The sequence below is a fragment of the Paraburkholderia phenazinium genome, from assembly GCF_900142845.1.
GTDB classification, from domain to species: Bacteria; Pseudomonadota; Gammaproteobacteria; order Burkholderiales; family Burkholderiaceae; genus Paraburkholderia; species Paraburkholderia phenazinium_A.
Window position 1 is genome coordinate 800,935 of record NZ_FSRU01000001.1, and the last position, 57,671, is coordinate 858,605.

46 protein-coding genes, 2 tRNA genes, 3 rRNA genes and 1 riboswitch (1 of these 52 running past the window's edge) are annotated in these 57,671 nt (G+C 61.5%); of the genes, 35 read left to right on the forward strand and 16 right to left on the reverse strand.

Annotation, left to right across the window (positions count from 1 at the left end; translation table 11 throughout):
* Positions 1-1,225 carry the 5' portion of a class I adenylate-forming enzyme family protein gene (locus tag BUS12_RS03470; RefSeq protein WP_074297041.1) on the reverse strand. Its footprint begins 353 nt before the window's first position, so the window shows 1,225 of its 1,578 coding nt (coding positions 1-1,225); it begins with the start codon at positions 1,223-1,225; its stop codon lies beyond the left edge, outside the window.
* A 322-nt stretch (positions 1,226-1,547) separates the two neighbouring features.
* On the opposite strand from BUS12_RS03470, the gene BUS12_RS03475 reads away from it, so the two are divergent.
* The 7 genes from BUS12_RS03475 (at position 1,548) to BUS12_RS03505 (ending at position 10,003) form a co-directional block, all read left to right on the forward strand.
* Positions 1,548-2,792 carry a branched-chain amino acid ABC transporter substrate-binding protein gene (locus tag BUS12_RS03475; RefSeq protein ID WP_074294257.1) on the forward strand — a complete coding sequence of 415 codons (1,245 nt, stop codon included), beginning with the start codon at positions 1,548-1,550 and terminating at the stop codon, positions 2,790-2,792.
* Positions 2,793-2,907: 115 nt separating this feature from the next.
* Positions 2,908-3,855: a branched-chain amino acid ABC transporter permease gene (locus BUS12_RS03480; protein WP_074294258.1), complete on the forward strand. Its 948-nt coding sequence runs from the start codon at positions 2,908-2,910 to the stop codon at positions 3,853-3,855.
* 15 nt (positions 3,856-3,870) lie between these two features.
* Complete coding sequence (locus BUS12_RS03485; protein ID WP_253190110.1) at positions 3,871-5,172, forward strand: branched-chain amino acid ABC transporter permease; 1,302 nt, start codon at positions 3,871-3,873, stop codon at positions 5,170-5,172.
* Positions 5,169-5,942: an ABC transporter ATP-binding protein gene (locus BUS12_RS03490; protein ID WP_074294260.1), complete on the forward strand. Its 774-nt coding sequence runs from the start codon at positions 5,169-5,171 to the stop codon at positions 5,940-5,942. The genes BUS12_RS03485 and BUS12_RS03490 overlap by 4 nt, the downstream gene beginning before the upstream one ends.
* A complete protein-coding gene (locus BUS12_RS03495; RefSeq protein WP_074294261.1) occupies positions 5,942-6,655 on the forward strand; it encodes an ABC transporter ATP-binding protein in 714 nt (237 codons plus the stop codon). Before BUS12_RS03490 ends, BUS12_RS03495 begins: the two co-directional genes overlap by 1 nt.
* A 25-nt stretch (positions 6,656-6,680) precedes the next feature.
* Positions 6,681-8,720 (forward strand): acetoacetate--CoA ligase, encoded by a 2,040-nt coding sequence (locus tag BUS12_RS03500; RefSeq protein ID WP_074294262.1) that lies wholly within the window; start codon positions 6,681-6,683, stop codon positions 8,718-8,720.
* Between the two features lie 113 nt (positions 8,721-8,833).
* Positions 8,834-10,003, forward strand: a complete 1,170-nt coding sequence (locus BUS12_RS03505) for a fumarylacetoacetate hydrolase family protein (RefSeq protein ID WP_074294263.1) — start codon at positions 8,834-8,836, stop codon at positions 10,001-10,003.
* A gap of 46 nt (positions 10,004-10,049) precedes the next feature.
* Here BUS12_RS03505 and BUS12_RS03510 read toward each other — a convergent pair whose 3' ends face one another.
* Both BUS12_RS03510 and BUS12_RS03515 read right to left on the reverse strand, forming a co-directional pair.
* A complete protein-coding gene (locus BUS12_RS03510; protein WP_074294264.1) occupies positions 10,050-11,726 on the reverse strand; it encodes a glycoside hydrolase family 13 protein in 1,677 nt (558 codons plus the stop codon).
* A gap of 285 nt (positions 11,727-12,011) precedes the next feature.
* A complete protein-coding gene (locus tag BUS12_RS03515) occupies positions 12,012-12,278 on the reverse strand; it encodes a DUF4148 domain-containing protein (RefSeq protein ID WP_074294265.1) in 267 nt (88 codons plus the stop codon).
* A 274-nt stretch (positions 12,279-12,552) separates the two neighbouring features.
* Between BUS12_RS03515 and BUS12_RS03520 the strand changes: the two genes are divergently transcribed.
* From BUS12_RS03520 to BUS12_RS03530, 3 genes are read left to right on the forward strand one after another with little or no spacing between them, the layout of a single operon-like run.
* Positions 12,553-13,230, forward strand: coding sequence for a response regulator transcription factor (locus tag BUS12_RS03520; protein WP_074297043.1), 678 nt, complete (start codon positions 12,553-12,555; stop codon positions 13,228-13,230).
* Positions 13,231-13,232: 2 nt separating this feature from the next.
* A complete protein-coding gene (locus tag BUS12_RS03525) occupies positions 13,233-14,600 on the forward strand; it encodes a sensor histidine kinase (RefSeq protein ID WP_083640227.1) in 1,368 nt (455 codons plus the stop codon).
* Positions 14,601-14,612: 12 nt separating this feature from the next.
* Positions 14,613-15,323, forward strand: coding sequence for a response regulator transcription factor (locus BUS12_RS03530; protein WP_074294266.1), 711 nt, complete (start codon positions 14,613-14,615; stop codon positions 15,321-15,323).
* Here BUS12_RS03530 and BUS12_RS03535 read toward each other — a convergent pair.
* The 4 genes from BUS12_RS03535 to rpoD all read right to left on the reverse strand — a co-directional run bounded on the left by BUS12_RS03535 (position 15,320) and on the right by rpoD (position 20,209).
* Positions 15,320-16,129, reverse strand: a complete 810-nt coding sequence (locus BUS12_RS03535) for a topoisomerase IV (protein ID WP_143788246.1) — start codon at positions 16,127-16,129, stop codon at positions 15,320-15,322. The two genes, BUS12_RS03530 and BUS12_RS03535, sit on opposite strands and share 4 nt — an antisense overlap.
* 34 nt (positions 16,130-16,163) lie before the next feature.
* Positions 16,164-17,147, reverse strand: coding sequence for an XAC2610-related protein (locus BUS12_RS03540; protein WP_143788247.1), 984 nt, complete (start codon positions 17,145-17,147; stop codon positions 16,164-16,166).
* The gene (locus BUS12_RS03545; RefSeq protein WP_143788248.1) at positions 17,137-17,817 is read right to left on the reverse strand and encodes a hypothetical protein; all 681 of its coding nucleotides are present in this window, start codon (positions 17,815-17,817) and stop codon (positions 17,137-17,139) included. Before BUS12_RS03545 ends, BUS12_RS03540 begins: the two co-directional genes overlap by 11 nt.
* 403 nt (positions 17,818-18,220) lie before the next feature.
* A complete protein-coding gene (gene rpoD / locus BUS12_RS03550) occupies positions 18,221-20,209 on the reverse strand; it encodes an RNA polymerase sigma factor RpoD (RefSeq protein ID WP_074294269.1) in 1,989 nt (662 codons plus the stop codon).
* Positions 20,210-20,965: 756 nt separating this feature from the next.
* Here rpoD and BUS12_RS03555 point away from each other — a divergent pair.
* The 10 genes from BUS12_RS03555 to cyoD all read left to right on the forward strand — a co-directional run bounded on the left by BUS12_RS03555 (position 20,966) and on the right by cyoD (position 32,674).
* Positions 20,966-22,496 (forward strand): 16S ribosomal RNA (locus tag BUS12_RS03555).
* 62 nt (positions 22,497-22,558) lie between these two features.
* Positions 22,559-22,635: transfer RNA gene (locus tag BUS12_RS03560), tRNA-Ile, on the forward strand.
* A gap of 72 nt (positions 22,636-22,707) precedes the next feature.
* Positions 22,708-22,783, forward strand: a tRNA-Ala gene (locus BUS12_RS03565).
* A gap of 318 nt (positions 22,784-23,101) precedes the next feature.
* A 23S ribosomal RNA gene (locus BUS12_RS03570) occupies positions 23,102-26,082 on the forward strand.
* Positions 26,083-26,251: 169 nt separating this feature from the next.
* A 5S ribosomal RNA gene (rrf, locus tag BUS12_RS03575) occupies positions 26,252-26,365 on the forward strand.
* Together the 16S, 23S and 5S rRNA genes with 2 tRNA genes alongside form the textbook arrangement of a ribosomal RNA operon.
* Before the next feature lie 595 nt (positions 26,366-26,960).
* On the forward strand, positions 26,961-28,508 hold the full coding sequence (locus tag BUS12_RS03580; RefSeq protein ID WP_074294270.1) for a complex I subunit 4 family protein: 1,548 nt from the start codon (positions 26,961-26,963) through the stop codon (positions 28,506-28,508).
* 330 nt (positions 28,509-28,838) lie between these two features.
* Positions 28,839-29,732, forward strand: coding sequence for a ubiquinol oxidase subunit II (cyoA, locus tag BUS12_RS03585; protein WP_074294271.1), 894 nt, complete (start codon positions 28,839-28,841; stop codon positions 29,730-29,732).
* A gap of 3 nt (positions 29,733-29,735) precedes the next feature.
* A complete protein-coding gene (gene cyoB, locus BUS12_RS03590) occupies positions 29,736-31,727 on the forward strand; it encodes a cytochrome o ubiquinol oxidase subunit I (RefSeq protein ID WP_074294272.1) in 1,992 nt (663 codons plus the stop codon).
* Complete coding sequence (gene cyoC / locus BUS12_RS03595) at positions 31,727-32,341, forward strand: cytochrome o ubiquinol oxidase subunit III (protein ID WP_074294273.1); 615 nt, start codon at positions 31,727-31,729, stop codon at positions 32,339-32,341. The genes cyoB and cyoC overlap by 1 nt, the downstream gene beginning before the upstream one ends.
* Complete coding sequence (cyoD, locus tag BUS12_RS03600; RefSeq protein WP_074294274.1) at positions 32,342-32,674, forward strand: cytochrome o ubiquinol oxidase subunit IV; 333 nt, start codon at positions 32,342-32,344, stop codon at positions 32,672-32,674.
* Positions 32,675-32,754: 80 nt separating this feature from the next.
* Here the strand turns inward: cyoD and BUS12_RS03605 are convergent, their stop codons facing one another.
* The gene (locus BUS12_RS03605) at positions 32,755-33,783 is read right to left on the reverse strand and encodes a LacI family DNA-binding transcriptional regulator (protein ID WP_074294275.1); all 1,029 of its coding nucleotides are present in this window, start codon (positions 33,781-33,783) and stop codon (positions 32,755-32,757) included.
* Positions 33,784-34,037: 254 nt separating this feature from the next.
* Here BUS12_RS03605 and BUS12_RS03610 point away from each other — a divergent pair, with 254 nt between their 5' ends.
* The 7 genes from BUS12_RS03610 (at position 34,038) to BUS12_RS03640 (ending at position 41,971) form a co-directional block, all read left to right on the forward strand.
* Positions 34,038-35,279 carry an ABC transporter substrate-binding protein gene (locus BUS12_RS03610; RefSeq protein WP_074294276.1) on the forward strand — a complete coding sequence of 414 codons (1,242 nt, stop codon included), beginning with the start codon at positions 34,038-34,040 and terminating at the stop codon, positions 35,277-35,279.
* 6 nt (positions 35,280-35,285) lie between these two features.
* Positions 35,286-36,200, forward strand: a complete 915-nt coding sequence (locus BUS12_RS03615) for a carbohydrate ABC transporter permease (protein WP_074294277.1) — start codon at positions 35,286-35,288, stop codon at positions 36,198-36,200.
* A 9-nt stretch (positions 36,201-36,209) separates the two neighbouring features.
* Positions 36,210-37,061 (forward strand): carbohydrate ABC transporter permease, encoded by an 852-nt coding sequence (locus BUS12_RS03620; protein ID WP_074294278.1) that lies wholly within the window; start codon positions 36,210-36,212, stop codon positions 37,059-37,061.
* Between the two features lie 65 nt (positions 37,062-37,126).
* Entirely contained in the window at positions 37,127-39,100 is a 1,974-nt protein-coding gene (locus BUS12_RS03625; protein WP_074294279.1) for a beta-galactosidase, read from the forward strand.
* 179 nt (positions 39,101-39,279) lie between these two features.
* On the forward strand, positions 39,280-40,572 hold the full coding sequence (locus BUS12_RS03630) for a sugar efflux transporter (RefSeq protein WP_074294280.1): 1,293 nt from the start codon (positions 39,280-39,282) through the stop codon (positions 40,570-40,572).
* Positions 40,573-40,578: 6 nt separating this feature from the next.
* Positions 40,579-41,433 carry an AraC family transcriptional regulator gene (locus tag BUS12_RS03635; RefSeq protein ID WP_074294281.1) on the forward strand — a complete coding sequence of 285 codons (855 nt, stop codon included), beginning with the start codon at positions 40,579-40,581 and terminating at the stop codon, positions 41,431-41,433.
* 127 nt (positions 41,434-41,560) lie between these two features.
* Positions 41,561-41,971 (forward strand): DUF2000 domain-containing protein, encoded by a 411-nt coding sequence (locus tag BUS12_RS03640; protein ID WP_074294282.1) that lies wholly within the window; start codon positions 41,561-41,563, stop codon positions 41,969-41,971.
* 64 nt (positions 41,972-42,035) lie between these two features.
* Here the strand turns inward: BUS12_RS03640 and BUS12_RS03645 are convergent, their stop codons facing one another.
* Positions 42,036-42,659, reverse strand: coding sequence for an ABC transporter ATP-binding protein (locus tag BUS12_RS03645; protein ID WP_074294283.1), 624 nt, complete (start codon positions 42,657-42,659; stop codon positions 42,036-42,038).
* A 170-nt stretch (positions 42,660-42,829) separates the two neighbouring features.
* Positions 42,830-42,978: riboswitch (adenosylcobalamin (AdoCbl) riboswitch) on the forward strand.
* Positions 42,979-42,981: 3 nt separating this feature from the next.
* Here BUS12_RS03645 and BUS12_RS38675 point away from each other — a divergent pair.
* The 5 genes from BUS12_RS38675 to BUS12_RS03665 all read left to right on the forward strand — a co-directional run bounded on the left by BUS12_RS38675 (position 42,982) and on the right by BUS12_RS03665 (position 48,148).
* The gene (locus BUS12_RS38675; protein WP_171991589.1) at positions 42,982-43,119 is read left to right on the forward strand and encodes a hypothetical protein; all 138 of its coding nucleotides are present in this window, start codon (positions 42,982-42,984) and stop codon (positions 43,117-43,119) included.
* A gap of 161 nt (positions 43,120-43,280) precedes the next feature.
* Positions 43,281-45,215 carry a TonB-dependent receptor domain-containing protein gene (locus tag BUS12_RS03650; RefSeq protein WP_074294284.1) on the forward strand — a complete coding sequence of 645 codons (1,935 nt, stop codon included), beginning with the start codon at positions 43,281-43,283 and terminating at the stop codon, positions 45,213-45,215.
* Positions 45,216-45,246: 31 nt separating this feature from the next.
* On the forward strand, positions 45,247-46,047 hold the full coding sequence (locus tag BUS12_RS03655) for an ABC transporter ATP-binding protein (protein ID WP_074294285.1): 801 nt from the start codon (positions 45,247-45,249) through the stop codon (positions 46,045-46,047).
* Entirely contained in the window at positions 46,025-47,023 is a 999-nt protein-coding gene (locus BUS12_RS03660; RefSeq protein ID WP_083640229.1) for an ABC transporter substrate-binding protein, read from the forward strand. The genes BUS12_RS03655 and BUS12_RS03660 overlap by 23 nt, the downstream gene beginning before the upstream one ends.
* An 18-nt stretch (positions 47,024-47,041) precedes the next feature.
* Positions 47,042-48,148, forward strand: coding sequence for a FecCD family ABC transporter permease (locus BUS12_RS03665; RefSeq protein WP_083640230.1), 1,107 nt, complete (start codon positions 47,042-47,044; stop codon positions 48,146-48,148).
* A gap of 85 nt (positions 48,149-48,233) precedes the next feature.
* On the opposite strand, the gene BUS12_RS03670 is transcribed toward BUS12_RS03665, so the two are convergent.
* Entirely contained in the window at positions 48,234-49,010 is a 777-nt protein-coding gene (locus BUS12_RS03670) for an SDR family NAD(P)-dependent oxidoreductase (RefSeq protein WP_074294287.1), read from the reverse strand.
* Complete coding sequence (locus BUS12_RS38680) at positions 48,980-49,159, reverse strand: hypothetical protein (RefSeq protein ID WP_171991590.1); 180 nt, start codon at positions 49,157-49,159, stop codon at positions 48,980-48,982. Before BUS12_RS38680 ends, BUS12_RS03670 begins: the two co-directional genes overlap by 31 nt.
* 56 nt (positions 49,160-49,215) lie before the next feature.
* Between BUS12_RS38680 and BUS12_RS03675 the strand changes: the two genes are divergently transcribed.
* Complete coding sequence (locus tag BUS12_RS03675) at positions 49,216-49,827, forward strand: TetR/AcrR family transcriptional regulator (RefSeq protein WP_074294288.1); 612 nt, start codon at positions 49,216-49,218, stop codon at positions 49,825-49,827.
* A gap of 113 nt (positions 49,828-49,940) precedes the next feature.
* Positions 49,941-50,339, forward strand: coding sequence for a PaaI family thioesterase (locus tag BUS12_RS03680; protein ID WP_074294289.1), 399 nt, complete (start codon positions 49,941-49,943; stop codon positions 50,337-50,339).
* A 14-nt stretch (positions 50,340-50,353) separates the two neighbouring features.
* Here BUS12_RS03680 and BUS12_RS03685 read toward each other — a convergent pair whose 3' ends face one another.
* The 3 genes from BUS12_RS03685 to BUS12_RS03695 form a co-directional block, all read right to left on the reverse strand.
* Positions 50,354-51,529, reverse strand: a complete 1,176-nt coding sequence (locus BUS12_RS03685) for a porin (protein ID WP_074294290.1) — start codon at positions 51,527-51,529, stop codon at positions 50,354-50,356.
* Positions 51,530-51,799: 270 nt separating this feature from the next.
* Positions 51,800-53,296, reverse strand: coding sequence for a M81 family metallopeptidase (locus tag BUS12_RS03690; RefSeq protein ID WP_074294291.1), 1,497 nt, complete (start codon positions 53,294-53,296; stop codon positions 51,800-51,802).
* 85 nt (positions 53,297-53,381) lie between these two features.
* Entirely contained in the window at positions 53,382-54,707 is a 1,326-nt protein-coding gene (locus BUS12_RS03695) for an MFS transporter (protein WP_074294292.1), read from the reverse strand.
* Between the two features lie 148 nt (positions 54,708-54,855).
* Between BUS12_RS03695 and BUS12_RS03700 the strand changes: the two genes are divergently transcribed.
* Entirely contained in the window at positions 54,856-55,782 is a 927-nt protein-coding gene (locus tag BUS12_RS03700; protein WP_074294293.1) for a LysR family transcriptional regulator, read from the forward strand.
* A gap of 60 nt (positions 55,783-55,842) precedes the next feature.
* Here the strand turns inward: BUS12_RS03700 and BUS12_RS03705 are convergent, their stop codons facing one another.
* Together BUS12_RS03705 and BUS12_RS03710 are read right to left on the reverse strand one after the other, a co-directional pair.
* Positions 55,843-57,300: an alkaline phosphatase family protein gene (locus BUS12_RS03705; RefSeq protein ID WP_074294294.1), complete on the reverse strand. Its 1,458-nt coding sequence runs from the start codon at positions 57,298-57,300 to the stop codon at positions 55,843-55,845.
* An 85-nt stretch (positions 57,301-57,385) separates the two neighbouring features.
* Positions 57,386-57,658 carry a hypothetical protein gene (locus BUS12_RS03710; RefSeq protein ID WP_074294295.1) on the reverse strand — a complete coding sequence of 91 codons (273 nt, stop codon included), beginning with the start codon at positions 57,656-57,658 and terminating at the stop codon, positions 57,386-57,388.
* Between the last annotated feature and the right edge of the window lie 13 nt (positions 57,659-57,671).

Sequence of the window (57,671 nt, forward strand, 5' to 3'; positions counted from 1 at the left end):
AGCCGTCTTCATCGAAACGTCCCATATCGCCGGTGCGGATAAAGCGCTTGCCGCCCGGGTCGTACCATTCCGCCTCGGCGGTCTTTTCCGGTTGCCGGTAGTAACCGGTCATCATGGCCGGCGAATGGCCGACGATTTCGCCGACTTCGCCTTGCATCACCTCGTTGCCTTGCTCGTCGATCAGGCGGATGTCGTGACCTTCCACGGGCTTGCCGACCGTATGCAGTTTGTGAGGGAACGCGTGCGCCTCCAGTTGGCATGATCCGCCGCCCTCCGTCATGCCGTAGTACTCGGTGAGTTTGCCGGGCCAGCGCCGGACCACGTCCGCCTTCACGCTGGCTGCAAACGGCGCGCTGGTACAGAACTTCGCTTCGAAGCTGGACAGGTCGAAGCGGTCGAAGTCGGGATGGGCCATCAGCCGCTGATACTGGACCGGCACGAGCATCGTGTGCGTCACACGATGTTGCTGCGCGAGCGTCAGGTACTGCGTCGCGTCGAACTTCGGCATCAGCACGACGGTGCCGCCGAACGTGAGCGTCGGCATGAAGCTCACGAGAGTGGTGTTCGAGTACAGCGGTGTCGAGATCAGCGTGGTGGCATGCGGCCCGTAGCCGCGCTCGATGCTACGCCGCGCATAGGCCCAGCGCATGCCGTGCGACTGCACGATGCCTTTCGGCGTGCCGGTCGTGCCGGACGAGTAGATGATGTTGAATGGCCACGCCGGGTTGATCGCCAGCGGCACGGGCTCGGCGCCTTCTGGCGCGAGCCAGGTCCGAAGCGCGCTGGTGCCAGAACTGCCCGAATGCCCATCCAGTGCAATCGCCGTCGTGCCGATCTCGCCGGCGACCGGTTCAAGCAGGCGCGTGACCTCGGCGTCCAGAAAGAGCAGGCGCGCGCCCGAATTGCCGATCATGCTGACGAGGCTCGCCGCGCTCGAAGAAGGCGCGAGCGGCGCTACTGCCGCGCCCGCCCGCAGGCCACCGAGAAAGGCCACGACGTATTCGACCGATGCCGCAGCACACAGCGCAATCGCGTCGCAAGGCTTGAGCCCGTCACGCTGTAATGCGGCCGCAAAGCGATCGACTTGCGCGTCCAGTTCAGCGTACGTCACGACTTTGCCGTCGCAGATCAAGGCAGCATGGTCGCCGCGCTCGGTTGCGAAGCGGCGGATCATATCCGTAATGCAGACGAAGGGTTCGTTCAGCAATGCGTCAAGCCATGTCATGTGCATTCGTCTCCGCGGGTTCCGTTGTGCCGGACGTCCTGATTGTCCAGCGATCATACGTGCGAGCCTTCGCCATGTAAATAAAAGCACGTCCATTCGCTTTCTGATGCGTAGCACCATGCGCTAGGTGTTTTCCCGGCTAAGCCCAGCGAGGGACATCATTTGCGCGGTTTGCCCGTTGACACGCTCCGAACGGTCGTGCGAAATTGCATGTTGATTCGCCGGCTAGCCACGGCGCCAACCTGCGCGCTCGAGCCGTCTTCGCACATAGTTAGTTATACCTAAGATAAAGATCGATTCTGAAATCGTAGGAGACAACTGAATGGAAAAGATGCGTTCCCTGGCGGCTGGTGCAACCATGTTCATGGCGCTGGCTTGCGGTACCGCTTCGGCGGAAACGGTCAAGATCGCGTACATCGATACGCTGTCGGGTCTGATGGGTTCGTTGGGAAACAACGAGCTGAAGAGCTGGCAATACGTGACCGAGGTGGCCAACCAGCAGGACTGGGCCGGCGGGCAGAAATTCGAAATGGTCCCGTTCGACAACAAGTTGTCGCCGCAACAAAGTCTCACGCTGCTCAATGAGGCGGCCGACCAGGGCATCCGCTATATCGCGCAGGGCAACGGTTCCTCGGTGGGCCTCGCGCTTGAAGACGCGGTGTCCAAGTACAATGCGCGCAATCCCGGCAAGGAGATCATCTACCTGAATTTTGCCGCAGTGGATCCGGCCATGACGAATAGCAAGTGCGACTATTGGCACTTCCGTTTCGATGCCAACGCCGATATGAAAATGGAAGCGTTGACCACCTTTCTCGCCAAGGATCCCAACGTCAAGAAGGTCTACCTGATCAATCAGGATTACTCCTTCGGCCATGACGTGTCGCGCACCGCGCAGGAGTATCTCAAGCGCAAGCGTCCGGACATCCAGATCGTGGGCGACGATTTTCACCCGCTGGCACAGGTCAAGGATTTCTCGCCGTATGCCAGCAAGATCAAGGCATCCGGCGCCGATACGGTGATCACGGGCAACTGGGGCAGCGATCTCGCACTGCTGATCAAGGCCGGCAAGGACGCAGGCGTGACCGCGAATTACTATACTTACTACGCCTCCACGACCGGCGTGCCGACGGCGATGGGTGCGGCGGGCGCCGGACGCGTCAGGTATGTCGGCTATATGGGCGCGAACACCAGGGACAATCCGCCGCAAGCGGATCAGATCATGGATGGCTTCAAGAAGAAATACGATGACGATTTCTTCGAAATGGCCGCTTATACTGCCGTGGCGATGCTGGGCAAGGCGATGAAGGAAACCAGGTCCACGGATCCGGTCAAGGTGGCCAAGGCCATGGAAGGCATGAAGGTCCAAAGCCTGAACGGCATCGTCGAGATGCGCGCGTCCGACCATCAGGCGCAGCAGTCCCTTGTGATCGCCACCTGGGTCAAGGCGGATGGCAAAGACGTCAAGTATGACCAGGAGAAGACCGGCTATGGCTGGCGAACCGACGCCGTGCTCGACGCTTCGTCGGCAAGCCAGCCGACTACGTGCCAGATGAAGCGACCGAACTAGGCCGGCATGCCGGTCACCGGATGAAGGATGGGTAGCGGGCCGGGTCAGCCTGGCCGCGCTCCATTGCAAGGCACGCGCTGGCCGACGCTGCCGCAAGAAGTAAGGAACATTGTCCGTGGAATTCTTCGTCATCTCCCTGTTGAACGGCATCAGCTACGGGTTGCTGCTGTTCCTGCTGTCGTCGGGGCTTACGCTGATCTTCAGCATGATGGGCGTGCTCAATTTCGCGCACGCCAGCTTCTACATGCTGGGCGCGTATTTTGCGTATGCCATCGCCAGCAAGCTCGGTTTCTGGCCGGCGCTTGTGCTGGCTCCGTTGCTGGTGGTGGTGGTCGGCGCGCTCGTCGAGCGCTTCGGACTGCGCACCGTGCACAAGTACGGGCATGTGGCCGAACTGCTGTTCACGTTCGGTCTCGCCTATCTGATCGAAGAAGCCGTCAAGCTGGTCTGGGGACAGTCCGCCGTGCCTTACCGCATTCCGCAGGAACTCGACGGCCCGCTGTTCCAGGTCTTCACGTCGGTGTTTCCCAAGTACCGCGCCTTCATGATGCTCGTGTCGGTGTCGATGCTGATCGCGATGTACGTGGTGCTCACCCGCACGCGCATCGGCCTCGTGATCCAGGCCGCGCTGACGCATCCGCAGATGGTCGAGGCCCTCGGTCACAATGTGCAACGCGTGTTCATGCTGGTGTTCGCCGGTGGTGCTGCGCTCGCGGGTCTGGCCGGCGTGATCGGCGGCAATGCGTTCGTTACTTCACCGTCGATGGCCGCTTCGGTCGGCACCATTGTGTTTGTCGTGGCGGTAGTGGGCGGCATGGGATCGCTCGCGGGGGCGTTTATCGCGTCGCTGCTGATCGGGCTGCTGCAAACCTTCGCCGTCACCATCGACGCTTCGCTCGCCGACCTGTTCGGCGCAATCGGCCTGCATGTGACGAGCGCCACGCCGTTGTCGTCGGTGTGGAAACTGACCGTGTCGCAGATGGCGCCGGTGCTGCCTTATCTTCTGATGGTGGTGATGATGATTGTGCGCCCACGTGGTCTCATGGGAACCCGGGAGGGCTAGATCATGAAACCCACTATGCGGCAAAGCTACGAACACGTCATGGCCCCGGGCCTTACCGCTGCTTCATCGCGTCATCTCGCGCGCTATCTGATCTGGGGGTTGACGGCCCTTGTGATGGCGGTGGCGCCGCTGATCTTTTCCAGCGGCTTCGCCATCACCCTGTTGTCGCAGATGGGCATCATGATCATCTTCGCGCTCTCGTACAACATGCTGCTCGGCCAGTCGGGCATGCTGTCCTTCGGCCACGCGGTGTATTCGGGCATGGGCGCATTCATCGCGGTGCATGTGCTCAACCAGGTCGGCGCGGGCGCGTTGTGGTTCCCCGTCTCGTTACTGCCGCTGGTGGGCGGTTTGGGCGGTGCGTTCTTTGGCATCCTGTTCGGCTATGTGACCACACGCAAAGCGGGTACCACGTTCGCCATGATTACGTTGGGGATCGGCGAGATGGTGTTCGCCAGTTCGCTGATGTTTCCGGACTTCTTTGGCGGCGAGGGCGGCATTTCGACTAACCGCGTCGTCGGCAATGCGGTACTCGGCATCACGTATGGGCCAGGGCGTCAGGTGTATTACCTGATCGCGTTGTGGTGCCTGCTGTCGATGGTCGCGATGTATGCGTGGACGCAAACGCCTTTGGGCCGCATTGCCAACGCCGTGCGCGACAACGCCGAGCGGGCCGAGTTCGTCGGCTACAACACCCAGCGCGTACGCTACCTCGTGGTGATTTTGTCGGCCTTTTTCGCCGGGATTTCCGGGGGGCTGTCGGTGATCAACTTCGAGATCGTATCGGCGGAGAACGTGGGCGCCGTGCATTCCGGCAGCGTGTTGCTGGCCACGTTCATCGGCGGTGGCGGGTTCTTTTTCGGGCCTGTCATCGGCGCGGTGGTGTTTGTGCTGTTCGCCGTTGCGCTGTCCAGCCTGACTCAGGCGTGGCTGCTTTATCTGGGGCTTTTCTTCGTGCTGATGGTGATGTTCGTGCCGGGCGGCGTCTCGAGTCTGTTGATGAAACAGGTGCCGCTGCTCGCCAGGCGCAAGCTGGGCCGCATGCTGCCCTCCTACGCGGTCGCGCTGGGAGCGGGTGTTGTCTTGCTGGCCGCATTGATCCTCACTGTCGAGCTGACCTACAAGCTGCAGATCGACAGCGACAACGGTACCGGCATGACGCTGGTGGGTTTCGCTTTCGATGCCGCCTCGTTCAGGCCCTGGGCGGTGGCCGTGGCGCTGTGGCTAGCCGGAGCGCTGGCCTGGCGAGCGGCGGTAGCGCGGGTGCATCAGGCGTGGGACGCCGTGCAGGCGGAAATGGCAGGAGGCGGGGTATGACGGCCGCACTGGAATTGAGCGAGCTCACCAAGAACTTCGGCCAGACGGAGATCATCCGTGGGGTCAACCTGAGTATTCCTAAAGGTGAGCGCCATGCACTGATTGGGCCCAACGGTGCGGGCAAGTCGACCACCTTCAATCTGATTTCGGGGCGTAGTGCGCCGAGTTCCGGCTCGGTCAAATTGAACGGTGTCGAGATTGGCGGCCTCAAGCCGTTCGTGATCAATCGCATGGGGCTGTCGCGCAGCTTCCAGATCACGAATATTTTTCACCGGCTTTCGGTGTTCGAAAATCTGCGTTGCGCGGTGCTATGGTCGCTTGGCTACAAATACTCGTTCTGGCATCGGCTGGCGAAGCTGCATGATGCACGACAGCGCGCCGAAGAAGTGCTGGAACTGATCGGGCTGCAGCGGCGCAGCGAAACGCAGGCAAGCCTCCTGACCTACGCTGAACAGCGTGCGCTGGAAATCGGCATCACGATTGCCGGCGGCGCCGAGGTGATCCTGCTCGACGAGCCCACCGCGGGTATGAGCCGTTCCGAATCGGATCAGGCCGTGGAGTTGATTCGCAATGTGACGGTGGGCAAGACCCTGGTGATGGTCGAGCATGACATGGGCGTGGTATTCGGCCTCGCGGATCGTATCTCGGTGCTGGTCTATGGCGAGGTGATCGCGACGGATACCCCCGAGGCGATCCGCAACAACAGCAAGGTCAAGGAGGCCTATCTCGGCGCGTCCCTTGACGAGAGCTCCACCGAAGGAGCGCACTGATGAGCGGGCGCATGCTCGACGTGCAAGGCCTGCACGCCTACTACGGCAAGAGCCACATTCTGCAAGGCGTCGATGTGCATGTCGACGAAGGCGAGATCGTCACTCTGCTCGGGCGCAACGGCGTAGGGCGTTCCACCATGGCGAAAACCATCCTCGGGATGGTCAAGGCTGCGGGCTCGGTGCGCTTTCGCGACGAGGAAATTCTGGGGCGTCGCACCTTCGAGATCGCCCAGTTGGGCATTGGTTATGTTCCTGAGAATCGCGACGTCTTCCCCACGCTGACGGTGCGCCAGAACCTGCTGCTGGGCGAGAAGCGCAGTCGGCGCCAGGGCAAGCCGCGCTGGACGCTGGCGGACATGTACGGCATGTTCCCGCGCCTGAAGGAGCGCGAGAACACTGCCGCGGGCGTGCTCTCAGGGGGCGAGCAGCAGATGTTGACGCTGTGCCGCACGCTGATGGGCGACCCGGACCTGATCCTTATCGACGAGCCCACGGAAGGACTCGCGCCGAAGCTGGTGGCGCTGGTCGCCGAGTATCTGCAGGCGCTCAAGGAGCGCGGCGTGTCGGTGCTGCTGATCGAGCAGAAGCTCGCTATCGCGCTCGACATCTCGCAGCGCGTCTATGTCATGGGTCACGGGAGCATCGTCTTCGAGGGGACGCCTGCCGAGCTGAAATCCAATGCGCAGGTGCGCAAGGAGTGGCTGGAGGTGTAGCGCTGTTTTATTGTCGACCGAACATATGAACTCAACCGATTCTGTCGCCGGACGCCGGCCTGCTAGTCCCGCCTGGATTCCGCAAATCCGCCTGTATCAGGACTGGCTGCATCGAACGCGTGGCCTTGCGTTCGATTCGTACGATGCGCTGTGGCGCTGGTCCGTCACGGACCTCGACGCGTTCTGGGCAAGCGTCTGGGAATACGGCGGCATGAAATCGCCGACACCCTACAGCGCGGTGCTGGCCGAGGAGCGCATGCCCGGTGCGCGCTGGTTTCCAGGCGCCCAGGTGAACTACGCGCAGCAGGTGCTTCGGCACGCCGACGCCGCGCATGCGGCGGGTATGGCGGCCATTATCAGCGAGGACGAGCAGGGCTGGATCAGAGAGCTCAGTTGGCCCGAACTGAAGCGCCAGGTCGCCGCGCTTGCGTTGACGCTAAGAGAGCGCGGCGTGCAACGTGGCGATCGTGTGGTGGCTTATTTGCCCAACGTGCCCGAGACCGTGGTGGCGTTTCTCGCCTGTTGCAGCATCGGCGCGGTGTGGAGCGTGTGCGCGCCGGACATGGGACTGCAGGCCGTGATCGACCGGTTTCGTCAGATCGAACCGCGCGTCTTGATTGCCGCGGACGGTGTCCGCTACGCGGGTCGTTCGATGGATCGCAGCCAGGTGGTGGCCTCGCTGCGTGCGGCGCTGCCGGATGTGCAGACGCTGATCGTGCTGGAAACGCCGCATGCGGCATCGCGTGTGGCGGACGCGCTGAGTTTCGCCGATACAGTCGCACGCGACGATGCCGCCACGGCGGCCTTTGTTCCCGAGTGGTTGCCCTTCGATCATCCGCTGTGGGTGGTGTACTCGAGCGGCACCACGGGCCTGCCCAAAGCGATCGTGCAAAGCCACGGCGGCGTTCTGGTCACCGGGTTGAGTGTCGTGCTGCATAGCGACTTCGGCGCGAGCTATAGCAGCAACAACCCTGGTGAACGGTTCCACTGGTACAGCTCGACCGGTTGGATCATGTGGAATGTGCAGGTGTCGGGTTTGCTGGCCGGCACGACCATCTGCCTTTACGACGGCAGTCCCAGCGGCAGCAAGGACCATCCGGACTGGGGCGTGTTGTGGCGCTTCGCCGCTCGGCACAAGGTCACTATCCTCGGCGCGGGCGCAGCGTTCCACGGCAATTGCATGAAGGCGGGGTTGTCGCTGGCCGAATGCGGCGACCTCTCACGCTTGCGCGCCGTCGGCACGACCGGCTCGCCGCTGCCGGAAGACGTGCAACGCTGGGGCAGCGCGCAATTCGCCGCCATGGGCACGCCGGACATCTGGTGGCTCAACATCTCCGGCGGCACCGATCTGTGCGGCAATTTCATCACCGGCAACCGTGAACTGCCGCAAGTGCCGGGGCGGATGCAATGCCGTCAACTGGGTGCGGCTGTCGAGGCCTGGAACGAAGCGGGACAAGCGGTGACTGGCGAAGTGGGCGAGCTGGTCTGCACGCGTCCCATTCCCGCGATGCCGCTCCATTTCTGGGGCGATGCGGGCAATGCCCGCTACCTGTCGAGCTATTTCGACGTCTACCCCGGCGTGTGGCGTCACGGCGACTGGCTCAGGATCGACGCGGACGGCGCTTGCACGATCTACGGCCGCAGCGACGCGACGATCAACCGTGCCGGCTTGCGCATGGGCACTAGCGAGATCTATGCCGCGGTCGAGGCGTTGCCCGAAGTGCTCGATTCGATGGTGATCGATCTCGAGTTTCTCGGCCGCGAAAGCTATCTGGCGCTCTTCGTCGTTCTGCGCGAGGGCCTCGTGCTGGATGCGGCGCTGGAAGCGCGCCTGGCGGCGGCCATCAGGACCTCGCTGTCGCCGCGTTTCGTACCGGATCAGATTCTGCAGGCGCCGGAAATTCCGCGTACCTTGTCCGGCAAAAAGCAGGAGGTGCCGGTCAAGAAACTGTTTCTCGGCCATGCGCTTGAGAAGGTGGTCAATCGTGAGGCGATGGCGAATCCGCAGTGCGTGGACTGGTACGTGGGGCAAGCTGCTTTGCACGCGGCGCGTCGTCAGGGTTAGCGGGTTACGTTCCCAGAGAGTGGGTGCGTATCCGCGTTGTACGTCGACAGGGTGGACACTGCGCGATCGCATGGATAGCATCAGGTCTTGGTCAATGTTCAGGACATGACGATATGCGAACCGATTCTGCTGCCTGCCTTCCCGACGACCTCGATCACGCGCTGCTGATAGGCCGCGTCTGGCGTCCCGCGCCGGTTGATGGACCGTCGGTCGTCGTGGTCCGCGGCGGCCATGTGTTCGATATCACGTCCACGGTGTCCACCACGGCCGATCTGTTCGACCGGAGCGACGCGGTGCAAATCGCCCGCAACGCGCCGGGCGAAGCGTTAGGTCCCGTGCATGCGCTGCTTGAAGCGAGTCTCGCGCCCGCCGCTAAAACTGACACGCGATTGCTTGCGCCATGCGATGTGCAGGCCATCAAGGCCTGCGGTGTGACGTTCGCCGTGAGCCTGCTTGAACGGGTGATCGAGGAGCAGGCGGGCGGCGACGCTGCCAAGGCGCTCGACGTGCGCCGGACCATCACGGAACTGATCGGCACCGATCTGGCGAAAATCAAACCCGGCTCGGACGCCGCGATGAAACTGAAGGCGGAACTCGAGCGGCGCGGCGCGTGGTCGCAATACATGGAGGTGGGCATCGGGCCGGACGCCGAAGTGTTTTCGAAGTCGCAACCAATGTCCGCCGTGGGGCTCGGCGCCGACGTCGGTCTGTATCCCACCTCGGTGTGGAATAACCCGGAACCGGAGATCGTGCTGGCCGTGAATAGCGCCGCTCAGATCGTCGGCGCCACGCTGGGTAACGACGTGAACCTGCGCGATATCGAAGGCCGCTCGGCCTTGCTGCTGGGCAAGGCAAAGGACAATAACGGCTCGTGCGCGATCGGGCCGTTTGTGCGCCTGTTCGACGAGCGCTTTACGCTGGATACGGTGCGCGCGGCGAGCTTGTCGCTACACATCGAAGGCACGGACGGTTTCGTGCTCGAGGGTGTGAGCCATATGAAGGAGATCAGCCGCGATCCGGCCGATCTCGTCGCGCAGACCTGCGGCGCACATCATCAGTACCCCGATGGTTTTATGCTGTTCCTCGGCACGATGTTCTCGCCGATCAAGGATCGCGACGCGCCTGGTGCGGGTTTCACGCATCATCTCGGCGATGTCGTGACGATCGCGACGCCTTCGCTCGGGGCGCTGGTGAACACGGTGCAGCTTTCGACCGCAATTCCTCCGTGGACCTTTGGCGTGCGAGCGTTGTATCGAAGCCTGGCGAAACGCGGGCTGCTTTGAGGCCCCGACCTCAGCGTCGGCTTCAGCATTGGCCGACGCTTCAGCCTCAGCTTAAGGTCAGCCATGCCGCGGTGTTGCCGGGCAACTCACCGTGCGTCTCCAGCGGCTCGCTCGCAACGAGCAAGGTGCCGCGCGGCAGCGCAACGGGCTGCATGCCCAGATTGATCACGCCGCGCAGCGTGCCGTTGTCGAAGACCAGCACGTCCGGCGAGCCGGCAGACTGCCACTCTAATAGGCCCGTACCGAGCGCATAGTCGCGCCGCAAGCGTAGAAGCTGGCGATACAGTTCCAGCGTCGAGCCGCTCACACCGTCCTGACGATCCACGGCATAGCGAGCAAAACTATCCGGCTGCGGCAGCCAGCTTTTTTCGCCGGGACCGAAACCGAACGAGGGCGCATCCGCCTTCCAGGGCAGCGGCACCCGGCAGCCATCACGGCCGATCTCGGCGCCCTGCGTGCGGAAAAACGCCGGATCTTGCCGATAGCGCGCATCCAGCGTGGTGTGCTCCGGCAAGCCCAGCTCCTCGCCCTGGTAGATATAGGCCGATCCCGGTAGCGCGAGCGTCAGCAAAGCCGCGGCGCGGGCGCGGCGCAGGCCTAACGCTTCGTCGGGCTGCTCGCCGGCCGCGTCGATGCCCTTGGGGCGCGCACCCGGTTTGCGCAGACCGTAGCGCGACGTATGGCGGACGGAGTCGTGGTTGGACATCACCCATGTCGTCGGTGCGCCGACCGCCGCCGAGGCCGCCAACGAACTATCGACGACCGCGCGGATTTCAGCCGCGTCCCAATGGGCAAGCAGGTAGTCGAAGTTGAACGCCTGCTGCATTTCATCGCCGCGAATGTAGCGAGCGAGCCGCGCTTGCGGCGCGATCCACGCTTCGGCCACCATCATCCGTTCACCGGGGTAGGTGTCCAGCAGACGGCGCCAGTGGCGGTAAATCTCATGCACGCCTTCCTGATCCCACATCGGGCTCGTGTTGTTGCCGTGATCCGCCGCGCCTTCCACCATTGCGGCGTGACCGCCCCAGTCGGGTAACCCCGGCGCCTTGATGAGACCATGCGCGACATCCACCCGGAAGCCATCCACGCCACGGTCCAGCCAGAAGCGCAGCACGTCCTCGAATTCCGCGCGGACCTCGGGGTGATCCCAGTTGAGGTCGGGCTGCTTGCGGTCGAACAGGTGCAGATACCACTGCGAATCCCCCGGCGCGCGAGACCAGGCGTTGCCGCCGAATACGCTCTGCCAGTTGTTCGGTGGAAGGTCGCCGTGCGGACCTTTGCCGTCGCGAAACAGATAACGCGCACGTGCGGCGCTGCCGGGCGGCGACTTCAGCGCTGCCTGGAACCAGGCGTGTTCGTCGGACGTGTGATTGGGCACCAGGTCGACGATCACCTTCATCCCCAGCGCATGGGCCTGGTGTCGCATGCGTTCGAAGTCGTCCAGCGTGCCGAACAGCGGATCCACGACACGATAGTCGGCCACGTCGTAGCCGGCGTCGGCCTGAGGGGAGCGATAGAACGGCGAGAGCCAGATTGCGTCGATGCCGAGGCGGGCGAGATACGGCAGCCTCGCCGTGATGCCCGGCAGATCGCCGATGCCGTCGCCATTCGCGTCGGCGAAAGAGCGCGGGTAGATCTGGTAGATCACCGCGCTGCGCCACCACTCTGCACCGGTAACCGCTTCGGTTTCGGTTTCGGGGAGGGTGAATTCTTTCGTGCGCATGTTCATGTCGTGTCCCTCTTGTTGGTCTGCCCGGACAGGTCCCCATGCCGGCGCGCAACCCCGATTATGAGGGCCGATGCTGCCAGGAATTTATTGCCGGCCGTACGAGCCTGTTTTCTATCGATCCATGCTCAAGCGAGATCGTTCCCGAGGATTGAGCTGCGTTACATCCGGTAGCAAGCGGGCAGGTTAGGGCTCAGGCGCCGTTGGATGCGACAGCGCCCCCGTGAACGGGGGCGCAGCGGAATCGTCGCACCGGTGTGGCGCGCTTGCTCGTGCAACGGCTTACTGGACGAAGTTCGCATAGGCGGAATTCACATGTGCTTCCTTGATCCGCTGGGCGGAGAGTTCGGCACGGTCCGAAGCCGGCGATGGGTACGAGGTCTTCTCGTCGGCCGCGGTGGTGCCGTTGAGGAACGACTTGTACAGATCTGCCCGGACCTGTTCGCGCGTCAGACCTTGGGGTGCGGTCTGGGCGGGATCGGCATGGGCCGCGCCGGCAAGGAGGGTCACTGTGCTGGCGAGCAAAAGCGTGGCGAGTTGGCGTTTCATGAATGGCAACCTTTGAATGTGAGCGAAGTGAATGAATGGATCCACACCCCCCATGTCCGGCGTTTCTGACCGGATACGTGTGGTGTGTTCATATCTTCGCAACGTGATCGCGGGCGCCTGCTTGGCAAAGATTAAGGATTTTTTAGCGATTCACGGGGACGCATCGCGTCTGCGGCTTACCTAAAAGATGTTTCATGTTGCACTGCAGCGAATTTGCGATACTGCAGGTTCGCTTCTTCCTGCGCCGGCCTTTACGACGCCGGCCACGCATATCGTGGTAAAAATTTTGACGATCGAAGACGATCAAATCGTCGGGCGCGACATTGTGGATACGCTCAGCGGCGCCGGTTTTGACGTCGAGTGGGTCACGAGCGGCCAGGACGGCATTGCGCGTGCGGTGCATGACGAGTTCGACGTCATCACGCTCGACCGCGTGTTGCCCGGCATCGACGGGTTGACGATTCTGAAGACCATTCGCGGTGTCGGCATCGAGACACCGGTTCTGATGATCAGCGCGTTGTCCGATGTCGATGAACGTGTGCGCGGTTTGCTCGCAGGTGGCGACGACTACATCCCCAAGCCGTTTTCCGCTGAGGAAATGAAGGCGCGTATCGAGGTGCTGCTGCGCAGGCGCGGCCGTCGACAGCAAGCCGCATCGACTGTGCTGCGCGTCGACGATCTCGAACTCGATCTGATTGCCCGTACGGCGACGCGCGGCGAACATGCCGTCGCGCTGCCGCCCGTGGAATTCAAGCTGCTCGAATACTTTGCCCGAAACTCCGGGCAGATCCTGACCCGCACGATGATCTTCCAGTCCGTGTGGGACATGCATTTCGATCCGGGCACTAATCTGATCGAGGTCTACGTCGGTCTGCTGCGCAGAAAGATCGACCTGCCGGGCATGCGTCCGCTGCTCAAGACCGTACGCGGATCCGGCTACATGCTAGGGTAACCATGACAATGAGCCTGTGGCGCAGCACGATATTCCGTTTGCTGATGATCTACGCGCTGGTGTTCGCAGGCTCGGTTGGCGGACTCGTGTGGATCAATTACTGGAACTCGGCGAACTACACGGCCATGCAAGCCGACTACAACATCAACTGGCAGTTCCAGTATTTCGCGGCGTTGCCGCGCAACCTCATGCTGAGCCAGATCGATGCGCGTACCAGAACGACGATACGCAGGCCGGTCAACTTCTACGGCGTGTTTGCACCCAACGGCCAGCACCTGACGGGTGACATCGCAAGCAGTCCTGCCGGCGTCAAGTCCGATGGAGACGGCGTCTGGTTGCGCCCGCAACTGATCTCGCCGACCCTGGAGCGGCCGATGTACATGCGCACCCGGGCCACGCGCCTGCCCGACGGCGATCTGCTCGTGATTGCCCGGGACGTGGACGAAATGGCGCGGCTGCGCAGTTACATGCTGGGCGGCATTGCATGGAGCGGAGCGATCGCGCTGCTGGGCGGTCTCGGCTTCGGCATTCTGTGTTCGGCCGTGCAGTTGCGGCGTATCAACGAGATGCGCCGTCTCACGCATCTGATCGCGCAAGGTAACCTCGACACCCGTTTGCCGGAACGAGGCGGCGATGAGCTCGCGTGGCTGTCGCAGATCGTCAATCATATGCTCGACGAAATATCGCGCCTGATGCATGAGGTCAAAAGCGCGTGCGACGGGATTGCGCACGATCTGCGCACGCCGCTCATTCATATCCGCTCGTTGCTGGCGCGCATCGAACCCGCAACGCTGAGCGACGAGGACGCGCAACGCTTGCAGCGCGCCGCGCAGGAAACCGACGAGGTGCTCACTCGCTTCGCCGCGATACTGCGTATTTCGGAGATCGAAGCATTGCATCGCCGGGCCGGCTTCAGCGATGCGGAGATGCATGTGCTGTGCCGGCAGGTGGGCGAACTTTATGCGCCCGTCGCGGCGGCCAGAAACGTCGAGCTGAAACTTGATTTGCAGCACGTGTTACCGGTGCGAGCCGATCATCCGTTGATGTTCGAGGCCCTCGTCAATATCGTGGATAACGCGATCAAGTTTGCGTCGCACGAGGGCGTCGTGGCGATCAAGGTGCAGCAATGCGCGGAGGGACCGCGCATCACGGTGTGCGACGACGGCCCAGGAATCCGTGCCGATGAGCGGGTCGCCGTGCTGCAGCGGTTCTATCGCAGCGAGCGCACACGCGATACGCCGGGTTCGGGGTTGGGTCTTTCCGTGGTGCAGGCGGTTGCCCATCTGCACGACTTCAGGCTGACGCTGGAGGACGCCAATCCCGGCACCTGTGTCGCGCTCGATTGCTGGTCTGAGCGGCACGCTCCATGAGAGGGTGACGTCATGCGCATCTTGTGTGTGGGAACCGGTGGGCGAGCCGGGTATCTGACGGCCGCGCTGATGGAGGCGAATCACAGCGTGTCGAGCGTCGAGCGGATTGTCGATGCGGCTTATCTGGTGGCAATCGAACAGATCGACGCAGTGATCGCGCTGACCGCCGGCGATCCGGCCGACGCCGCCCGCGCGATGATTGCGCGGCCGGAGCATACGGTGCTGGTGGTGATCGACACGCCCGGCGATCAGGATGCGCGCATCGCCGCGCTCTACGCCGGCGCGGACGTGTGCTTCACCGGTCACTACGAGTACGCCGAACTGGACGCGCGATTGCATGCGTTGTGGCGCGAGGCCGGTCAGTCCGAGGTGGATCCGGTAAGGACGGCTGCGTTGTCGGCCGCGGGCATGACGCTCTCGCGCGCCACGCGCAGTCTGATCGGACCGGGTGAGGTGGCGCTTGCCTTGACGCGGCGCGAGTATCTGCTGATGGAGTGCTTGCTGCGCCAGTCCGGTACCGTCGTGCAGCGCGACGATCTGATCGCCTACGTATTCGGCGATGCCGATGCGGACGGCGTTTCGTTGCAACGCCTGGTGTCGGCGTTGCGGCGCCGGATCACGGAATCCGGATGGTGCTTGCGACTGGATACGGTGCCGCGCATCGGCTATAGCCTCGTTCTCGAGGCAGAAGACGTGCCGCAGGCACCGGTGCAGGCGCGCTAGTATTGCTCGCTGACCGCCTTGGGAACGAGATAGGTTTGCTTCACGGGATCGAAGCGGATCACGTAGTTGGCGTCGATGTTTTTGTCGCCGCGATTGCCTGTCTCGTGAATCTTGAGCGGGTAGACCTCGTCCGTCGACGCCGTATCGGGCTTGATGTCGAATTCCTTTTCCTCGCAGGCTGACGGCTGCTTGCCGCATCTGTCCGAACCCGTATTGCTCATCGAAACGTCGATGTTCTTTGCGGCGAGGACCAGCTTGTTCGGGCGCGGCAGCCAGATGCTTCGCCCAGTCTCCACATAACCCTGGAGGACGACGCCGTCTTCGATCACGAAACCATAAAGATGCGGGCCGAGCTGCTGGATGCTGACGTCGGCCGCGTTGCCGAAGTTACCGGATGCGATATCGGTTTGCTTGATGACGGGTTCAAGACCCTTGCCGTCGCCGGTGGGCTTGAGCACGTAGAGGTCGGTTTGCCCACCGGTCGAATCAGGAGCGGACGTCGCGGCGCCGTCCTGGGCCGTATCGACGAAGTTGCCGCACATGGCCAGCAGATAGCGAGGACCGTCGCCCGTCGTCAGGCGTGTAACGTCGCACACGTGATAGGCGTAGCTATCGTCGTCTGTTCGCCATCCCTTGTTATGGGCGTCCCACTTGCCATAGGTGGTCTCGATGAACTCGCGCACAGCGGGGGCGATCGGTTTGTTCTTTACCGGTTGCGCGGCTAACGCCTGGGCGCAGAGTGTTGCGCCGAGCAACAGCCAACCCATCCGCTCAATCGCCTGGCGAGAGTGACTCAGGAATTGCACTTCGAGCTCCTTGTTTTGTCCAGCTTGATAGGGTTCATTGATGACGCGGCTCGCCCGCCGCATCCGCGACGCTGACCCAGCCGTTTATCGTGCCTTTGTGTGGATTGCGGTACGCAACCTTCAGCCACTGCGCATCGTCGCTGACATCCACGACCTCGACCGCATCGCCGCGCACCAGGTAGCGCGGTGTCGGATTCTCCGTGGGAGTGGCATGCAACGGCAGCCGCTCGACGCTAACATGAATGACGGGCACCTGCTTGTCGTCCGGATCGCTACGGCTCCGCAGCCTGCGGGAAACGACGTTGCCCTGCTCGTCGTAAGTGCGCAGCAAGTCCTCCGGTACATCGCCCTGCGCGGCGTTTTTGCCCAGCAGCTTTTGCAGGTCGTCGTCGTCGAGGCTTTGGGTGGCCTCGTAAAGGTAGAGCCGACCATCCGTTCCATAGCGGTAGGCGTCCACGTACCAGCCCGCGCCGCGGCAGGCGCTGTAGAGCGTGTGCGTCTGCTTGTTCAAGGTGACGCCGAAGAGTCCATCGCAGTTGCCGCCGGCCTTTGCATTGCGCTTCGGTTCCAGCGGCACGAATTGCTGCCCCTTTGGGTCGTAGAGGAAAACCTGATAGCTCTCGTCGACGCCGTCGATAGAAGAGACGGAGGCAAAGTCCTGATGCCCGTCGAAATTGAAGTCATTGACCTCGAGACGGTAGTGCGCATCATCGTCGGAGTTGTCGATCTTCAGTCGCTGGGTCTTGCCGCTCGGGGTAAAGCGGACCAGCACCGCGTCCTCGGCTTGCTGAACGCGAGCGGTCACGCCCTGATCGACCTGGATCGTGAGGACTTCCGGTGTTGCATACGCGGAGAGTGCGGCAGAGGCGAGGGCAATCGCAAACGGGATGAGGGCGGGTTTCATCGGCATGGGTTCGTTCTTCTCGATCGCAGTGAGGGATTCGCGCACGGTTAGCGGGTCGGCTTTTACATCGCCTGCATAGCAGCGTAAGCGTTGTGAAGGCCGGTCATTGCGCACCCGCTTTGCACGATGGCGGCAAGCGCCACTTCCACGCTCCGTTGATCTTCACGAGCTTCGCCAGCTCGTTGTTAGCGCTGCAATTTACCTTGGCGACGAGTTCCCCGCTGGCGGTCCAGGCCGGTGAGTCTAGCGAAATGGCGCTACTGTGCGGGGTGGATGGTTCGACGAAACTCGGTCCCTTCCACGACACCTTCCCGTCGATGCTATGGATCGTCCACATCGGACCGTCCATACCGTCGATCTGTTCCGAGGCCAGATATGCCCGGCGGTCCGGCGAGAACATCACTTCCTGACCGGCGTCCAAAATGCGCCCGGTGCGCTCGTCGATCAGCTTGCCGGTGAACACGTCGCCCTCGCGATCGGCGATAAGGGAATAGCCTTCCTTGCGACCGCAATAGGTATAGCTGGTGCCATCAAGCGGTTCGTCGTAGGGCGGCGTATCTTTAAACGTCAGTTCCTTGCCGGCCACCGTCAAGCGCAGTTCGTGGATGGAGCGGCGCACCGCCATTCCGTTCGCCGCACGCAACAGCTTCGCTTCCTGCTGTTGATCGCCGATGTCGCAGTCGAGCGACACCGCCGATGTTTGGGACCACGCCGCCTGATTCAATATCAATGTGGACGCTAATACCAGCGGGTAAAGCAAACCATGCAATTTGAATCGCATCATGCGAGTCCCTGAAGCCGTTGTATTTTTTGTGTCGCCGTGGGGCAGCCGTGAAATGGCGGGATGTATGGCCTGGTTTCGCTTTGAATAGGGCGGCTGCGCGGCTTCGTGATTATCGTTGGAAATGTTTCGGCCTTCAATCTAGGCTTTAAGATTGAAGCGGGCGATTCAAGCGGGTGCGGCACACGGCATATGCTCATCGGCCGTTGTGATGCAAAGCTGGAGTCATTGCCTCGCGCAGCGTCGTAAAGGACGAGGCGATTAACAAGCGGGAGAGGGGGCTACTGCGAAGAGAGAGATGAGGTGCCCGACGGAGTTCGGGCAATAGCGAAGGCCGATTCAGCCGACGCCATCAACAAAAAGGGCCCTGGTTTTCAAACAATATCAACCAGAGCCCTCTTTGCATTTACCGATCGAGGAACGACTTCAGTCGATCCGCGCGGCTAGGATGCATCAGCTTGCGCATCGCCTTGCTTTCGATCTGGCGGATCCGCTCGCGCGTGACGTCGAACTGCTTGCCGACTTCTTCGAGCGTGTGGTCCGACTTCGTGTCGATACCGTAGCGCATGCGCAAAACCTTCGCTTCGCGCGGCGACAGGGAATCGAGCGCGTCGTCGATCGCAATCCGCAGGTCGGCCTGAACCGCAGCTTCCGCCGGCGACGTGGCCGAGGAGTCTTCGATCATGTCGCCCAGCGTGGCGTCGCCGTCTTCGCCCATCGGCGTTTCCATCGAAACCGGCTGGCGGGCGATCTTCAGGATGCTGCGGACCTTCTCTTCCGACAGATCCATCCGTGCAGCCAGCACCGACGGATGCGCTTCCTGTCCGGTCTGTTGCAGGATTTCGCGCGAAATGCGGTTCAGCTTGTTGATCGTCTCGATCATGTGCACCGGCACACGAATCGTGCGCGCCTGATCTGCCAGCGAACGCGTGACCGCCTGACGGACCCACCACGTGGCGTACGTGGAGAACTTCCAGCCGCGACGATATTCGAACTTGTCCACCGCTTTCATCAGACCGATGTTGCCTTCCTGGATCAGATCCAGGAACTGCATGCCGCGGTTGACGTACTTCTTCGCGATCGAGATCACGAGACGCAGATTCGCCTCGATCATCTCGCTCTTTGCCTTGCGCATCTTCGCTTCGGCCGCGACCATCTTGCGGTTGATTTCCTTCAGCTGCTTCAGCGGCAGCGCGACGGTGGCTTCGATGGCGATCAGCTTTTGCTGTTCGGCTTGAATGGCCGGCAGGTTGCGCTCCAGCGCGGCGCCGAATTCCTTGGACTTGGCGGCCATGCGCATGGTCCAGTCCAGATCGGTTTCGTGGCCGGGAAACGACTCGATAAACAGATCGCGCGGCATGCCGCTCTTTTCCAGCACGATTTGCTGGAGGCGCCGTTCAATCGCGCGGACCTGCGTCACCTGGTGGTGCACGTCGCCGCACAGACGGTCGATCGTACGTGCGGTGAAGCGCAGTGCGGCCAGTTCTTGCTGGATGTCCTCACGAGCACGCAGGTGCGCCGCGGAAGACGAGCCGTCCTTCGCATGCAGCGAGCTGACTTCTTCGAAACGCGTGCGGACGCGAGCGAAAATCTCGAGGCAGTCGGCTGTCAGCTTCTTCAGACGGGCTTCGTCGACTGCGCTGGAATCTGCGCCGATGTCGTCGTCACCGTCGCTGTCGTCGCTGTCGGCGGCGTCCGTGTCCAGATCCGCGGCGGCTTCGACGCTGTCGTCCGCGACTTCTTCGGCGTTGGTGTTTTCGTTCAGGCCGTCGACCAGTTCGTCGATACGCAGCTCGCCGGCGGCGACCTGGTCGGCGCTGGCCAGAATAGCCGACACCGCTGACGGGCAGGCGGCAATCGCCTGCACCATTTCGTGCAGGCCATCTTCGATGCGCTTGGCAATGGCGATTTCGCCGGCACGGGTCAGCAGTTCCGTCGCACCCATTTCACGCATGTACATGCGCACGGGGTCGGTGGTACGGCCGAATTCAGAATCGACCGTCGACAGCGCGACTTCCGCTTCTTCGTCCGCCTGGTCGTCGGAGACGACCGGCGAGTTGGCGTTCAGCAGCAGCGCTTCAGCGTCGGGTGCCGTCTCGTAGACCGCCACGCCCATGTCGTTGAAGGTGGCGACGATGGTTTCCATCGCCGCGGTTTGCGCGAAGTTGTCGGGCAGGTGGTCGTTGATCTGCGCGTGGGTCAGGTAGCCGCGCTCCTTGCCCAACTGGATCAGCGCGCGCATCTGGCGTTGCTGCTCTTCGACTTGCTGCGACGTTTCGGCTGCAACCGGGATCGCTTTACCCGCGCCCTTGCCTTTGGCGGTTCGCCCGGCAGGGGCCTTGATTGAGTATCCGGCCGTGTTGTCTCCGGAATCATCCCGATCGAAAGGGTTCAATGTCTTCTCCTCGAAGGCTTCGCTATGAGGCGCAAGACGCGGCGCTCAGGCGTTTCGGCTAGGCCGCAACATCACCTGAGTGATACATGCGGCTGGTTTGTCTATGCTCGCAAAGAGCGAAAAGATTGGCCCGCGTGAAGCGGGCCCATAGAGGCGCGCGAAATTCGCGCGGCCAGCGATTATATACGAACTTGGGGGCGAACTCTCGTCAGTCAAGAGATATATATTCAGGAAAGGTCAAGTGGTGCGTGCCCTAGGGGCAGATCATCCGCGCTCACGGCTTCCTCGTCGTCGTGCGGCCTTTCCGTTTGCTCCCATATGTAGGGGCGTCTCACTGCAAGACAAGGTGCCGCCGTGAGATACGTGAGCGGCGCGCGACGCGTGCTCGTGGCGCGCGTCTCTCCTCATGATCAACGCAGCGCACGTCTCGAGCGTTGACTTCCAGGACCTCGCAAACTTTTTCGCGAATGGGGTTGACGTCTCGTAAAGGGCATCGCATAATTCGCCTCCCGTTTGATGACGGACGCGAAGAAAGCAGAGCTTCTGAGCGAATGATCTTTAAAAATTAACAGCCGATAAGTGTGGGCGCTTGATGGCGACGCGGGTCAGGTTCTTCGGAATCTGGCATGAAGCGAAAGTATCAAGTCTCACACAGTATTAGAGGAAGGTTAGCCTGTTGAGAAACAGGCGTAATCATCGTCAGTACGTTGAGTGAGCGACCGGGTTCGAAAGAGCCCGAAAACAGTAACAGGAATTGAACTGAAGAGTTTGATCCTGGCTCAGATTGAACGCTGGCGGCATGCCTTACACATGCAAGTCGAACGGCAGCACGGGGGCAACCCTGGTGGCGAGTGGCGAACGGGTGAGTAATACATCGGAACGTGTCCTGTAGTGGGGGATAGCCCGGCGAAAGCCGGATTAATACCGCATACGCTCTACGGAGGAAAGGGGGGGATCTTAGGACCTCTCGCTACAGGGGCGGCCGATGGCAGATTAGCTAGTTGGTGGGGTAAAGGCCTACCAAGGCGACGATCTGTAGCTGGTCTGAGAGGACGACCAGCCACACTGGGACTGAGACACGGCCCAGACTCCTACGGGAGGCAGCAGTGGGGAATTTTGGACAATGGGGGCAACCCTGATCCAGCAATGCCGCGTGTGTGAAGAAGGCCTTCGGGTTGTAAAGCACTTTTGTCCGGAAAGAAATCATCCTGGTTAATACCCGGGGTGGATGACGGTACCGGAAGAATAAGCACCGGCTAACTACGTGCCAGCAGCCGCGGTAATACGTAGGGTGCAAGCGTTAATCGGAATTACTGGGCGTAAAGCGTGCGCAGGCGGTTCGCTAAGACAGATGTGAAATCCCCGGGCTTAACCTGGGAACTGCATTTGTGACTGGCGGGCTAGAGTATGGCAGAGGGGGGTAGAATTCCACGTGTAGCAGTGAAATGCGTAGAGATGTGGAGGAATACCGATGGCGAAGGCAGCCCCCTGGGCCAATACTGACGCTCATGCACGAAAGCGTGGGGAGCAAACAGGATTAGATACCCTGGTAGTCCACGCCCTAAACGATGTCAACTAGTTGTCGGGTCTTCATTGACTTGGTAACGTAGCTAACGCGTGAAGTTGACCGCCTGGGGAGTACGGTCGCAAGATTAAAACTCAAAGGAATTGACGGGGACCCGCACAAGCGGTGGATGATGTGGATTAATTCGATGCAACGCGAAAAACCTTACCTACCCTTGACATGGTCAGAACCCTGCTGAAAGGTGGGGGTGCTCGAAAGAGAACTGATACACAGGTGCTGCATGGCTGTCGTCAGCTCGTGTCGTGAGATGTTGGGTTAAGTCCCGCAACGAGCGCAACCCTTGTCCCTAGTTGCTACGCAAGAGCACTCTAGGGAGACTGCCGGTGACAAACCGGAGGAAGGTGGGGATGACGTCAAGTCCTCATGGCCCTTATGGGTAGGGCTTCACACGTCATACAATGGTCGGAACAGAGGGTCGCCAACCCGCGAGGGGGAGCCAATCCCAGAAAACCGATCGTAGTCCGGATCGCACTCTGCAACTCGAGTGCGTGAAGCTGGAATCGCTAGTAATCGCGGATCAGCATGCCGCGGTGAATACGTTCCCGGGTCTTGTACACACCGCCCGTCACACCATGGGAGTGGGTTTTACCAGAAGTGGCTAGTCTAACCGCAAGGAGGACGGTCACCACGGTAGGATTCATGACTGGGGTGAAGTCGTAACAAGGTAGCCGTATCGGAAGGTGCGGCTGGATCACCTCCTTTCTCGAGCTCACGTGTTCAAGTTGAGCGCTCACGCTTATCGGCTGTGAAAAAGACAGACTCAGGGGTCTGTAGCTCAGTCGGTTAGAGCACCGTCTTGATAAGGCGGGGGTCGATGGTTCGAATCCATCCAGACCCACCACTGTTTCTGCGGTGGCTGCGCTAACCGATCACCCCTGGGTATCAAGACAGATGAAGTTATCTGTGCATGACTGGGGGATTAGCTCAGCTGGGAGAGCACCTGCTTTGCAAGCAGGGGGTCGTCGGTTCGATCCCGTCATCCTCCACCAATCCTCAATGCCTAGCGTTCGGTGCTAACCGAGCTTTATGCATTGGCGATTGAGCCAGTCAGAGTGATACGTGGTTATGGCAACTGCGATATCGGCTGTCGTTCTTTAACAATCAGGAAGAAGTAGTAAAGAGATTCACGAAAGATCACTTAGAGATGGGTGGTTGAGTAGGTGAATCAGGGTTGTGATTGTATCAATGTATTTTTAAGTGATCGAAAGATTGCTTTGGAATACGGCGCAACACGAATACTCAACCTGTAGCGGTTGTGGCAAGCGTTGCATTCCCAGTGGATGCGACAGGAGACACACCCGTTATAGGGTCAAGCGAACAAGTGCATGTGGTGGATGCCTTGGCGATCACAGGCGATGAAGGACGCGGTAGCCTGCGAAAAGCTACGGGGAGCTGGCAAACGAGCTTTGATCCGTAGATGTCCGAATGGGGAAACCCACTCCGAATGGAGTATCCATGACTGAATCCATAGGTCATGTGAAGCGAACGCGGCGAACTGAAACATCTAAGTAGCCGCAGGAAAAGAAATCAACCGAGATTCCCAGAGTAGTGGCGAGCGAAATGGGACCAGCCTGTACTCTTTATCTTCATTGTTAGTCGAAGGCTCTGGAAAGTGCTGCCATAGCAGGTGATAGCCCTGTAGACGAAAACAGCGAGGAAGAACTAGGTGTACGACAAGTAGGGCGGGACACGTGAAATCCTGTCTGAAGATGGGGGGACCATCCTCCAAGGCTAAATACTCGTGATCGACCGATAGTGAACCAGTACCGTGAGGGAAAGGCGAAAAGAACCCCGGGAGGGGAGTGAAACAGATCCTGAAACCGCATGCATACAAACAGTCGGAGCCCCGCTTTAAGCGCTTTGGGCGCGCTCACGAAGTGAGTGCGTCAAAAGACATCCAGCCTGAAACATGGCTGCGTAGCGCTTGAAGTGGAAGCGCGAGAGCGCTTAAAGCGGGGTGACGGCGTACCTTTTGTATAATGGGTCAGCGACTTACATTCAGTGGCAAGCTTAACCGATTAGGGCAGGCGTAGCGAAAGCGAGTCCGAACAGGGCGTTCAGTCGCTGGGTGTAGACCCGAAACCAGGTGATCTATCCATGGCCAGGATGAAGGTGCGGTAACACGTACTGGAGGTCCGAACCCACTAACGTTGAAAAGTTAGGGGATGAGCTGTGGATAGGGGTGAAAGGCTAAACAAACCTGGAAATAGCTGGTTCTCTCCGAAAACTATTTAGGTAGTGCCTCGTGTATCACCTTCGGGGGTAGAGCACTGTCATGGTTGAAGGGTCCATTGCGGATTACTTCGCCATAGCAAACTCCGAATACCGAAGAGTGCAATCACGGGAGACAGACATCGGGTGCTAACGTCCGGTGTCAAGAGGGAAACAACCCAGACCGCCAGCTAAGGTCCCCAAATATTGCTAAGTGGGAAACGAAGTGGGAAGGCTAAAACAGTCAGGAGGTTGGCTTAGAAGCAGCCATCCTTTAAAGAAAGCGTAATAGCTCACTGATCGAGTCGTCCTGCGCGGAAGATGTAACGGGGCTAAGCAATATACCGAAGCTGCGGATGCACATTTATGTGCATGGTAGGAGAGCGTTCCGTAAGCCTGCGAAGGTGCATTGAAAAGTGCGCTGGAGGTATCGGAAGTGCGAATGCTGACATGAGTAGCGATAAAGGGGGTGAAAGGCCCCCTCGCCGTAAGCCCAAGGTTTCCTACGCAACGTTCATCGGCGTAGGGTGAGTCGGCCCCTAAGGCGAGGCAGAAATGCGTAGCTGATGGGAAGCAGGTTAATATTCCTGCACCATTGTTAAATGCGATGGGGGGACGGATCGCGGAAGGTTGTCCGGGTGTTGGAAGTCCCGGTCGCTGCATTGGAGAAGGTGCTTTGGCAAATCCGGGCACGGAATTCAAGGGTGTGGCGCCATTCACTTAGGTGAAGAAGCAACTGGAAGTGGTTCCAAGAAAAGCCTCTAAGCTTCAGTTTAACAAGACCGTACCGCAAACCGACACAGGTGGGCGAGATGAGTATTCTAAGGCGCTTGAGAGAACTCGGGAGAAGGAACTCGGCAAATTGGTACCGTAACTTCGGGATAAGGTACGCCCCTGTAGCCTGACTGGCCTGCGCCAGAAGGGTGAAGGGGTTGCAATAAACTGGTGGCTGCGACTGTTTAATAAAAACACAGCACTCTGCAAACACGAAAGTGGACGTATAGGGTGTGACGCCTGCCCGGTGCCGGAAGATTAAATGATGGGGTGCAAGCTCTTGATTGAAGTCCCGGTAAACGGCGGCCGTAACTATAACGGTCCTAAGGTAGCGAAATTCCTTGTCGGGTAAGTTCCGACCTGCACGAATGGCGTAACGATGGCCACACTGTCTCCTCCCGAGACTCAGCGAAGTTGAAGTGTTTGTGATGATGCAATCTCCCCGCGGCTAGACGGAAAGACCCCATGAACCTTTACTGTAGCTTTGCATTGGACTTTGAACCGGTCTGTGTAGGATAGGTGGGAGGCTTTGAAGCGTGGACGCCAGTCTGCGTGGAGCCAACCTTGAAATACCACCCTGGTTTGTTTGAGGTTCTAACCTTGGCCCGTGATCCGGGTCGGGGACAGTGCATGGTAGGCAGTTTGACTGGGGCGGTCTCCTCCCAAAGTGTAACGGAGGAGTACGAAGGTACGCTAGGTACGGTCGGAAATCGTGCTGATAGTGCAATGGCATAAGCGTGCTTAACTGCGAGACCGACAAGTCGAGCAGGTGCGAAAGCAGGTCATAGTGATCCGGTGGTTCTGTATGGAAGGGCCATCGCTCAACGGATAAAAGGTACTCTGGGGATAACAGGCTGATACCGCCCAAGAGTTCATATCGACGGCGGTGTTTGGCACCTCGATGTCGGCTCATCTCATCCTGGGGCTGTAGCCGGTCCCAAGGGTATGGCTGTTCGCCATTTAAAGAGGTACGTGAGCTGGGTTTAAAACGTCGTGAGACAGTTTGGTCCCTATCTGCCGTGGGCGCTGGATATTTGAAGGGGGCTGCTCCTAGTACGAGAGGACCGGAGTGGACGAACCTCTGGTGTACCGGTTGTCACGCCAGTGGCATCGCCGGGTAGCTATGTTCGGAAGAGATAACCGCTGAAAGCATCTAAGCGGGAAACTCGCCTTAAGATGAGATATCCCCGGGGCTTCGAGCCCCTTGAAGGGTCGTTCAAGACCAGGACGTTGATAGGTCAGGTGTGGAAGCGCAGTAATGCGTTAAGCTAACTGATACTAATTGCCCGTAAGGCTTGATCCTATAACAGGTGTGTCTTGTGGTTCAGATGAACCCCGCACACGGTTGAGTGATCACGTGTTGTGCCAGAAACAACACAACCCCAACCGCTTCACCCTCTGGTGGCATCACCAGAAACTACTTCTTCCCGATTGGCTGTATTGCTCCATGAGCAGTGCGGCAACAAGTCATGCCTGATGACCATAGCGTGTCGGTACCACCCCTTCCCATCCCGAACAGGACCGTGAAACGACTCCACGCCGATGATAGTGCGGATTACCCGTGTGAAAGTAGGTAATCGTCAGGCTCCCCAGCAGCAAGCACAAACCCCACCCCACAAAGGTGGGGTTTGTGCGTTTACGGAAACGCCATCAACGCGACTGTCCAACATCTGGGTTCCGGAAACCCGAGCGATATGCGTCGGCAAGCGCCGAGATTGAAGGATAGATGGGGTGAATCTATTTGTAAGCTTCAAGAGTATCGATCGACATTAGCTTTCTATTCGTAATAAAAATCCGCCTTACGCCACGCCAGCTTTCAACTCTGTTAATCCATTCGAACTGCCTCCGCTGTGCACCAAAACAGGTCGTTTTCCCAGTGAAAACGGCCAAATTTTGTGCAACTGCACATCTCACCCCATGCGCGCAACACCTAAGTCTGCAATAGAGTTCATCGACTACTGCACTAATCGCTTAACAGTTGTTTGCGGCGCTGCAAAAATCTTAATTTCGGGTTATCCTCGTTAACCCTTGACGTGTATGCGACATTGGGACGCGTTGACCTGGCCCCCGAATCAAGCGTTGCGCCTGTTTGGCGTAATAAAACCGTAATGTGTATTTCAATGCTTTCAGTTTGACGGCCTTGATCCGGACGTTTTCCTGCTTCAGCCCTTTAAAGAACAAATGCAATCCGCACCGCTTTTAAGCCTCTTGATCTGGGTCCCCATCGTGGCGGGCATCATCGTTCTGCGAGCGGGTTCCGGTTCTCCCGGTCGCGCCCGTTGGCTCGCACTCATCGGTGCACTTGCCGGCCTCCTGCCGGTGATCCCGCTGGTCGCTGGCTTCCAGAACGGCGTGCCGGCCATGCAGTTCGTCGAGAACGTCAAGTGGTTGCCGTCGTTCGACATTGCGTGGCACCTGGGCGTGGACGGGATCTCGTTGTGGCTGATCGTCCTGACCGCACTGACTACGCTCGTCATCGTCATCGCGGGTTGGGAGTCCATTACGGTGCGCAGCGCACAGTATTTCGGCTCGTTCCTGATGTTGTCGGGCTTCATGCAAGGCGTGTTCAGCTCGCTCGACGGCATGCTGTTCTTCGTCTTCTTCGAAGCGACGCTGATCCCGCTCTATCTGTTGATCGGAACATGGGGCAACAAGAATCGCACTTACGCGGCGGTCAAGTTCTTCTTCTTCTCGCTGGTCGGCTCGCTGATGATGCTGATCTCGATGCTCTACCTGTACGCGCAGACCCACAGCTTCGACCTCGAAATCTGGCGTTCGGCGCAACTGGGTTTCGTGCCGCAGATGCTGGTTTTCCTGGGCTTCCTCGCGGCCTTCTCCGTGAAGGTGCCGATGTGGCCGGTGCATACCTGGCTGCCTGACGTCCACCTCGATGGACCGACCGGCGCAGCCGTGATGCTCGGCATGCTGAAGATCGGCGGCTACGGCCTGCTGCGTTTTGCGCTGCCTATCACGCCGCAAGCGGCGCACTTCTTTGCCCCGGCGATGATCACGCTGTCGCTCGTGGCCGTCATCTATTCGAGTCTGCTCGCACTGGTGCAGACCGACATCCGCAAGCTGCTCGCGTACTCGTCCGTGTCGCACATGGGCCTCGTCACGCTGGGCCTGTTCATCTTCAATCCGCTGGGTCAGGAAGGCGCGATCATGCAGATGATCTCGTACGGCCTCGTCTCCGGCGCGCTGCTGTTGTGCACCGGCATGCTGCACGATCGCACCCAGACCGGTTCGATCGCCGCCTTCGGCGGGGTGGCCAACACGATGCCCAAGTTCGCGGTCTTCGTGATGCTGTTCTCGATGGCGAACGTCGGCCTGCCGGGTACCGCTGGCTTCGTCGGCGAGTTCATGGTCCTGATGGGCGCAGTCGGCTTCAACTTCTGGATCGGCGCACTCGCGGCACTGACGCTGATTCTGAGCGCGTGCTACACGCTGTGGATGTACAAGCGCGTCATCTTCGGCGCGATCGCCAATGCGCGCGTCGCCAAGCTGAGCGACGTGAGCAAGCGCGAGTTCCTGCTGTTGGGCGCGATGGCGGTGCTGGTCCTTGCGATCGGCATCTATCCGAAGCCCTTTACCGATGCGATCAATCCGTCGTCGACCAGCCTGCTCGCGCAGACCAATCGCACGGCACAACCGGTCGAGGCCGCCTCGGTCGAAAACGGCGAACGTTTGCAAGCCCGTGCTGCGGTAAACGCAACACACGCGCCGGGCTGATTGCACGGTTTGTCCAGCGGCGTCGTGTCTGCGAAAGCGGATACGACGCGCTCGTTTTTGTTGTACCCAAGGGCGCGTAGCCGCCTGGATGTGCGGTCGTTACTGGCCTGCGGTTCGTAGCGTTAGCAGTCGTATCATCTTTTGATATAAGGCAGGCACCGGTCGTGTGCGCAGCGCTGTGCGGCAACGTGTCGCACAATGTTGACACGCAAGAGATCGTTGCAAAAATAGTTCTTTATATCAAGATGACGAGGCTTTACCATGCGACCGCTTACTAATGGAGAGCGGTCGGATGATGTTCATTGAAGACGTAAAGAGCAGGCAATCGATATGAAAGAAAAGACTCTACGGGGGGCGATGAGTTCCGTCGCCATCGGGCTGGTAACGCTGCTCTCGGGTTGTAGCAACCTGGATCTGCTGAACCCTAAAGGCAGTGTGGGCGTTGCCGAACGCGACCTCATCGCTACGTCGACATGGGCCATGCTCATCGTCGTGATTCCGGTCATCGCGCTGACGCTGCTGTTCGCGTGGCGCTATCGCGCATCCAACAAGAGCGCCGAGTACCGTCCCAACTGGTCGCATTCCACGGGTATTGAGATCGCGGTGTGGACCATCCCCACGCTGATCATTCTGTTCCTGGGTGTGCTGACCTGGAAGAGCACGCATGAGCTCGATCCGTACCGTCCGCTCGAATCGGCCGTGAAGCCGATCAACGTCGAAGTGGTCGCACTCGACTGGAAGTGGCTGTTCATCTACCCGGATCTCGGCATCGCTTCGGTCAACCAGCTCGCGATTCCCGTCGGCACGCCGGTGAACTTCAATATCACGTCCGACTCGGTGATGAACTCGTTCTTCATCCCGCAGCTTGGCGGCCAGATCTACGCGATGGCAGGCATGCAGACGAAGCTGCACCTGATCGCTGACGAAGCCGGCGACTACGCAGGCGAATCGGCCAACTTCAGCGGCAAGGGCTTCTCGGACATGAAGTTCCGTGCAATCGCCGCCTCGCCCGCAGATTTCAACGCATGGGTCGCGAAAGTGCGCGCCTCGTCGGACAGCCTCGACATGAACCGCTACAACGTCGTGTCGCAGCCGGGCGAGAAAGCGCCGGTCACCTACTTCTCGTCGGTGGATCCGAAGCTCTTTCACAACATCATCGCCCGCTATAACAACGGCAACGTCATGGATCTGAAAGACGACAGCAACTGTAAGGCCAAGGGGTAACGCATGTTCGGTAAATTAACCCTCGACTCGATTCCGTACCACGAGCCGATTATTATGATGGCCGCTGCCATGATGGGCATCGCGGCAGTGGCGGTGCTCGGCACCGTGACGTATCTCGGCAAGTGGCGCTACCTGTGGAGCGAGTGGCTGACGTCGGTCGACCACAAGCGCCTCGGTGTCATGTACATCGTCGTGGCCATGATCATGCTGCTGCGCGGCTTCGCCGACGCCATCATGATGCGTACGCAACTGGCGCTGGCCTATCACGCGCCCGGCTATCTGCCGCCGCATCACTACGATCAGATCTTCTCCGCGCACGGCGTCATCATGATTTTCTTCATGGCGATGGTGTTCATGGTGGGCCTGATGAACCTGATCGTGCCGCTGCAGATCGGCGCGCGCGACGTGGCATACCCGTTCCTGAACTCGCTGTCGTTCTGGATGACGGCAGTCAGCGTGATCCTGATCAACGTCTCGCTCGTGATCGGTGAATTTGCGCAGACCGGCTGGCTGGCGTATCCGCCGCTGTCGGAGCTGAAATTCAGTCCAGGCGTGGGGGTCGACTATTACATCTGGAGCTTGCAGCTCTCGGGTATCGGCACCTTGCTTACGGGTATTAACTTCTTCGTCACGATCGTCAAGATGCGCGCGCCTGGCATGACGTTCATGAAGATGCCGGTGTTCACGTGGACGGCGCTGTGCACGAACGTGCTGATTATGGCTGCGTTCCCGATTCTGACGGTCACGTTGGCGCTGCTCGGCCTCGATCGTTACCTCGGCATGCACTTCTTCACGAATGAAGGCGGCGGCAACGCCATGCTGTACCTGAACCTGATCTGGGCGTGGGGCCATCCGGAGGTGTACATCCTGATCCTGCCGGCGTTCGGTATCTTCTCGGAAGTCATCGCGACGTATGCGAAGAAGCCGCTGTTCGGCTACAAGACCATGGTCTATGCGACCTGCGCGATCATGGTGCTGTCGTTCCTCGTGTGGCTGCACCACTTCTTTACGATGGGTTCGGGCGCGGACGTGAATGCCTTCTTCGGCATCGCGACCATGATCATTGCAATTCCGACCGGCGTGAAGATCTTCAACTGGCTGTTCACGATCTACAAGGGCCGTCTCGAGTTCTCGACGCCGGTGCTGTGGACGCTCGGCTTCATGGTTACCTTCACGATCGGCGGCATGACCGGCGTGATGATGGCGATCCCGGGTGCGGACTTCGTGCTGCACAACAGCCTGTTCCTGATCGCTCACTTCCACAATGTGATCATCGGCGGCGTGCTGTTCGGTTATCTGGCGGGTTTCAACTACTGGTTCCCGAAGGCGTTCGGTTTCAAGCTGCACGAAAAGCTCGGCAAGGCCGCGTTCTGGTTCTGGCAGGTCGGCTTCTGGGTAGCGTTCTCGCCGCTTTATGTGCTCGGTTTCATGGGCATGACGCGTCGTCTGAACCACTACGACAACCCGCAATGGCACCCGTGGCTGCTGCTGGCTGAAGTGGGCGCCATCCTGGTGGCGATCGGTATTGCATGCCAACTGCTGCAGCTCTTCGTGAGCATTCGCGACCGCAATCTGCCGGAAAACCGCGATGTTTCGGGCGATCCGTGGGATGGCCGTACGCTGGAATGGTCGACCACGTCGCCGCCGCCGGTCTACAACTTCGCGATCGTACCGACGGTGCATGAGCTCGATGAATTCACCGGCATCAAGCAACGCGCGAAGACCGAAACGGCCAAGCCGGTGTACCGCGACATTCACATGCCGTCGAACACGAGCGCGGGCCTCATCATCGCCATGTTCAGCCTGGTGCTCGGCTTCGCAGCAATCTGGCACATCTGGTGGCTCGCGATCATCGGTATCGTCGGGGCGATCGGTACGGTTATCGTCCATAGCTTCAGCGACGACCACGGCTACTACATTCCTGCCGATACGGTTCGACAGATCGAAGAAGGACGCAGCGCAGGTAAGGCGCTTGAATTGGCAGAGGTGGATTAATGTCACAGACGACTACTTTAGGGCACGGACACGACGTCCATCACGACGCGGATCACGTGCCGTCGCAATCGGTGTTCGGTTTCTGGCTGTACCTGATGACCGACTGCATCATCTTTGCCTCGCTGTTTGCGGTGTTCGCAGTGATGAGCCACCAGTTCGCCGGCGGCCCGACCGCCAAGGACCTGTTTGAGATTCCGGGTGTCGCGCTGGAAACGGCCGCGCTGCTGCTGAGCTCGATCACCTACGGCTTCGCCATGATCGGCGCGCACAAGGGCAAGAAGGGCATGGTGCTCGGCTGGCTCGCTGTGACGTTCCTGCTCGGCGCGTCGTTCCTCGTGCTCGAACTGCGCGAGTTCTCGCACCTGATCGCCGTAGGCGCAGGTCCGGACCGCAGCGCGTTCTGGTCGTCGTTCTTCACGCTGGTCGGCACGCACGGTTTGCACGTGACGTTCGGCCTGCTGTGGATGATCGTGCTGAGCGTGCAGGTGATCCGCAGTCCTGAACTGAGCGAGCGCGAACTGACGCGTCTGACGTGCCTGAGCCTCTTCTGGCACTTTCTGGACATCGTCTGGATCGGTGTCTTTACCTTTGTCTATCTTACGAGTGTGATCTAAATGGACCACGGCCATACTGCTCACTCGGGTGAAAGCCACGGCAGCTTCGGCAGCTACACGGCCGGCTTCATCCTGTCCGTCCTGCTGACTGCTGCAGCATTCGGCATCATCATGACCGGCTCGTTGACCGGCCAAAGCGCGATTCTGGCAATTGCCGGGCTGGCGTTCGTGCAGATCATCGTGCACCTGGTGTTCTTCCTGCATATGAACACGTCGTCGGCGCAACGCTGGAACGTCATGGCGTTCGGCTTTACCGTGCTGACCGCGGTCATTCTGATTGTCGGCTCGTTGTGGATCATGCATAACGTCGCCATGAACATGATGTCGCGCTAAGCCGCATCAAGTTTGGATGTGTAGGCAAACGGCTCCTCGACAACGAGGGGCCGTTTTTTATTGTGCGCCGGTTCGTCGCGCTACTTGCGGCGCGATGCCTTTGGCGCCGGCGCCGTCGTATCGCGAATCACCAGTTCCGCTAGCGGCACCTTATACGCATCGCGTTTGGGTTTGATGCCTTCGATACGGTCGATGGTCAGCGCGACCGCGATCGATGCGATCGCGGCGGTCGGAAAACCGACCGTGGTGAGCGCAGGACGGAACTGATGCGCGAGGTGGATATTGGTGAGGCCGATCACCGACAGATCCTGCGGCACGCGCTTGCCGATATCCGCAGCGGCCTGGATCGCACCGATGGCCATCAGGTCGTTGGTCGCAAACAGTGCCGTCAGCTTGGGTTGCTCGCTGAGCAGCGCGCGGGCCGCGTCGTAGCCCGCCTCGATCGAATCGCGGCACGCATGAACCTTCACGGCGTCTGCAGCGACACCTCGCGCCGCCAATGCCTCGACGAAGCCTCGAAGACGCACCGATTGCGGTCCACCGGACCCTTCCCCCAGCAGCGCGCCGATCCTCCGATGACCGAGTTCATACAGATGCGCAGCGGCGAGACCACCCGCATGCGTGTAGTCGACGGTGACGCATGGCAGCGCCCGCGTCGCCTGCGCGCTCTCCCACATGCACAGCACGAGCGCCGAGCCGCGCTGCGCGATGTCGGCGAGTTCGCCTGCGCTGACGTCGGTGTTCATCACGATCACACCGGCGGCCAGCGTGCCGGCGATCTTGTCGAGGTAAGCACGCGCAATTGCCGGGTTGTCGTCCGTGTTGCACACCAGCAGGAAATAGCCGCGCCGCCGTGCCGCGGTTTCAGCCTCCAGCACGAACTCCGGATAGAACGGGTTCGAGATATTCGACAGCATCAACGCGAGCGTGGAAGTGCGTCCTTCGGCCAGTGCCCGTGCCGTGAGGTTAGGGCGGTAGCCGAGTTCGCGCACCGCTGCCATGACGCGTTCCACGGTGGTCGGTTTAACCTTCTGAGGATTGCGTAACACGTTGGATACCGTGGCCGCAGTGACCTGGGCGCGTTGCGCGACTTCAGCGAGCGTCACCATGAATGGCGCACCGCAGCGAGGGTAAACGAGCGGTGAGCTGTGGCGTATGGCCGCTTGAGGAGCGTTTCGCCCATATGTTGAGACGTTGTCGTAAGGGTTGCGTGTCCGGAACAGCTCGGCTACTTTCACGTTCAGACACAGGAGGAACACATGTTAATTCAAAGAGCGATTTTTACGCCGAAAAATTTAAGCGCTTAAATTCTGCGAGCCGCGGCCCGGAAACAGCCACCATAAATTGAATATTGGAGACAACCATGAAATTCAAAGCTGGGAAGTTTTTGCTGGCGGGTATCGCGTGTCTTGCGATGACCGCTGCAAGCTATGCGGACGCCGCGACGCTGAGGGTTACGGTATCCGCACGCGGCAATCAGCGCGCGGTGTGGCAAAGCGCTTTCGATCAGTTCGAGAAGGCCAATCCCGACGTCGACCTGAAAGTGACCTACGTCGGTGAGGAGGCCTACAAGGTGCAGATGTCCGGCTGGCTCGCGACGGATCCGCCTGATGTGCTGAGCTGGCACAACGGCGAGCGCATGGCTTATTTCGCGAGGCGCGGCCTGCTGGATGATCTGAGCGCCGACTGGCAGAAGGACGGCTGGAACCAGACCTACGCCGCGGTCAAACCGCCTTCCACCTACGCCGGCAAGCAATACGCCGCGCCGCTCGGCTACGACTCGTACGGCTTCTTCTATCGCAAGGACCTGTTCGAGAAAGCAGGCATTGCCGGCGAACCCAAGACGTGGGACGAGTTCCTCGCCGACTGCAAGAAGCTGAAGGCGGCGGGCATTGCGCCGATCGCCGTGCCGGCCAAGGATTCGTGGACACTGGCAGCGTGGTTCGACTATCTCGACCTGCGCATCAACGGCTACGCGTTTCACGAGCAACTGATGGCGGGCGAGATCGCCTACACCGACCCGCGCGTGCGCAAGGTCTATGCGACGTGGAAGACGCTGATCGACGACAAGTACTTCGTCGACAACGCGCTCTCGTATGACGTCGATTCGGTGAGCCCGCTGCTCGTCAACGGCCAGGCCGCGATGATGCTGATGGGGACGTTCTTCGCGGCGGGCTTGCCGGAAGCCACGCGCGACAAGATGAGTTACTTCCGCTTCCCGGTGATCGACGCGGCCGTGCCGATGGCCGAAGACGGTCCGGTCAACATCCTGATGATCCCCGCAAAGGCCACCAACAGGAAGGACGCGCACCGCCTGCTCGCGTTCATGGCGCAACCGCAGATCAACGGCGAACTGGCGAAGGGCTGGGGTCAGTTGCCGTCGAACAACCAGGCGCCGGAGCCGCAGGATCCGATCTCGAAGATCGGCTTCCAGATCCTCTCGAGCACCCCTGGCGGTGTCGCGCAGTTCTACGACCGCGACATGACCAAGGAAATGGCCGACGAAGGCATGAAGGGCATGCAGCAGTTCTATAGCGACCCTGGCCAGATCGACCAGATCCTGAACCACCTCGAACAGTTCCGCCAGCGGATCTACAAGAAGTAGGCGAACGTGTCCACCACCCTGTCCGACAAAGCCGTGCCCGTCAGCCGCGAGCGCCGCAAGGCGCCCGCGCCGCTCAGCCGCCGGCGCAATCGCGCGGCCTTGCTGTTCCTGTTGCCGGGCGGCCTGCTGTTTGCGGTCTATGTGATCTACCCGGTGATCAGCAGCATCGTGCTGAGCTTCTATAACTGGGACGGCATGACGCCGCGCGTGTTCGCGGGACTCGACAACTACCGCGAACTGCTGCACTCCGACACGTTCTATACGGCGCTGAAAAACAACGTCATCTGGCTCGTGCTGTTTCTGCTCGCGCCACCCTGCGGTCTCGCGCTCGCGCTGTATCTGAACCAGAGCGTGCGCGGCATCCGGCTGGTGAAATCGCTGTTCTTCGCGCCGTTCGTGTTGCCGGGCGTGGTGGTGGGGCTGGTGTTCGGCTGGTTCTACGATCCGACCTTCGGCTTGCTGAAGCTGATCGTCGGACACGGCGTGCCGGTGCTGGGCGATCCGCGTTACGTGACCTACGGCATCATTTTCGCCGCGCTATGGCCGCAGATTCCGTTCTGCATGATTCTCTACCTGACCGGGCTCACGGGCATCAACAGCGAAGTGATCGAAGCGGCCCGCATGGAGGGCGCCGAGGGCTTGAAGCTGCTATGGCACGTGATCCTGCCGCAACTGCGGCCCGCCACGTTCATGGCCGTGGTGCTGACGGTGATCGGCGCGCTGCGCAGCTTCGATCTGATCTCGGTGATGAGCGGCGGCGGCCCCTTCGACAGCTCCACGGTGCTCGCCTATTTCATGTACGACCAGGCGATCAAGTACTACCGCGAAGGCTACTCAGCAGCGATCGCGGTGGTGCTGTTCATGATCATGCTGATCTTCATCGTGTGGCAATTGCGGCGTCTCGTGCGCAGCGAAACCTGAGGAACCGACATGTATCCGATGCCCGTTTCCCGCTGGCGCCCAGGCAGCCGCCTGCTCTACAAGCTCTCGTTGCCGTGCGCGTTGCTGCTGTGGCTGTTGCCGTTGCTCGCGGTGCTGGTGACGTCGATCCGCTCCAGCGACGAACTCTCGGCAGGCAATTACTGGGGCTGGCCCGAACACTTCGCGCTGGTCGAAAACTACGGCACGGCGCTCACGCAAACGCCGATGCTCCACTACTTCTGGAACAGCGTGCTGATCACGGTGCCGTCGGTGGCGGTGTCGATCTTTCTGGCCTCGATGGCGGGACACGCGCTGGCGAACTACCGCTTTCGCGGCAATTTGCTGCTGCTGGCTATCTTCGTGGCGGGCAACTTCGTGCCGGTGCAGATCCTGATGATTCCGGTCCGGCAACTGACACTGGCGCTCGGCCTGTACAACACGGTGTTAGGACTGGTGCTGTTTCACACGGCTTTTCAGACCGGTTTTTGCACGCTGTTTTTGCGTAACTTCATCCGCGCGTTGCCGTACGAACTGATCGAAGCCGCGCGCATAGAGGGGGCGAGCGAGTGGGCGATCTACACGCGCATCGTGCTGCCGCTGGTACGGCCCGCACTTGCGGCACTCGGCATCCTCGTCTTCACGTTTGTGTGGAACGACTATTTCTGGGCGCTCTGTCTCACGCAAGGCGATGACGCAGCGCCTATCACTGTGGGCGTCGCGGCGCTCAAGGGCCAGTGGACGACCTCGTGGAATCTCGTGTCCGCAGGCTCGGTGCTGGCCGCGCTGCCGTCGGTCGCGATGTTCTTTGCCATGCAGAAGCACTTTGTGACCGGACTCACGTTCGGCGCCACCAAGGGATAGCCGCGCGGGCCGCGACCGTTGCGAGCGCAACGGTCACTACGATCACAACATCTAGCGGGAGCACCATGCATCTAGGAGTCTGCTATTACCCCGAGCAATGGCCGCAGCATCAATGGGAAAGCGATGCGCGCCGGATGGCGGAACTGGGCATCAGCCGCGTACGGATCGGCGAATTCGCGTGGAGCAGGATGGAGCCCGAAGCGGGGCGCTACGAATGGGCGTGGCTCGATCGCGCCATCGAGGTGCTCGCCACGCACGGTCTGAAGGTCATCCTCGGCACGCCGACGGCGACACCGCCCAGGTGGCTGGTCGACCTGCACCCCGAGATCTTGCCGGTCAACAAGGACGGCATCACGCTCAATTTCGGCTCGCGGCGGCACTACGATATCTCGAGCGAGATCTACCGCGAGCACTGCGCGCGCATCGTGACGCAGATGGTGCGGCGTTACGGCACGCATCCCGCGGTGATCGCGTGGCAGACCGATAACGAACTGGCTTGCCATGACACCGCGCCGAGCTACACGGAGGCCGCCCGCCGGCGTTTCGGCGGATGGCTCGCGGCGCGCTACGGCGAAGTGGAGCGCTTGAACGCAGCGTGGGGCAACGTGTTCTGGAGCATGGAGTACCGCAGCTTCGCAGAGATCGGTCTGCCGAACCGCACGCCCACCGACGCGAATCCGAGCCACTGGCTCGACTTCCGGCGTTTCATGTCGAGCGAGGTGGCGAGCTTCCATGGCTTGCAGGGCGAACTGATTCGCGAGCATGCGCCGGGGCGCGACCTGCTGCACAACTTCATGGGCTTTTTCACGAGCTTCGATCACTACGAATTCGCCGAAAGCGGGCTGGATGTCGCCGCGTGGGACAGTTATCCGCTGCCGCGCACGGAGGTGCTGTGGTTCGACGACGCCGACAAGCACCGCTGGGCACGCACGGGGCATCCGGACATTCCGGCCTTCAATCACGATCTGTATCGCGGCGTCGGCAAGGGGCGCATGTGGGTGATGGAACAGCAGGTCGGGCCGGTCAACTGGGCGCCGTACAACCCGGTGCCGAAGGCGGGCATGGCGCGTCTCTGGACGTGGGAGGCGTTCGCGCACGGTGCCGAACTGGTGTCGTATTTCCGCTGGCGCCAGGCGCCTTTCGCGCAGGAGCAGATGCATTCGGGCATCAACGCGCCGGACGACAAGCTCACCGCCGGCGGCCACGAGATCGCCCAGGTGGCGCGTGAACTGGCAAGCTTCGATCCGACCTTCGATCCGGCCGCCACGGCCCAGGTCACGCAGGCCCGCGTGGCTATGCTGTTCGACTATCCGGCGGACTGGATCGTGCAGATCCAGCGCCACGGCGCCGATTTCGATTATCAACGCCTCGTCTTCGAGTGGTACTCGTGCCTGCGCGAGATGGGCGTGGACGTGGATCTGCTGCCGGCGACCGCCGATCTGAGCGGCTACCGGCTGGTGGTCGCGCCGTCGTTGCCGGTCGTGCCGGACGCGCTGGTTGCGCAGATCCAGGCTGGCCAGGCACATTGGCTATTCGGGCCGAGGACCGGCTCGAAGACCGCGGACTTCACGATCCCCGCCACGCTTCCTCCGGGCCCGCTGCAGGCCGTTCTGAACGTGCGGGTGTCGCAAAGCGAATCGCTGCGCCCGTCACTGCGGCCGGCGGCGACGTTCGACGGCGTACGAGGCGAGGGCCGAAGCTGGCGCGACCACGTTGAGCCGGGGCCCGGTGTCGACGTCACGGCGGTGTTCGACGACGGCGTGCCGGCTGTCGTGCAGGCCGGCCGGGTTCGCATGACGACGGCCTGTTTCGATCCGGCGTTGCAGCGTGCCGTGCTGGAACGCTGCGTGCGCGACGCCGGCATCGAGGTGCTGACGCTGCCGGAGGGCGGCCGCTTGCGCCGTCTCGGCAACCTGCGTTTCGCCTTGAATTACGGGGACACGGCATGGCGCGTGCCGGCCCCGGAGGGCGCGCGTTTCGTGCTGGGCGGCCGCGAAACCGGGCCGTCCGACGTGGCGGCATGGATCGAAATGCACTGACGTCGACAGCCAACGTGCTAACACGATCCAGCAAGCTTTGGCATACTGCGGGTTCCCCCGTGCGTCGTACCGGCTACTTTTTGGGGCTGTCGGTGCACGCGCATTGCCGTTAGCCAACTGCGCGCACTGAGCGGATTCGCCGCGATGACGCATGCAGTCAGCATTACTTCGCGTCATCGATGAACTACTCCCGGCTCGTCAGTCTCACGCGCATCCCGTCCTTCATGTCGCTGGCGGGCGCGACCCTGATGCTGGGGGTTGCCATGTCGTTCACCGCGCCGTACCTGTCGCTGTTCGGCGTGGAGCGAGCCGGGATGACGCCGCTCAGGCTCGGCCTGTTCATGACGCTGATTGCGGCGAGCGGGGTGGCGGCGAGCGGCTGGGCCGGCAAATGGTCCGATCGCCACGGGCATCACCGCACACTGCTGCTGGCGGCGCTGGGCGCGGCGGCATTGGGTTTCCTGCTGTTGTGTTTCGTGCGCGACTACCGCGCGCTCCTCATCATTGGGATTGCCTTCCTCGGCGCGGGCGGCTCGGCGCTGTCGCTGGTGTTCTCGTTCGGCCGCGCCGCGTTGCCGGTGACGAGCGAGTCCGAGCGGACCTTTGCCACGGCGACGCTGCGCACGGTGCTTTCGGTGGCGTGGGTGTTCGGGCCTTCGGTGGGCGCGCTGGTGCTCGCCGGGATCGGCTTTTACGGCCTGTTTCTGTTCGCGGCGGCGTGCTTTGTCGCGTGCGGCGCCATCATCTGGCGCATGCCCGAGGCCGCGGATGGCGACGTGCCCGGCGTGCCGGACCACGTCCCCGGCGACCCGGCCTCGTCGCTCGAAGTCACCACCGTCGAACCCGAGACGCCGGTCGAGCCGGATTTCGTCCATCCGGTTGCACCGGCGCGCATCATCTGGCGCTCGGTGCTGGCGCTGACACTGATCGGCCTCGCCGCCAACGCGACGATGATCGTGCTGCCGCTTTACGTCGTCCACGGTCTGCACGGCACCCGCATCGACGTCTCGATCATGCTCGGCCTCGGCGCTTTCCTCGAAATTCCGATGATGCTGGCGCTGGGCGCGCGCGGTTCCTCGCTGAACAAGCTGCGCTGGCTCGCTGCGTGCGCCGGCGTGCATATGCTGTATTTCATCTGCGTGGCCGCGGTCGGTTCGGTGTCGTTCCTGATTCCGATGCAGGCGCTCAACGCGTTCGTGGTTGCGGTGACCTCGTGCCTCGGCATGACCTATGTGCAGGACCTGATGCCGCGCTCGCCCGGCCAGGCCACGGCGCTATTCTTCAACTCGGCCCGGGTCGGCTCGATTCTGTCGGGCGTGCTGTCGGGCTTGCTGGTCGCCGGGGTCGGCTATCGAGGCACGTTCCTGTTCTGCGGTTTGCTTGCGCTCGGGGCGCTGATCCTGTTCGCTGACCCGCCGTGGCGGAGCTGGGCGCGCTATGTTCAGGACCGCTGGCCGGGCCGCCGGGAGTGACGTCCCATGCCTGCACACAACTGGGTCGATCTACACCAGCACGAACGCACCGGGATAGAAACGTTGCGTGCGCATTTCGAAGGGCATGCCTACGATCCGCACTGGCATGACGCGTACCTCATCGGTTTCACCGAGCAAGGCGTGCAGCAGTTCGATTGCCGCCGCGCGCGCGTGCAAAGCACGCCGGGCCACGTGCTCATGCTGGAACCGGGCGATATCCACGACGGCCACGCTCCAGCGGAAGGCGGCTTCACCTATTCGATGCTGTACCTGCAGCCCGATTGGCTCACGCGCGAACTGAGAGCATGGTCGGAGGCCGTGCCCGCGACGGGGCAGCCGCAATTCCCCGCAACCTTGAGCGACGACATGGGACTCGTCGCGTCGATCGCGACACTGTTTCGCGTGTTGCGTAGCGAAGAGACTCGCCTCGTCCAGCAGGCGGCCACCGACAGCCTGCTTGAACACCTGAGCCGCCATCTCGGCTGGCGTGTGCGTCATGAGGGCGATCCCTGCATCCCACCGGTCGCACAACGTGCACGTGATTATCTGCACGCGCGTCTGTACGACGACATCGGCCTCGACGATCTGGCGGCGGCCTGCGGGGTGGACCGCTTTCGTCTCTCGCGTGCGTTCAAGGCCAGTTTCGGGCTTGCACCGCATGCCTATCTGATCCAGTTGCGGCTGACCAAAGCACGCCAGTGGCTTGCACGCGGCATGGCGCCGGCCGAGGTCGCACACGCGCTGTGCTTTGCCGATCAGAGTCACCTGGGGCGGTGGTTTCGCCGCGCCTACGGGCTGACCCCTGCGCACTACGGCAAACGCTGCACAAATCTTCCAGACTTGGCGTCAAGCCACGTTTAGTCTTGCCGAGAAGGTCTGACGGGATTCGTGCCGCGAAGTCAGCGTAGCACGGCTTCGGCAGGTCTCATTGTCCCGCTGGCATCGCCCAGGGGATGAGTCAACGCGATACGGCAAAGGAATGGAAGGAATGGAGTTCGATACGAAGGTTGCGCTGGTGGTGCGTGACGACCTGGCCTCGTGGCAGAAGCTGAACGTCACCGCTTTTCTTGCCACCGGCATGGCGGCGGCAGCGCCCGAAGCGATCGGGAAACCCTACGAGGACGCGAACGGACGGCAATACGCCGCCTTGCTTGGGCAGCCCATGATGATCTATGGCGGCGACGCGTCGGGGCTTCTGCGAGCGTTTCAGCAGGGCCAGCAACGCGAGCTGACCATTGCGGTCTACGTGAAGGCGATGTTCTCCACCGGCAACGACGACGACAATCGCGCCGCGTTCCATGCCGAATCCGTCGATCAACCCGAGCTGGTCGGCATTGCGCTGCGCGGGCCGAGGAAGATGGTCGACAAGGCGGTCAAGGGGCTATCGCTGCATCCTTGATGCGTACGATGGCGTGCTGCGGGTTCACGCATGTTCGTTCGAGCGAACGGCGAGAGAGTCTTCGTCAGGCGCGCCTGGCGAGATCCGCGAAGCTGATCGCTTTCGCTTCGCACGCCTGCGTCAAGGCCGCATCGTAGCTGGTGAAGAAAACCACCCGGTCCTGGCCCAACTGTTTGAACAGATCGATCAGGACAGCGCGCGCGGCGGCGTCGAGGCCACCGCCCGGTTCGTCCGCAATCAGGACGGTAGGTGCCCCGATCGATGCCGCCGTCAGGAACATTTTCTTGCGTGTGCCGAACGACATCTGCTCGAAGCGTTTCTCGAGATGAGGCGCGAGGCCGAAGCGTTCGGCCAGCTCCAGCGTGCGATTCTCTAGCGCCGCTTTTCTTTGCGTGGCTACGCGTTCGAGAAAATCTCGACCCGTCTCGAGCGGATACGTCAGGCAGTCTTCGGGCACGTAGGTGAGGGCGGACTTCGCCGCGAGCGGCGCGCTGCGCAGCGAATGGCCGCCGAGCCAGACCTCGCCCGTGTCCGCTTCGATCTCGCCGGCGAGGACGCCTAGCAGCGTCGACTTGCCGCTGCCGCTTTCGTCGTTCAAGGCAACGCACCCGGCGCTGGCGCTGAAATGCAGTCCCTGAAAGACAGTGCGCTCGCCGTAGCGTTTGCACAGATTGTCGAATCTAAGCATGGGTCATCCAGTTTCTTAGACTGGCAAGCATAGCAGTTCAAGCGCCCTCGCTCGCGCGGCTTCTTTCGATGCAGCGATATCCATTGTCACGCAGACCGGCACGAGCTTCGTCCTGTCATGTCTCATCCATCCAACGCCGGCCCGGAATTTATCCAGGCGGCATTGATTCGCACGTAAAATGCCGCGCATACGACTCGTGGAAGCTGGTGAAACTCCAGCGCGGTCGCGCCACTGTGACCGGTTCAGCCTGAACCGGAAGTCAGACCTCGGCGTCGTATCCCTCTTCCGACTTTGGGGCGCGTAATCCCCAGGAGCTATCCGCATGGCCGACTTCGCCTGCAATCTGGACTCACCGCCAGATCCGTATTCCTTTGACTGTCCCGCTTCGCGGCCCGTGGCGAATATTCGTCGCGCCTGTCTGTCGACGCTTGCTTCGGCGCATGAACAGCCGCGCCGCTGAGGCGCGTTAAGCGCGCGATTGCGTCGCCTCCACCATGGCCTGACCGCACTGCGCTTCCCTTCATGAGGCATGCGTTTCGCCATGGCCTGGATCGGACACCGAATGACCGCGTCCGCGCGCACTGCATGTCATCCAGTCTTCTAATAATCAGGATGTCCCTTATGAAGTTCCGTCGTTTCATCATCACGTCTGCGCTGACCGTCTCGACGTGCCAGATGGCCTATGCCGCGGACGATTCGTCGTTGCCGCAGGCGGACCAGCAGTCTCCGGCCACCACCACGCTGCCGAACATTCTAGTGACCGGCGACACCCAGCACTTGCCGCAATCGTTCGATCAACGCTACGCCTCGACGCAGGTGCTCACCCGCGCGGATCTGGATCGTCTGTCGCCGATCGACCCCAGCATTACGCAAGCGCTCGCCACGCTGCCCGGCGTGACGATTTCGCAAAACGGCGGCCCCGGTTCTTCTGCTGGCGTCAGTATCCGCGGTTCGTCGGCGAATCAGGTCGCGGTGTTTATCGATGGCGTCCGGGTCGGCTCCGCCACCACCGGCCAGGCCGAGTGGGCCGATCTGCCGACCGCCGCGTTCGATCGCGTCGAAGTCATCTCGGGCCCGGCGGCCGCATCGTTCGGCGCGGATGCGATGGGCGGTGTCGTGCAGTTGTTCACCAATCACGCTTCGAATCAACCGAACCAGACCACGGTTTCCGCAGGCGGCGGCTCGAACAAGACCTTCGATACGCAGATCCGCACGTCGGGCAGCATTCCGTCCACCGGACCCCTCGCCGCGTTGTCGGGGCTGACCTATTCGCTGGGCCTGCACGACTACAACACTGCGGGCATCGACGCGACCGAGCCCTGGGCCTATGGCCACGAAGATGGCCGTAACCCGTACCATGCGCAGAACATCGACGCACGCCTCGGCTACGCGCACGACAACTGGTCGATCTCCACGTTTGCGCTGTACCACAAGTCCGACCTCTCGTACGACAATGCGGGCGGCGACGACCGGCAACTCGATCATCAACTGACGACGGGTGTAGCGTTCCACCTGGACATCACGCCGTCCACGCAGTTCGACCAGTCCTTCGGCTACGCCAACGACCGGCAGTTCCTGTACTCGAACACGCCCGGTATCCCGACTGACGAAATCGACTCGACGCGCCTGAGCACGTCGACTTCGCTGACGCATCAGGAGCGCGGTCTCAAGCTGTTCAATCTGCCGCTGTCCGGCGAGACGAAACTCGCGTACGATTTTTCGCGCGAGCAAGCCTTCCTGCCCATCGACATTCCCTCGGGCGTGCCGACTCGCAACGACTCGGCCGTGTCGCTGCATCAATCGGCCACGCTGGGTGACTTGACGGTGTTCCTCGCTGGACGCCACGAGATTGTCGAAGGCCAGTCGGTCAATACCGGCAATGTCGCAGTGGCCTATGCGATCACGCCGGTTTATACGGCGCGGCTTTCGTATGGCAATGCATTCCGTCTGCCGACGTTCGACGATCTGTACTATCCGGGTTACGCGAATCCGAACCTGCTGCCCGAGCGCAGCGATACGGTCGAAGCCGCGCTGGATGCCGCCACCTCGTTCGGCACCTTCACGGCGGCGGTGTACGACACGCGCGTCCACAATCTCATTACGTACGACTCGGTGACTTTTCTGCCGGTGAACGTGGGTCGGGCGCACATTCAAGGTATCGATCTCTCGTACAAGGGCACGCTCGGCAACTCGACGCCCATCAGTCTTGCGATCGGCATTCTGAATCCGCAGGACGTCACGGACCAGACCTGGCTGAACCGCCGTCCGCGTCAAACCGTCAGCCTGAATCTCGATCACACGTGGGACGAGTTCCACCTGCACGCGCTTAGCACGGGGGTCACGCTGCTTTACGGCGGCTCGACGTTCGACGACCAGGCGAACTCGATCTATCTGCCGTCGTACACCACGGTCGGACTGCGTGCCGCGTACAAGGTCAATTCGCACCTCACGCTGTCTGCGAATCTGTCGAACCTGTTTAACCGCCAGTACGTGACGGCATACGGCTACAACTCGTTGGGCCGGACGGCGTTTGGTAAGGTTTCCTACACGTTCTAAGTGGGCTATTTTGTGTCCCGGAGAATCAGGCATGTCGCTATTGCAGGTGTCGGAAATCGACTGGTCGCCCGGCGCCGAGGGCGAGCGCGCGGCCAGGATTCTTCGGGCGGTCACGCTCGCTGCAAAACCGGGCGAGTTCGTCGGCCTGGTCGGACCGAACGGCAGCGGCAAGAGCAGCGTGTTGCGTTGCGCCTTCCGCTTCAACACGCCGCTCGCCGGGACGATCCAGCTTGATGGTGACGACATCTGGAAGAAGCCGGCGAAGTGGCTCGCCTTGCGCGCTGCGGTCGTCTTGCAGGAATTCCCCGAGGATTTCGGCCTGACCGTGCTCGACGTGGTCTATATGGGGCGTACGCCGCATAAGAGGCTGTTTGGCGGCGATACGCCGGAAGATGCCGCCATCGTCGATGCCGCGCTTGAAAAGGTGGGCATGTCTGCCATGAGAGAGCGGCACTTCGACACGCTCTCCGGCGGCGAAAAGCAGCGCGTGTTGTTGGCGCGGGCGCTCGCCCAGCAGCCCAGCTTGCTGATTCTCGACGAGCCGACCAATCACCTCGATCTGCAGCATCAGATCGAATTGCTTTCGCTGTTGCGCCGCATGGGCATGACGACGCTGGCGACGATTCACGACCTGAATCTGGCCGCAGCCTATTGCGACCGGTTGTACGTTATCCACCACGGCGAAATCGTCGCACATGGCAGGCCTCACGAAGTGATCACCGAATCCTTGCTCGCCGACGTATTCGGGGTGGCCGCGATTGTCGATGCGCATCCCGTGTCCGGCTATCCGCGCATTACCTTACTCACACATGGAGAAACAACCCGTGCCTAAGCGTTTTATGTCCCGCTGCCTGAGCGGCGCGATCGTGACCGGCCTGCTGGCCGCCGCCACGCTGTCCACCGCTTCGGCGACGACCTACCCCGTGACGATCCGCAGTTGCAACCGCGACGTCACGTTCGCAGGGCCACCGCAGCGTGCCATCAGTAACGACGTGAATCTGACCGGCATGATGATCGCGCTCGGCCTGAAAGACCGCATGGCCGGCTATACCGGCGTGAGTGGCTGGAACACGGGCACGGCGGAACTCAAGCAGGCGCTCGGCACGTTGCCGGAGCTTTCGAAAGAGTATCCGTCGGTCGAGACGCTGGTCGGCGCGAATGCCGACTTCTATTTCGCGGGCTGGAACTACGGCATGAAGGTGGGCGGCGATCTCACGCCTGCGACGCTGGCGCCGCTCGGTATCAAGGTCTACGAATTGACGGAGTCGTGCGCTCATGTGATGAAGCGCCCGCCTGCCTCGCTCGGCGACGTGTATCGCGACCTGGCGAATCTCGGCAAGATCTTCGACGTCGAGAACCGCGCCGATACGCTCATCAAGGATATGCAGACGAAGATCCAGACCCTCTCGTCGAAAGCGGCCGGCGACGGCAAGCCGGTCAGCGTGTTCGTCTACGATAGCGGCGAGGATCGTCCCTTTACGGCGGGCCGAGAAGCGATTCCCACCGCGTTGATTGCCGCTGCGGGCGGTCGCAACGTGATGGACGATCTCGACGATAGCTGGACACGGGTGAACTGGGAGACGGTGGTGGCGCGCAATCCGCAAGCGATTGTGATTGTCGATTACGGCAGCGTCACCGCGGCGCAAAAGGAAGCCTTCCTGCGCAACAACCCCGCGCTGAACCAGATGGATGCGGTGAAGAACAACCGCTTCATCGTCCTTCCGTATGACGACGCGACGCCTGGCGTCGCCAATGTGCGTGCCATCGCGACGATCGCGAAGGGACTGCATCCGGCTGCGTTCCAGTAATCACGGCGGCCCATACCGATGTCTATCCGACGCAATGACAGCGTGAGCGGAGCAGCGCACGACGGGGCGGCGCCACGACGTGCGTGGATTGCTGCGGGCGAGCGGCGTTACGGCGTGAACGTGTTGGTGGTTTGCCTGCTGGCATTGCTCGCCGTATCCGCGGTCGTGTCGATCGGCATCGGGCCGGTGCGGATCGCGCCGTCGGTGACGTGGCGGATTCTGTGCAGCCATCTGCTGGGACTGGTCACGGGACGCGAGCGCGCTGGAACATGGTCCGCCGGACAGGACAGCATCGTCTGGCTGATCCGCTTTCCGCGCATCATTCTCGGCGGACTGGTGGGGGCCGGGCTGGCGCTGGTGGGTGCGGTCCTGCAGGCCGTGACCCGCAATTCGCTGGCCGATCCTCATCTGCTCGGGGTGACCTCGGGCGCGACGCTCGGTGCCGTGACCGTCATCCTGTTTCTGGGCGAGACCATCGGCATCGCGACGCTGCCGATTGCCGCGTTTGTCGGCGCCTTGCTGGCGATGTTTGTCGTCATCGCGGTGGCCATGCGGCATGGCCGCCTCAATTCGGACCGCTTGCTGCTGTCGGGCGTCGCGGTGTCGTTCTTTGTGATGGCAATGGCGAACCTGATGCTCTTTATGGGCGACCACCGTGCTTCGTCATCCGTACTGTTCTGGATGCTCGGCGGTCTTGGCCTCGCGCGCTGGAATCTGCTCGTGATCCCTGCCGTGGTCCTCACAGGCGGATTCGTGATGCTGAGCGCAACGGCGCGTTCGTTGAACGCCGTGATGGCGGGCGATCAGACCGCGTCGACCCTGGGCATCAACGTCTCTGCGCTGCGTGTTCAGGTGTTCGTGGTGGCGTCCCTGATGACCGGCGTCATGGTCGCGATGAGCGGGTCGATCGGCTTTGTCGGCTTGATGATTCCGCATATCGCGCGCCGCTTCGTCGGCACCGATCACCGGCGCCTGTTGCCGGTGACCGCGCTGTCCGGCGCGATCTTCCTGATCTGGGTGGATGTGGCGGCCCGCACGCTCATTGCGCCCGAAGACTTGCCGATCGGCGTGGCGACGGCTGCAATTGGCGGGATCTTTTTTATCTGGTTGATGAAGCGCCGCTAAGGCTAACGCCCGAATCGCTTACGCGGATTCGGGCGCACGGCCAGCGACGGCACTGCATCAGGAAAGCGGGCCTCGGGCCCTCTCCTTATCCCTTGCGAAACAGCGGCGCGCCCCACGGTGCACCCGTCGTGCCGCCGTCGACCACGATTTCCGCCGCAGTGGTGCCCGAGGCGTCATCCGACGCGAGGAACAGCACGGCTTTGGCCACTTCTTCCGGCGTGGCGAAACGCGCGAGCGGAATGCCTGCTGCAAGCGCTTGTTCGGTCCCGTCGATGGTCGCGCCCGTTCTCGCGCCGCGCGTCCAGATCGGCGTGCGCGTGCCGCCCGGAATCACCGTGTTCACGCGGATGCCGCGCGTGACGAGTTCAGAGGCAAACACTTTTGCCATGCCGGTCACGCCTGCCTTGGTGGCGGAATAAGCTGCCGAGCCCGGCGAGCCGAGTTCGCGCATGACCGAGCCGTTCAGGACGACCGCACCGCCCGCGCTCATCAACGGCAGCGCCCCTTGGACGGTGAGGAAAACCGCGGTGAGGTTGGTGCGCAGAATCGCTTCGAACGCGGCCGCGGTCGTACCGCCGAGCGGCGTCGGACCGGAGATGCCGGCGTTGGCGAACACAATATCAAGCGACCCGTAGGTCTCTTGAATCTGCTTGAACATCGAATCGATCGCGGCCGGCTCGTCCAGATCCACAGCGATGCCGAGGGCGTTTTCACCCAGTTCGGCCACCGCGTTATCCAGCTTCGTGCGATCGCGCCCCGTCACGACGACGCGAGCGCCTTCTGCGATCAAAAGTTGTGCCGCAGCAAAGCCAATCCCGCTGTTGCCGCCCGTCACGAGCGCGGTTTTTCCAGTAAAACGCATCTTCCTTCTCCTGTGTAAAGCGCCGCGAGATCGCGTCCAAAGCCGCGCCGGCTCGCCTTGCCAGAACCTGTTACGCGGCGCTGGGCAGCCGCCGCATCCGAACCATCACGAGCATTGCCAACACTCGAAATCTGTATGTTGATCATCATGCACAATTTCAGTATTATGCTCATCATGCAGATTGTCAAGCGTCACGGAGAAGAAAATGGGCTATTCGCAGGCACAGAAGGCTGAGAGCCGGCAACGGGTGCTGGAGAATGCGTCGCGGCAGATTCGCGAGCACGGCATCGAGGCGCTCGGCGTGGCCGACTGCATGCGCAGTGCGGGGCTCACCCATGGGGCGTTCTATGGTCACTTCGCGTCGCGCGATGCCTTGATCGTGGAGGCGCTCGAGTACGCGCTCACGCAAAGCCGGGCGCGCATGGCGGCGCGCGAAAGCAAACCCGGCAAGCGGAACGAGACACCGCTGCAGTCGATTGCCGAGGCGTTCCTCGACGAGCGCCACGTCAAGAATCCCGGCAGCGGTTGTGCACTGTGTGCGCTGGCGGGCGAGGCGCGGCATGCGAACCCTGACATCCGGGCATTGTTGACGCGCTATCTGCACGAATTTACGGCACGCATTGCGCAGGCCACGTCGGGCGGCGAGGGCGAGGGCGAGGGCGCCGGCGATGGCGACGAGAAAGCGGCGCTTGGCATCGTCGCGACGATCGTCGGCGCTATTACGCTCGCTCGTGCCGTAGATGACGACGCGCTGGCCAAATCGATTCTGGCGTCGTCGCTCGCGCTGGTGATGACGCAGGACGGCGGGACGCGGTAAGAGAGGAGTGGGGCGACGGCATTTCGGGCGAGCGGGTATGCTGGTGCGGTTGAGCCACGTCTCAATCTTCCGCAACCGTCGCTAACCGCAGCGCGTTTTCAAAAGGCCCCAGCATGTCGGACCATCCCATCGACAATCCCTTCCTCGAATCTCTCGGCGTGCGCCTGACGCAATGGCGCGAGGGCTATGCGGAGCTGCGCATGTCGATCGATCCCAGCAAGCTCAACCGCCAGGGCGTATTGCAGGGCGGCGCGATCGCCACCCTGCTCGATGCCGCAGCCGGATACGCCGGGTTATACGCCGAGCCGGGGCAAGCCGCACGGCACGCGTTCACGTTGTCGCTGACAACCAACTATCTCGACAAGGGACTCGGCGAATACGTGACCGCGAAGGGCTTTCTCGAACGTCAGGGCCGCTCGATCTTCTTCTCGCGCGGCGAGGCCTGGGTGGACGACCATATCCTGATCGCCAGCGCACAAGGTACGTTCAAATATTCGAAAGGCGCGAGCTAGAAGAACTCGAACAGCTAGAACCGGTGACGCATCCCGAGCACCGCCAACGCCTGCTCGCGGCTCGTACCGTAGAAGCCTTCGTCACCCACTGAAGCCGTCGCCGGCACCAGATTGTCGAGGTTGTCGAGCGTCTGGCCGTTTGCTCTTTGGTAGACCGCGCTGAGGTAGATGTCGGTGCGCTTGGAGAGGTAGTAATCCGAGGCGAGAGAGAGCTGGTTGTAGCTTGCCGACGCGCCTTCGCCCGTCGCCTTCGTATAGCTGTAGCCGGCGGCGAGGCTCAGTGCGGAATTCAGCGCGTAATGAAGGAACCCGGAGCCGCTGTTAAATGTCAGGGTTGCGCCGGAATCGAATTGATGGAACTTCGAGTTGCTATACGCCGCACCGGCAATGAAAGGCCCGAACACATATTGACCGCCGATCCGGCCGATCTCATTCGACGTAATGTTTTCAAACTGAACGATCGGATTGTCGTAGGCCAGACCGTCAGCAGTGGTTGATGCCGTGGTGCTGGCGACGCCGTCGACCAGCGCCGTGGTGTTGTCCACCTTGCTGACGGTATAGCCGCCGGCGAGGGAGAGGCCGCCATTCGTGTATGACGCTCCGAGGCTGTAGAAGCTGCCTGCCGAAACGGAGCCGGCGATACCGTTCAGAGCAGCCATCGCCTCGAACTGAAAGCCGGCCAGTACCGGGCTCGCGTATTTGATAGAGTTGTTGATATGCAGGAGTGCGTCGTAATTATCGACGTCGCCGACGGTTGCGAAGAGCGAGCCGAAGTAGATATCTCCGGTGAGCGGTTCCAGTACGTCCGTGACGGGGTCGAATTGCCGTCCGAAGGTCAGCGTTCCGTAGTCCGTGCTGGATAGGCCCACATAAGCTTGCTCGCCGAATTCGACGCCTGACTCCGACAAGCTTCCCGTACTCGGATTGAAAGCGCTTTGCAGATTGAAGACAGCGCGCAGATTGCCGCCTAGCGCTTCCGTGCCTTTCAAGCCCCAACTGGTGGTCTGGATGTTGCTGTTGATAAATCCCACTCTGTTGGCGCTGTTGGATCCGCCGGCGTTGGTCACGAAACCCACGGCGGTATCGATGGCGCCATAGAGCGTCACGCTGCTCTGCGCATGGCTTGAGGCCGGGGCGCAGCCTATGATCAGCACAAGGCCGGACAAGACTGCGGCATTCAGTTTCTTCATGAGCGTTCTCGCTTGCGTATCGGGCTTTCAGACATCGGGATCGGTTTTATTTGCTATCCCCGGCGACCTAAAAGTAACAGCAGCGATGTATGGCTGTTCATCGGTTTGCGACGCTGATTTGCTCAACTACGACCTCGGGAAGGTCTAAGCGTCAATGCGGATTTGGAATGCGGATTTCATTGCGCTTTTCGCAATGAGGGGTAATCGAGGATTGGAATAATGCGCGTGGCCGCCGCAGCCTCCGTCTTACGACTGCGGCGGCCGGTTGTCCTAAGCGCCGAACGGCTTCCCCATCGGCCGTACGCGGATACCTTGCGTCAAGCGTGTCCACGGCAGATCTGCCGGGTCGGCGGTCATCGGACCCGGCGCCTTCGCCACCAGCACCGCATGCGCGATCGGCTCGAAGTCGGCCCGGAAATGCACGGAGCTTTTGTTGACGAGTATCTTCATCGCTTCAGGCTCGATGCCGGCCACCCGATAGAGATTGCGATCGAGCATCTGCGCCTTCGTCGAACTCACGGCAACGCGCACCCCGCCGATCGCGAGGCAGGCAACCGGTCCAAGCTCGACCTGCATGCCGTGCATCATCGGTCCGTCGTAGCGGCAGCGGCCATCGGAAAGCGCTACGACCTTGAAAGTCCCGACGAAAGGCGTATCGCCCGGCGTTCCCGAGCGCCCGCCCAACGCCAGTTCGAGCGTGGCGCCGAGGCCCACCGCGTGAGCCTGTGCCGCGGCTTCCGGGTCCCAGATCAGGCCAAGCGCCGCATCCTGGGCGCCGTTCTCGAGCAGCGCGCGTAGCATGCCGGTTGTGTTCGAGTCCGCGCCGGCTCCTGGGTTGTCCTGAGTATCGGCGATCACCACGGGTTTTTGCGCCGTCGCGCTCAGACGCATGGCTTCGGCCACGGCGGCGTCGGGCGAGAGGAACGGCACCGCCCACAGCGACTCGTCGCGCAGCATCCTGTCGTGGAGCGTGTCCACGGCGTGCCGCACCGCTGCGGCGTCCTCGCCGTAACCCCAGATCACGGGACCACATTCGGGGAAGTCGGCAGCGGGAAAACCGGGGGCGAACGACAGCGACACGACCGCGTCCTCTTCCTGCGTGCCGAGCTCGGCATACATCGAGCGCGCCGGCTCCAGCAACGTGCACATGCCATTGATCGGGATCAGGAACGGCAGACGCCGTGCCGCTTTCACCAGTGGCTTATGCCCGGCAAGCAGGCGCGCCAGCAGCCGCTCGGCACGCGCGCCGGTGTCGGCCATGTCTACGTGCGGATAGGTACGGTAGGCGACGAGCGCGTCGGCGCTGGCAAGCATGCGCTCCGTCACGTTGGCGTGCAGATCCAGCGAGGCGACCACCGGCACGGCCGCACCCACTTTGGTACGGATGCGCGCAAGCAGTTCGCCTTCGCCGTCGTCGACATGTTGCGCGACCATCGCGCCGTGCAAGTCGAGATAGATCGCATCGAAGCCGCCTGCGGCCGCCGCCGCGACGATCTCACCGGCGATGCGTTCGTAGGCGTCTTCCGTCACCTGTGCCGACGGACTGGCCGCGGTCCAGATCACCGGCATCAGCGTATGTCCGTGCTGCTCGCTCGCGCGGATAAAGCCGCCAATCGGCAGGTTGACGTCGCGCAGCGCCAGCACGGCTTCGCCGCGCATCATCGGCGGATGACCTTCACCGCGGACGAAGCTCGCATAGGTCGCCGGTGACGGCGCGAACGTATTGGTCTCGTGCTGGAAGCCAGCGATCAGGATCTTGAATGCCACTTCGTTGTCTCCATGAAGGCCGGCGCAGGCATTTGCGCCGGCGTGTGATTTGCGTAGACCTGGCGTGGGCGATGCCTGCAATGCCTCAAGCCTGGGCGGGTTGTGTGGACTGCGTGGGTGCCACAGTCCGGCGGGCGGGCAAACGGTTCGCCAGCAGCAGAATCGCGCCGAGCGCCAACAGCCCGACCATCACGTACAAGCCGGCCTGCAGGCTGCCGGTGACGGTCTTGGCCCACCCGATGATCGTCGGGCTCAGAAAGCCTCCCAGCAGGCCGATCGTATTGATCAACGCAATGCCGCCCGCAGCCACGTCGCCTTTCAGATAGTCGGACGGGATCGCCCAGAAGACCGTATAGGAGATCCACATCATCGCCGTGGCGACGGTCATGAAAATCAGCGACAGCACGAGTTGCCCGCTCGCCCACGTCGCGACAGCCAGTGCGAGCGCGCCGATCAAAGCCGGCACGGCGCTATGCCAGCGCCGCTCGCGAAAGCGATCCGAACTGCGTCCGCCGATGTACATGCCGATCACCGCCGCGATGTATGGGATCGTCGAGTAGAAGCCGATCTGCAGCGTGTCTTTCACGCCATCGGCCTTGAGGATGGTCGGCAACCAGAAGTTGACTGTGTAGATGCCGCAGATCACGCAGAAGTACGCGATCGCCATCAGGTACACGCGCGGATCGCCCGCCACCTGGCCGAACGAGTGATGCGCGGCGCCGGGCGTGGCGAGGCCGGCGTCGATCGTGCGCCGCTCGTCGGCCGACAGCCACGTCGCCGTGGCCGGACGGTCGGCGAGGAAGAACCATGCGACGACCCCCAGCAGGATGCAGGGCAAGCCTTCCACGAGAAACATCCACTGCCAGCCGGCGAGACCGAAGGCGCCCGCAAAGGCTGTCATGGTCCAGGTCGACAGCGGACCGCCCACCACGCCGCTAAGCGGTCCGGCGATCATCACCGTGGCGATGGCGCGCGCCATGCGCGCTTCGCCGTACCAGTAGGTCAGGTAAAAGATCATCCCGGGTGCGAAGCCGGCCTCGAATACCCCAAGCAGAAACCGCAGCCCGTAGAACATCGTCACGTTATGGATGAACAGCATGGAGGCCGACGTCAGCCCCCACAGCACGAGGATGCGGCTGATCGTTTTGCGGGCGCCGAGTTTTGGCAGCAAGAGATTGCTCGGGAGTTCGAACAACACGTAGCCGAGAAAGAAAATGCCCGCGCCGACGCCGTACACCGCGTCGGAGAAGCCGAGATCGCTTTGCATCTGCAGTTTCGCAAAGCCGATGTTGAGGCGGTCGAGGCAAGCGAACAGGTAGCAGATCAGCAGAAAGGGCAGCAGACGCCAGTTCAGTCTGTTGTAGAGCGCCGTGCTCTGATCGGCACTCGGATTCGACGGGATAGCGGACACGGACGATCTCCAGATGAGGGTTGGCAGACGGGCAGTGCGTGACCGAACGATAGTCGGCAGCCAATAACGGGCAAGCAAGAGCAACTAAAGTGAAGTAATGTTGCCCGTTGGGCAACACGCTCCAGCGGCCAGACAAAGGACCCAGACGATGCGAGAGATCAACCAGCGCCGGCTGCGCTATTTCCATGAAGTGCTGTCCCACGGCTCGATCCGCGGGGCGGCGGACAAGCTGAATACGGCAGCCTCGGTCATTACGCGGCAGATCCGGCTGCTGGAGGAGGAGATCGGCGCGCCGCTATTCGAGCGGCGTGCCCGTGGCGTGGCGCCGACTGAGGCGGCGCTGCATCTGGTCGAATTCTGGCGCGGCTGCCAGGCGCAACAGGAACAGTTCGAGCAGCGGTTGCAAGCGCTGCAGGGATTGCAGCAGGGCCACGTGAGGCTGGCGATTAGCGAAGGCTATATCGACGGTCTGATGGACGAGGTGCTGACCGATTTTTGCACGCAGTATCCGCGACTCGATATCAGCGTCGATGCGTTACCCGTCAACGACGTGGTCGGCGAAGTGGTGGAAGGACGCGCGCACATTGGGCTGGCTTATAACCCGCCGTCGCATCCGCACATCGAGTATCGCGCGACCTCGTCGCAGCCCGTCGTATTGCTGGTGCGTGCCGGCCATCCGCTGACGGCGCGCAGCGGACCGCTTGCTGTCGGCGACATGCTGCCGTATCCGCTCGCGCTGATGCCGGCGGCCTTCGGGCTCGGCCAGGTCGTGCAGATGCTCGCGTTTGCCGAAAACATCCAGATCCGGCCCACGGTCCTCACCAACTCGGTGGCCTTACTCCGGCGCTTCGTGAAGAAAGGGGACGGCGCGACGCTGATAGGGCGGTTTGCGGCCATGCATGAGATCGCGTCCGGTGAGCTGGTCGCGCTGGAGATCGATCATCCGCTGTTCGCCTCGGCGAAGGCGCGTGTGCTGGTTCGGGCAGGGCGGCCATTGGCCGCCGCTGCGGATGAGCTGCTTCGCTGGATGGTGGGGCGGATGTCCATGTTTAACACCCCAGGCGGATCGCAGTAGCAAGAGCCGTAGCCTTAGCCGCCACAGCCATGCTGATTGCGACCGCTCCGGCCGCTCGTTTCAACCGTGCGGATCCGCCGCAGCCGCCGTCTTGCGGCTCGCAAGCCACGCCTTCGTACGCGAGGCAATGTAATCGGCGTACTCGGCATTGGTCGTCAAGGCCGGCATCTGATGATACGTGCCACCCTTTGCATCGGGCACCGGCAAGCGCGACACCAGTTCCGCGTGGACCTGTTGCAGATGCGACGGCTGCTGGACTGCCGCAGCGCTGCTGCCGGTCGATTTCAGCACGCTCACGGAGGCCAGCGGATCGTCGCTACGCGGCGTCGTGAGAGTCAGCACATCGCCCACGTCGGGCGCGGCGGCGTCGCGGGCCGTGAGGGCGGGCAGACCCCAACGCGTTTCGACCGTCTTCAGGATGGAGGTGTGATCGAGCGGCATGGTGCCTTCCGCAACGCGGAACACCGTGCCTGGCGCGATCAGCGGCGAAATCAGCACGGTCGGCACACGCAGGCCGAAACGCGTGAAGTCGAAGCCGTATTCGCCCGCCGAGTTGTCCGGCGGCACGGCGCCCGACGGCGGGGCAACATGGTCGTAGCAGCCGCCATGCTCGTCGTACGTGACGATCAGCAGGGTCTTGTTCCACTGCGCTTCGTTGCTGCGCAAGGCGTAGTAGACATCGTGGATCAACTGCTCGCCCAGCGCGACGTCGTAGTTGGGATGCTGGCTGTTGCCGGCGGCGTCCCAACTCGGTTCGAGAAACGTATAGGCCGGCAGCGTGCCGTTTTGTGCCGCGCTCTGGAAGTCGGTGAAGAGACCGAAGTGATCGTCGGACGCGTTCGTCGTGTCCGGGAAGTTCATCCGCGTGAGCGGCGGCTGATTGTATCCGTAGATGACCCAGCTCTGATTGTGCTGCGACAGCAAGCCGAAGATGCTCGGCGAGGTATAGGTCTTGGTGTTGTCGTCCATGTGCCCCTGGCTCGTCGCCGCGCACACGAACGCGCGATTCGGCAAGGTCTCGGTCGGCACCGAACTGAACCACTGGTCGCAGACGGCGTAGCCGCGCGCGAGTCCAGAAAGCACCGGTAGCATGGCCGGTGTGTACATACCCATGATGTCCGAGGCAACGGTGCCCGGCAGCACCGACCAACTGGGTTTCTTCGATTCCCAGCCGAGCGTGTACACATAGTCGCTCACGAAGCCCTGGTTGGTGGCGACCGGCGGCGTGGGCGCCTTCACCGTGCCGAACAACTGCGAATTCGTTGCGCTATAGCCTTCGCCCGGATCGGCGCCGGGTTGGAAATATGCGTTGCTGTCGCTTGCCTGGATCGCGTACACCTTCACGGCTTCGCCATTCGCAGCGGGGTTGGATTCGTTGCCGGTCAGTCCGTCGAAAGCCTGACCTGCAGGCGACTTATTCTGTTGGTCCGTGTAGAGGAAACCCAGCATGTGGTCGAACGATCGGTTCTCCAACATCAGGACGACAACATGCTCAATCGCGGCAAGCTGGTTAGCCATAGACACTCCCTCGTTGATCTCGTTTCGAAGCCCGATATGCATTGCACCGCGCCGAGCGCTCGCTCAGGCACGGTCCAACGCGCCTTTACGCATGCATGCGTTCCGAGGCTTCGACCGCGACACGGGCTGCAGGTTCGGCGCACCGTTCCTTACGTTTTGCGAGGCCAAAGCGCCTCACGAGTTCGTGACCTTTTGATGTCACGCGGTAATGCGCATGGCCGGATTCCGCGGCTACGACTTCGACCAGGTGCGCATGCTCAAGCGGCAGGACGTCGAGGTCGGGCAGCGCAAGGCGTTCCGGCGAGTGGTACAGCACGAATAGAGTGGCAATCTCGTGGTGACTGAGAAGGGTGGTCATGGGGGGCACCAGG

Coding starts and splice junctions, on each gene's coding strand:
- BUS12_RS03475 (WP_074294257.1), top strand. CDS start 1,548: ATGGAAAAGATGCGTTCCCTGGCGGCTGGTGCAACCATGTTCATGGCG.
- BUS12_RS03485 (WP_253190110.1), top strand. CDS start 3,871: ATGCGGCAAAGCTACGAACACGTCATGGCCCCGGGCCTTACCGCTGCT.
- BUS12_RS03490 (WP_074294260.1), top strand. CDS start 5,169: ATGACGGCCGCACTGGAATTGAGCGAGCTCACCAAGAACTTCGGCCAG.
- BUS12_RS03495 (WP_074294261.1), top strand. CDS start 5,942: ATGAGCGGGCGCATGCTCGACGTGCAAGGCCTGCACGCCTACTACGGC.
- BUS12_RS03500 (WP_074294262.1), top strand. CDS start 6,681: ATGAACTCAACCGATTCTGTCGCCGGACGCCGGCCTGCTAGTCCCGCC.
- BUS12_RS03505 (WP_074294263.1), top strand. CDS start 8,834: ATGCGAACCGATTCTGCTGCCTGCCTTCCCGACGACCTCGATCACGCG.
- BUS12_RS03510 (WP_074294264.1), bottom strand. CDS start 11,726: ATGCGCACGAAAGAATTCACCCTCCCCGAAACCGAAACCGAAGCGGTT.
- BUS12_RS03515 (WP_074294265.1), bottom strand. CDS start 12,278: ATGAAACGCCAACTCGCCACGCTTTTGCTCGCCAGCACAGTGACCCTC.
- BUS12_RS03525 (WP_083640227.1), top strand. CDS start 13,233: ATGACAATGAGCCTGTGGCGCAGCACGATATTCCGTTTGCTGATGATC.
- BUS12_RS03530 (WP_074294266.1), top strand. CDS start 14,613: ATGCGCATCTTGTGTGTGGGAACCGGTGGGCGAGCCGGGTATCTGACG.
- BUS12_RS03545 (WP_143788248.1), bottom strand. CDS start 17,817: ATGATGCGATTCAAATTGCATGGTTTGCTTTACCCGCTGGTATTAGCG.
- BUS12_RS03580 (WP_074294270.1), top strand. CDS start 26,961: ATGCAATCCGCACCGCTTTTAAGCCTCTTGATCTGGGTCCCCATCGTG.
- cyoA (WP_074294271.1), top strand. CDS start 28,839: ATGAAAGAAAAGACTCTACGGGGGGCGATGAGTTCCGTCGCCATCGGG.
- cyoB (WP_074294272.1), top strand. CDS start 29,736: ATGTTCGGTAAATTAACCCTCGACTCGATTCCGTACCACGAGCCGATT.
- cyoC (WP_074294273.1), top strand. CDS start 31,727: ATGTCACAGACGACTACTTTAGGGCACGGACACGACGTCCATCACGAC.
- cyoD (WP_074294274.1), top strand. CDS start 32,342: ATGGACCACGGCCATACTGCTCACTCGGGTGAAAGCCACGGCAGCTTC.
- BUS12_RS03605 (WP_074294275.1), bottom strand. CDS start 33,783: ATGGTGACGCTCGCTGAAGTCGCGCAACGCGCCCAGGTCACTGCGGCC.
- BUS12_RS03610 (WP_074294276.1), top strand. CDS start 34,038: ATGAAATTCAAAGCTGGGAAGTTTTTGCTGGCGGGTATCGCGTGTCTT.
- BUS12_RS03620 (WP_074294278.1), top strand. CDS start 36,210: ATGTATCCGATGCCCGTTTCCCGCTGGCGCCCAGGCAGCCGCCTGCTC.
- BUS12_RS03625 (WP_074294279.1), top strand. CDS start 37,127: ATGCATCTAGGAGTCTGCTATTACCCCGAGCAATGGCCGCAGCATCAA.
- BUS12_RS03630 (WP_074294280.1), top strand. CDS start 39,280: ATGAACTACTCCCGGCTCGTCAGTCTCACGCGCATCCCGTCCTTCATG.
- BUS12_RS03635 (WP_074294281.1), top strand. CDS start 40,579: ATGCCTGCACACAACTGGGTCGATCTACACCAGCACGAACGCACCGGG.
- BUS12_RS03640 (WP_074294282.1), top strand. CDS start 41,561: ATGGAGTTCGATACGAAGGTTGCGCTGGTGGTGCGTGACGACCTGGCC.
- BUS12_RS03645 (WP_074294283.1), bottom strand. CDS start 42,659: ATGCTTAGATTCGACAATCTGTGCAAACGCTACGGCGAGCGCACTGTC.
- BUS12_RS38675 (WP_171991589.1), top strand. CDS start 42,982: ATGGCCGACTTCGCCTGCAATCTGGACTCACCGCCAGATCCGTATTCC.
- BUS12_RS03650 (WP_074294284.1), top strand. CDS start 43,281: ATGAAGTTCCGTCGTTTCATCATCACGTCTGCGCTGACCGTCTCGACG.
- BUS12_RS03655 (WP_074294285.1), top strand. CDS start 45,247: ATGTCGCTATTGCAGGTGTCGGAAATCGACTGGTCGCCCGGCGCCGAG.
- BUS12_RS03660 (WP_083640229.1), top strand. CDS start 46,025: ATGGAGAAACAACCCGTGCCTAAGCGTTTTATGTCCCGCTGCCTGAGC.
- BUS12_RS03665 (WP_083640230.1), top strand. CDS start 47,042: ATGTCTATCCGACGCAATGACAGCGTGAGCGGAGCAGCGCACGACGGG.
- BUS12_RS03670 (WP_074294287.1), bottom strand. CDS start 49,010: ATGCGTTTTACTGGAAAAACCGCGCTCGTGACGGGCGGCAACAGCGGG.
- BUS12_RS38680 (WP_171991590.1), bottom strand. CDS start 49,159: ATGATGATCAACATACAGATTTCGAGTGTTGGCAATGCTCGTGATGGT.
- BUS12_RS03675 (WP_074294288.1), top strand. CDS start 49,216: ATGGGCTATTCGCAGGCACAGAAGGCTGAGAGCCGGCAACGGGTGCTG.
- BUS12_RS03680 (WP_074294289.1), top strand. CDS start 49,941: ATGTCGGACCATCCCATCGACAATCCCTTCCTCGAATCTCTCGGCGTG.
- BUS12_RS03685 (WP_074294290.1), bottom strand. CDS start 51,529: ATGAAGAAACTGAATGCCGCAGTCTTGTCCGGCCTTGTGCTGATCATA.
- BUS12_RS03700 (WP_074294293.1), top strand. CDS start 54,856: ATGCGAGAGATCAACCAGCGCCGGCTGCGCTATTTCCATGAAGTGCTG.
- BUS12_RS03705 (WP_074294294.1), bottom strand. CDS start 57,300: ATGGCTAACCAGCTTGCCGCGATTGAGCATGTTGTCGTCCTGATGTTG.
- BUS12_RS03710 (WP_074294295.1), bottom strand. CDS start 57,658: ATGACCACCCTTCTCAGTCACCACGAGATTGCCACTCTATTCGTGCTG.